The sequence below is a fragment of the Micrococcus cohnii genome (genome assembly GCF_014205175.1).
GTDB classification, from domain to species: domain Bacteria; phylum Actinomycetota; class Actinomycetes; order Actinomycetales; family Micrococcaceae; genus Micrococcus; species Micrococcus cohnii.
Window position 1 is genome coordinate 400860 of the sequence record NZ_JACHNA010000001.1, and the last position, 54960, is coordinate 455819.

The following is a 54960-nucleotide window of genomic DNA, read 5'->3' on the forward strand; positions in this document are numbered from 1 at the left end:
GCGGCCGATCCGACCGTGCTCGCGCGGTTGCGGGCGAAGGAGCCGCACACGGTGGTCGTCTCGGCCCGCACGGGCGAGGGCATCGCCGAGCTCGAGGCGATGATCGCGGACACCATTCCGCGGCCGAACGTGCTGATGCACCTGCTGATTCCGTTCACGCGCGGCGACGTCGTGGCGCGGCTGCATTCGCCGGACGCCGAGATCCTCTCGGAGACCTACGAGGAGGGCGGCACGCGCCTCGAGGTGCTCGTGCGCCCGGACATCGCCGCGGACCTCGAGCCCTTCCGCGTCGAGGACGATCTCGGCCTCGGACGTGAGGTCCCCGAGCCAGGAGGCAGATCGGCATGAGCACGGACGCGGCGGCCCCGCGCACGGACCGGGAACGGGAGGCGCTCGCCCTGCTGGAGTCCGCGGTGCGCGCCACGGGCGGCCAGCACCGAGCGGGCCAGCACCGCATGGTGCTCGAGGTGGCCCGGGCGCTCGAATCGCGTCGGCACCTGCTGGTGCAGGCCGGCACGGGCACGGGCAAGTCGCTCGCCTACCTCATCCCGGCCCTGCAGCATGCGATGGACCAGGAGGATCCGGTCGTCGTGGCCACGGCGACACTCGCACTGCAGGCGCAGATCATGCGCCGCGACGCACCGCGTCTGGTTGAGGCGCTGCGGGACGAGCTGCCGCGCGAGCCCGTGGTCGCGCTGGTCAAGGGGCGTGCGAACTACCTGTGTCGGCACAAGCTCGACGGCGGATACCCGGGCGACGAGGACGCCGAGACCCTGTTCACCACGGCCGATGACGGCGCCGTGGTGGACACGGTCGCGGACGGCGAGTCCGGGCCGTCGACTCCGCTGGGCCGAGAGGTGATGGCCCTGCGTTCGTGGGCAGAGACGACGGACACCGGTGACCGTGACGACCTGGAGCGCCCCGTCTCCGATCGAGCGTGGCGGCAGGTGTCGGTCTCGGCGGTCGACTGTCTCGGTGCGTCGACGTGCCCGGTCGCCGAGGAGTGCTTCTCCGAGCGGGCCCGGGCCGAGGCCGCCGATGCGGACGTCGTGGTGACCAACCACGCGATGCTGGCGTTGTCTGCCTTCGAGGGGCTGGCCGTGCTGCCCGAGTACTCTGCGGTGATCGTCGACGAGGCCCACGAGCTGCAGGACCGGGTCACCGGCGCCGTGACCGGCGTGCTCTCCGGCTCCATCGTGCTCGGGGCGGCCACATCGCTGCGGCGGCACGCGGCGGTCGCGGTCGAGGATCTCGTTTCGGCTGCTGCCGGCCTGGACGCCGCGTTCACGTCCGCGCCGTCGGGGCTGCTGCACGGGGGCGTTGACGAGGCGCAGGAGGCCGCGCTGAACGCCGTGCTCGCGGCGGCGCGCCAGTGCGTGTCCGATCTGGGCGGCGGGAAGGACGCCCAGGACGACGGCGGACGTCAGATGGCCCGCTCCCGGGTGATCGATGTGCTCGAGGTGACCGAGCGGATCCTCGCGGCCCGACCCGAGGCGGACTTCCCCGAGGTCGTGTGGGCGACGCGCCCGGGGCATTTCGAGCCGGGCACCGGGTGGGTTCCCGGCGATGAGGCTGATCCGCCACAGATCTACGTCGCACCGCTGTCGGTCGCCGGCAAGCTGCGCGAGGGTCTGTTCGGCCGCGCGACCACGGTGCTGACCTCGGCGACGTTGACGGTCGGCACGGGGGAGCGCCGGTTCGAGGCGGTGGCCGGTGACGTCGGCCTCAGCGGTCCCGATGCCCCGAGGTACACCGTGCTCGATGTGGGCAGTCCGTTCGACTACCCGCGGCAGGGTGTGCTCTACGTGGCCCGTCATCTGCCCAAACCGGGTCGCTTCGCCTCCGAGGAGTCGCTCGACGAACTCGAACGCATCCTGCAGGCCAGCGGCGGTGGCGTGCTCGGGCTGTTCTCATCGAAGCGAGCCGCCGAGGACGCGGCGGAGGCCATGCGGCAGCGGCTCGGGACCGAGCAGGAGATCCTGTGCCAGGGCGACGGAACGCTCTCCGCCCTGGTGTCCCGGTTCGCCCAGGAACCCGACACCTCGCTGTTCGGCACGATGAGCCTGTGGCAGGGCGTGGACGTCCCCGGCCCGTCGCTGCGGTGCGTGGTGATCGACCGGATCCCGTTCCCGCGTCCGGACGAGCCGCTCTCCGCCGCGCGCACCCGGGACGTCGCCCGGCGCGGCGGCAACGGGTTCATGGCTGTGTCGGCCACGCACGCCGCGATCCGTCTGGCCCAGGGCGTCGGTCGGCTCATCCGCTCGGTGGATGATCGGGGCGTCGTGGCGGTGCTGGACTCGCGCCTGGCGACCGAGCGCTACGGCGGGTTTCTCACCTCCGCCCTGCCGGACTTCTGGCGCACGACGGACCCGGCCGTCGTGTCCGGCGTGCTGCAGCGGCTGCACGCGAGCACCTGAGCTGAGCGCGGGCAAGAATGCGATGCCGCCCGTCGCCGCGGCAGTGAGCGGGTTCAGAGAGAGCGCAGCACCGTGACGACGCGACCCATGATGGTCGCGTGGTCGCCCATGATCGGTTCGTAGGCGGTGTTCTGCGGGAGCAGCCAGGTGTGGCCGTCGCGCTGCCGGAAGGTCTTGACCGTGGCCTCGTCGTCGAGCAGCGCGGCCACGACGTCACCGTTGGCGGCGGTGCTCTGCCGGCGCACGACCACCCAGTCGCCGTCACAGATCGCCGCGTCGACCATCGAGTCACCCGAGACTCGGAGCATGAACAGCTCGCCCTCGCCGGTCAGACGGCGCGGTAGCGGCATCACGTCCTCCACCTGCTGTTCGGCGAGGATCGGCCCGCCGGCGGCGATGCGGCCCACCCAGGGGACCGGCACCGAGTCCGCATCGTCCAGACCGGTGTGCCAGGTGGGCAGGGCCACCACCTCGGCGGCGTCGTCGCCGGGGCCCGAGCGGTCCGCGACGGACTGTGCCTCGGCCTCGGGCGGGCGGGGGGTCTCGGCGGCCGGCCGACCGGCCGCGGTGAGTGGGGTTCCGTCCGCGTCGAGCAACACCTCAAGCGCGCGGGGTCGGCCTGGATCTCGGCGGATGTAGCCGAATCGCTCGAGGCGGCTGAGCTGATGCTTGACCGAGGAGAGGGAGCCGAGCCCGGCCGCGTCACCGATCTCGCGCATGGACGGCGGGTACCCCTTGGCGGCGATCGACGACCGGATCGTTTCGAGGACCGCTGCCTGACGCGGGCTCAGAGCCGGGGTGTGGTCGGCGGCGTCGGGAGTCTCGTGCGGGGCCATGCGGTGTCCAATCGTCCTGCGGGGGCGTGGGTCATCCTGCGTGCCCGTGGCGGGCGGGGACGGGCCGGCCGGGGCTGCGCGGCAGACCTGGCCGTCTCGCGCCGTCCTTAACGTCTCGGGTGCGCCTGATGATCTGGGCCCTGCACGCGGCGCGCAGGGCGTCGGTCAAGCCCGCCGGAGCGGACGTGGTCGATGCCACGACGGTAGCTGACGGCACCGCTGGATTCAAAGATATGTTCGAAGAATCCATGGCGTGTCTCGAACGTGTGTGCTAGAAATGGGATCGAACGAATCGAACACCTGTTCGAATCATGCGCGTCCTCGCGGAGGGCTCCCCGCGACCTCCGGGTCGGGACAAGCGGAGTCCGGCGGGCGCGCACGGAGGGAAAGGCAGTCATCATGACGATCACTCACACCGCCGACATCACCGCTCTTGCCGCCCGTCTGCCGCGTCGTCTCGACCGGCCGACGAGCTCGGGGCGGAACGCCGTGCGCCTGAACCGGCGCGGCCGCTTCGTGCTGCGTGGGCTGCCGCTCATGCTTGCCATGGCCGCCCTCACGGCGTTCGCCCTGTCCGCGCTGAACATCGGGTTCTCGCCCGCAGCGGTCTCCGCCGCCGGATCGGGGGCCGAGCTCGAGAAGGTCGTGGTCTCTCCGGGGGACACACTGTGGGAGGTGGCCGCCGAGGCGGACCCGGACGCGGACCGGTACACCACCATGGAGCGCATCGCGCAGCTGAATGAGCTCGAGGGCGCCGAGCTGCAGCCGGGGACCGAGCTGTTCGTCCCGGCTGGCCGCTGACGTCTCGTCGTGACTTGTGGGTGTCGCCCGCTGCGCGGATTCCTACACTGACGCCATGGATGCACAGGCCACGAAGGCGGCACAGGCCGGGCAGTCGCCGACCGCGAACACACCGAACGACCCGGCATGTGCCGTGACGGTGCACAACGACGGCGGCGTGGCCCCGCTCGACCGGGTACGGCTCAGCGACCTGCCGTTACGGCAGGCCCTGCGCGGTCGCACGCCGTACGGAGCACCGCAGCTCGACGTGTCGGTGCGGCTCAACACCAATGAGAACACCCACCCCGTCCCGCCGGGCGTGGCTGAGGCCATCGCGCAGGCCGTGGGCGACATCGCCACGGGGCTCAACCGGTATCCGGACCGCGAGTTCACCGCGTTGCGCGAGGCGCTGGCCGACTATCTCGGGCACGGGCTCACTGCGGAGGCGGTCTGGGCCGCCAACGGCTCGAACGAGGTGCTGCAGCAGCTGTTGCAGGCGTTCGGCGGGCCGGGGCGTCGTCTGCTCGCGTTCCAGCCCTCATACTCCATGTATCCGCTGCTCGCCGAGGGCACACACACGCAGTTCGTCGACGCGGGGCGGGCCGACGACTTCACCCTGAGCGCCGAGCACGTGGCTGAGTCGATCACCCGGCACGCCCCGCACGTCGTCGTGCTCGCCTCGCCGAACAACCCGACGGGCACCGCGCTCGAGCTCGACGTGGTGGACGCCGCCTATCGCGCCGGGGAGCGGCTCGCCGTGGCAGGCGGACCGGCTCCGATGATCGTCGTCGACGAGGCCTACGCCGAGTTCGCCCGGCCAGGGACACCGTCGGCGCTGACGCTGCTGCCCGGTCGGCCCCGCCTCGTGGTCACCCGCACCATGTCCAAGGCGTTCGCGCTGGCCGGGGCGCGTCTGGGCTACCTCGCCGCCGACCCGGCCGTGGCCGACGCCCTGCGCCTGGTCCGACTGCCCTATCACCTGTCCGCGATGACGCAGGCCACCGCCCTGGCCGCGCTGCGCCAGGCTGACGCGCTGCTGCAGACGGTCGATCAGATCATGGCGCAGCGGGACCGCATCGTGGTCGAGGCCGCCCGGCTCGGTTTGGCGCCCGCCGCGTCCGACTCGAACTTCGTGTTCATCGGCGGCTTCGAGGACGCGTCCGCGGTGTTCGACGCGCTGCTGAGCCGTGGGGTGCTGGTGCGAGACGTGGGCATCCCCGGGCACCTGCGCGTGACGGCGGGCACCGAGCAGGAGGTCGACGCCTTCCTCGAGGCCCTGACGCAGGTTCTCGCCCCGTGAGCGGGCGGTGCGTCGGCGCAGGCCGCGCGTGCGGCGGTCGGGCCGGTGAGAAGCATCTGGCCGGGGAGAACCGCAGGACGGCCGGTGGACTCCGTAACATGGGTCGACGTCGTTCAGCGTCGCGCCCCACCGCGCCCGCACCGACGTCGGACCTCGCCTGAAGGAGAGAGAATGAACGCAGAGCTCATCGAAGGCCGCCGCGCCCGCATCCACCGCACCACCGGCGAGTCCGACGTGCGCGTCGAGCTCGACCTGGACGGCTCCGGCTGCGCCCGCATCGACACCGGAGTGCCGTTCTACGACCACATGCTCACCGCCCTGGCCCGTCATGGGCAGCTCGATCTGACTGTCGCGGCCAGCGGCGACACCCACGTGGACGTGCACCACACTGTCGAGGACGTCGCCATCAGCCTCGGCGAAACGCTGCGCACGGCCCTGGGCGACAAGCGCGGGATCCGCCGTTTCGGTGAGGCCTCCGTCCCCCTCGACGAAGCCCTCGCCCGCGCCGTCGTCGACGTGTCCGGTCGGCCGTACCTCGTGCACGTCGGCGAGCCCGACGGGCAGCAGTACCACCTGATCGGCGGCCACTTCACCGGTTCGCTCACCCAACACGTGTTCGAGTCCCTCGCCGCCCACGCCGGCATCTGCCTGCACATGGATCTGGTGCGCGGCCGCGACCCGCACCACATCGTCGAGTGCCAGTTCAAGGCGTTTGCCCGAGCGCTGCGCGCGGCCGTCGAGGACGATCCGCGCGTCACCGACATCCCGTCGACCAAGGGGGCCCTGTGAACACCGACGCCGTCACCGAGCCGGTCGCCACCGCCGCCTCGGGGGTCGCCCGGCCCACCGTCGCCGTCCTCGACTATGGCTCCGGCAACGTGCACTCCGTGCTGCGTGGCCTCGAGCATGCGGGCGCGGCCGTGTCGCTCACCGCTGACGCCGAGCAGGTGCTCGCTGCCGACGGTCTCGTCGTGCCCGGGGTCGGCGCCTACGGCTCCGTCATGCGCGCCCTCGCCGCGTCGGGCGGCACCCGGTGGATCGGGCGTCGCGTCGCCGGCGGCCGCCCGGTGCTCGGCATCTGCGTGGGGCATCAGGTCCTCTTCGACGCCGGCGTCGAGCACGGCGAGCGCACCGAGGGCATGGGCGAGTGGCCCGGCGTGGTCGAACAGCTGCCCGCCGACGTGCTCCCGCATATGGGATGGAGCACGGTCCGCCCGCCCGAGGACAGCGTGCTGTTCCGCGGCGTCGAGGACGAGCGCTTCTACTTCGTGCACTCCTATGCCGTGCTGGATTGGGAGTTCGACCAGACGATCGCGGCCATGCGCCCGCCACAGGTCACGTGGGCGCACCACGGCGCGGACTTCGTCGCCGCCGTCGAGAACGGCCCGCTGAGCGCCACCCAGTTCCACCCGGAGAAGTCCGGTGAGGCGGGGCTGCGCCTGCTGCGCAACTGGGTGGAGACGCTCTGATGCCGTACTGGTCCGTCCTCTACCTCGGCCTCGGCGGTCTGCTGCTCGGCGGCGCCTGGTCGATGCGCACTCAGAAGGCGCCCCGGTGGGCGATCGCGATCGTGCTCGTGCTGGCCGCCATGGCGATCGCCGCCGCGATGCTCACCCTCGAATGACTCTGGGCCGGCGCCGCCGCGTCGCCCGCCGCCCGACACCGACCCCCACAGAAGGGCAACCATCATCATGACGACAACCCCGAGCCGGCTCGAGCTGCTGCCGGCCGTCGACGTGCAGCAGGGCCAGGCGGTCCGCCTGGTCCAGGGCGAGGCAGGATCGGCCACCTCGTACGGCGACCCGGTCGCGGCCGCCCGCGACTGGCAGGACGCCGGCGCCGAATGGATCCACCTGGTCGATCTCGACGCCGCCTTCGGACGTGGCGACAACCGAGCGGTGATGCAGCGCGTGCTCGACGAGGTCGACGTGAAGATCGAGCTCTCCGGCGGCATTCGCGACGACGCGTCCCTCGACCACGCCCTCGCCATGGGCGCCACCCGGGTGAACCTCGGCACCGCCGCGCTCGAGGACCCGGACTGGACCGCGCGCGTCATCGCCGAGCACGGGGAGCGAATCGCCGTCGGGCTCGATGTGCGCGACGGCGTGCTCGCTGCTCGCGGCTGGACGCGTGAGGGCGGTGATCTGTGGGAGGTGCTGGACCGTCTCGAGCAGGCCGGCTGCGCCCGGTACGTCGTCACGGACGTCACCAAGGACGGTACTCTGCAGGGGCCGAACACGGAGCTGCTCGTCCGCGTCTGCGAGGCCACCGGCAAGCCGGTTGTCGCCTCGGGCGGCATCGCGAGCCTGGAGGACGTCGAGGCGTTGCGGCAGATGGTCCCGGCCGGTGTGGAAGGGGCGATCATGGGCAAGGCCCTCTATGCCGGGAGGTTCTCCCTGTCGCAGGCCCTCGACGTCGCTGCAGGGGCGAGCCCGGACAGGGCCCGCGCGGACCGGCCGTTCGACGCGCAGGTGCAGTCATGACCGCGCAGCGGCCCGAGGCCGACCAGAGCACAGAGCCCACCGTGGACCGCGGCGCCGACGACCGGGGTGCGGCTCAGGCGAGTGAGAACGTCACGGTGCCCCGCGGCACTCGCGAGCTGCCCGGGCACATCCGCGCGGCGCTTGACCGGGTCCGGACGGCTTCTCCCGAGGGCGGTCTCACCGACTCCGCCGGCGTCCCCTGGGCCGACCGCGACCTCTCCGGTACCGGGATCGACGGCTCGTCGAACCCACTGCACGCCTTCGACGCGGATGACGGCACCGCGCCACAGGAGTGGGACGAGACGATGCGGCGGCTCGCGGCCCAGCAGGCCTCCGAGGAGGACGCCGTGGACGTGCTCTCGCGGATCCGCGTGTTCGCCGCCGTCGTGCCCACCCTCGCCGAGGACTCCGAGCACGTCCACGTCCACGACGACGGATCCGAACACACCCACCACGGCGACAAGCAGGCAGATGTCGCGCTGGTCACGCTCGAGGCCGCCGACGGCCGGAAGGCGCTGCCCGTGTTCACCTCGGTGCCGGCCCTGACGGCATGGAACCCGCAGGCCCGACCGGTCGCCGTGTGGATGCCGCGCGCCTGCCTCTCCGCCGTCGACGAGGGGTGCGAACTCGTCGTCGTCGACGCCGGCGCCGAGCATACGTTCGTGGTGCGTCGACCGGCCGTGTGGGCACTCGCGCAGCAGAAAACGTGGATCCCGTCCTACCGGGACCAGGAGCTGGCCGAGGAGATCGCCTCCGTTGCGGATCTGGTGCCCCATCTGTTGAACCTCGGCTTGGCTCCGGGCACGGGCGTGGCCGCCCGCACCGCTTCTGGCCGAGTCATGAGCGGCGGCGGCTCCGGGCCGGAGCTGCAGGTCGTCGCCATGCCCGCCCGCGACGCGGACGACGCCGACCGACGACTCATGACGACGACGCTGCGCATGCTGTTGGCAGACCTGGCGCTGCTGAGCGAGCGAGCCGACTCCGTGGAGATCTCGCTCCGGTCGCCGTGACCGTCTGACCGGCTAGTATGTGCCGTGGTAGACAGAGCCGAGCGACGGCTCACAACAACATCCATGGAGGACGCGTTCATGCGCAGAACTCTCAGAATCGGCGTCGCCTCGGCGGCGCTGGGTGCGGCAGCGGTGGGCCTGGCCGGTCCGGCCGCCGCGGCGCCGGCCGTGACGCAGGGCACCGCCTTGTCGGTCCCGTCCGGCCAGTGCAGCCTCACCCTGGTCAATGACACGACGGCCTACACGGCGGAGCACTGCGGTGCCGGCACGTGGCAGGTCGGCTCCCCGGTGCACACCGCCGAGGGCGAGCGCATCGGTGCCGTTTCGGCCACGGATGGCCCTCAGGGCGTCGATGCCGTGCAGATCGCCCTCGACGAGGGCGTGGAGGTCATCGGCGAGTGGGGCACCCGTGCGGCGTCCCAGGTCGCCTCCGAGGAGACGCTCTACACGCACGGCTCGTCCGTGCCGATGGGCGCCGAGAACTCGATGGCCGATGGCACCACCTTCAACATCAGCCAGGTCTGCGACGACGTCTACACCGATCAGGCGGCCCTCGACGCGGCCACCACGCACGCCGGTGACTCCGGCGGTGCGGTGTACGACGCCCAGCAGCGCGTGGTCGGTGTGATCTCCGGGCTGGCTCCGCTCGAGTACGACGCGAACGGCAATCTCGTCGGCTGCCAGGCCGAGCAGATGTCGACCATCTTCGTGCCGGTCGAGTCCCTCGATCAGCTCGAGGCGCAGGCCCCGACGGCTGAGCAGGTCCCGGCTGAACAGGCTCCGGCTGAGCAGCCCGCTGCCGAGGCCCCGGCCGAGCAGCCGGTCGCCGAGCAGGCTCCGGCTGAGCAGCCCGCTGCTGAGCAGCCGGTCGCCGAGCAGGCCCCGGCAGCTGAGCAGGCGCCGGCCGAGCAGCTGACCGCTGAGCAGCCCGCTGCTGAGACCGCGCCGCAGCCGGCCGCCGAGCAGGCCCCGGCCGCCACGGGCACGACGCAGTCGATCGCTCCGTCCTCGGCGTACTGGGACGCCTACACCTACTCGACCGCTCCGGCCGCCGGTGCGGCCGCGGGCACCCCGATGCGCTTCGAGACCACCGAGGGCGGCTTCGAGCTGATCCAGGTCACCTCGTACGACGCCTCGGGCGCCGTGACCGGCACCTACAGCCTCGATCTCGCCGGTGAGCCCTACGCCTGGGGCCCGGTCCCGGGCGAGGTCCCGGCTGGTGGCTGGGTTGACGTGACCACTGTTGACGGCTCTGCGGGCGCCCCGCAGATGGACCTGACGCTCGGCACCGACACGATCTCCTCGCAGGGGACGGTCATCACGGGCTGACCCGTTCGCACCGAAGGCCGAAGGGGCCCGACGACCACGTGGTCGTCGGGCCCCTTCTCCGTCTCCGTGGGCTCAGCCCGCCTGCTCGTCCAGACGACGCGCGAGGCTCGAGAACACCTCGTGCAGCGTGCGCAGCTGGGATTCGTCGAGATCGGTGAGGAACAGCTCGTCGACCTGCCGGGCATGGACGGCGGCGGCCCGGCGGAAGGCCGCTCGCCCCTCGTCCGTGATCGTCGCGACAATGCCGCGCCGGTCGTCATCGCACACTGAACGGGCGATCAGTCCGCGCTTCTCCAGGGTGCCGGCCTGGTATGTCAGGCGCGAGGGGGAGAACACCATGTGGCGGGCGAGCTCACCGAGTCGCAGGGATCCACCCGGGGCGTCGACCAGCAGCAACAGGACGTTGTAGTCGCCCAGGCTCATGCCGCACTCGGACTTCAGCCGCTGCTCCAGCGCGTGGGAGAGGCGCTGGCCGGCCTCGAAGTAGGTCCGCCACACGGCGCGGGCCGCGGGGGACGGGGCCTCAGCGGCGTCGGGCGATTCGGTGAGGCGCTCGTTCGGCATCGTTCGTCTCCGGTAGGGGGTGCGTCCGGGTCGGGGACATTGTGTCAGACCAGGTCAGGCGGGACGGCGGGGTCCGTTCGGGGGCTGCTTTGGCGGTGTCAGCGGTTGGCCGCGCTGCCCGGCAGCCCTCCGGCGCGAGGGCCGTCCCCTCCACCGGGCACCGGCTCCTCGCCGCGGCGGGCGCGGTCGACGAGCCGCTGATGAGTGGGCGCCTCGGGCACGTCGTCGGGCTTCAACGCGGCGAACTCCCGCCGCAGCACGGGAAGCACGTGCTCGCCGAACAGGTCGATCTGCTCGAGCACCATGTCCGTGGGCAGCCCGGCGTGGTCGATCAGGAACATTTGACGCTGGTAGTCGCCCACCCAGTCGCGGAAACCGAGGGTCCGCTCAATGACCTGCTGGGGTGAGCCGACCGTCAGCGGCGTCTGTGCGGTGAACTCCTCAAGGCTCGGTCCGTGGCCGTAGACGGGCGCGTTGTCGAAGTACGGGCGGAACCGGCGCACGGCCTCCTGTGAGTCCTTGTGCATGAACGCCTGCCCGCCCAGGCCCACATACGCCTGGTGGGCCGCGCCGTGACCGTAATGCTCGTACCGCCGACGGTAGAGCTCGACCATCCGGGTCACGTGTTCTCTGGTCCAGAAGATGTTGTTGTGGAAGAAACCGTCGCCGTAGTAGGCGGCCTGCTCGGCGATCTCGGGGGAGCGGATCGAGCCGTGCCAGACGAACGGGGCGACGCCGTCGAGCGGGCGCGGGGTGAGGGTGAACTCGCGCAGCGGCGTGCGGAATCGGCCCTGCCAGTGCACGGACTCCTCGCGCCACAGGCGGTGCAGCAGCCCGTAGTTCTCCAGGGCCAGCTCAATGCCGTCCCGGATGTCCTTGCCGAACCAGGGGTAGACGGGGCCCGTGTTGCCGCGGCCGAGGGTCAGATCCACGCGGCCGTCGGCCAGGTGCTGCAGGTAGGCATAGTCCTCGGCCAGGCGCACCGGGTCCATGGTCGTGATCAGCGTGGTGGCCGTTGAGAGGATGATCCGCTCGGTCTGCGCGGCCAGGAACGCCAGCAGTGTGGGCGGATTCCCGGGGGCGACGAACGGCGGGTTGTGGTGCTGCCCGGTGGCGAACACGTCGAAGCCGGCCTGCTCGGCGTGCTTCGCGATCCGCACGGTGTCTGTGATGCGCTGGTGCTCGGTGGGCCGACGGCCGGTGGTGGGATCGACGGTGATGTCGCCGATGGTGAAGATGCCGAACTGCATGCCCGCTCCTGACGTCGACCCAGAAACCCCGGGTGTTTTCATTCAAAACTGAAGTATATGCGTCTGGGGGTGGGATGTCAGGCGCTCCGTACGCCCTCCGGTGGTCGAGGTTGCCCGGGCCCAGACCGCAGACGCGGTACCGGCCAGCCCGGCATGATGGAGCCTATGGATCACATCATCGACGCCGGCTCACTCGCCCAGGCCGACTCCTTCGCCCTGCAGCAGACCTCGACGATGCTCTCCAACGACATGAGCGTCACGAAGGCCGACGGCACGCCCGTGGCCACGGTCGTCACGCGCGGAGGTGGCCTCTCACGCATGCTCATGGGCGCCCGGGAGTTCGACGTGCTCGACGCGCGCGATGACCGTGTGCTCTTCCGTCTCTCAGATCCCGCCACCCTCGGCCGTGACGTCTACGCGATGACAGGGCCGCACGGTGAGCCCCTGGCCCAGCTGCGCCAGGAGCTGAGCCTGATGCGCACCGCCGTCTCCGTGCGGGTGGCCGACGGCACGGCATACACCGTCACGGGGAACCTGTTCGACCACGACTATCAGATGGTGGCCGGCGAGGTGCCGATCGCGCGGGTCACCGCCGAGTTCAGGGGGCTTATGAAGCTGTTGCGCGGCAGATCGGCCTACCGGCTGGATCTCGACCCGCAGATGCCGCCGGTCGTGCGCTGTGCCGTCCTGGGCACCGCCGTCGCCCTCGACCTGATCCGGGCCAAGCGCAGCCGATCCAGCTGAGGCCGTCCGGTGCGGCGTGGCCGTGGTGCGCGGTCGATGTGGCTCAGATGTGGACGTCCGCCCCGGTCTGCTGCGGCGGGCGAGCCGTGGGGTCGTCGAAACGGGCGCCCTCGGGCTTGGACGGCAGCACCGTCATGACAAGCACGGCGAAGCCGCCGAGGTAGGGGATGAACGCCAGGAAGTAGAAGAACCCGGACAGGTTCGCATCGTGCAGGCGACGCACCGTCAGGGCGATGTTCGGGATCACGGTGCCGAGGAGGACGACTCCGAGCAAGAGGAGCAGGACCATGATCATCGCGGCGCCGCCGTTGCTGAGTTCCGAGCCCGTGGCGGTGGCCTCGCTCGTCGTCACCATGATGAGGGCGAAGAGAAGGAGGAACGTGACGAACAGCAGAGTGTACCACATGGCCATCCACCAGTACTCGGACCGGCGCGAGCGGCCGTGGAACTGAAAGTACTTCTTGAAGAACAGCTTCAGCGCTCCGACCGGTCCGACGCTGGTGCCCGGCTGGGTGCTCGGCGGCGTCATGCCGTAACCGGGGCCGCCGTAGCCATAACCGGCGTAGGCCGGGGCGGCACCGGGGCCCTGACCGTAGGACGGCTGCTGGGCTCCGTAACCCTGGGCGTACCCGGGCTGGCTCTGGTCGTTGTAGGACGTCTGACCGTAGGACTCCTGACGGTACGGCTCGTGACCGACGTGGCTCTGCCCGTAGGGGGCCTGGCTGTAGTGGCGCTGCCCAGTGGCATGGCTCTGCCCGTCAGGGGCACTCGCGTCCTGCCCGGTCGCGTCGTCGCGGTTCATCTCATCGTTCACAGCGGCCCTCCACCGTCCTCATGATCCCCGCGGGCTCGGGAATCGGGCACGCGCGCAGCGTGCCCATGGTCGCGCACAGTCTAAGCGAGGCCTCAGGCCACCGTGCGGTGTGAGCCCTACCATGACGGCATGGATTTCAGCGCATACGGGCGGTTGCTTGCCGACGGGAGGATCAGGAATCTGCTGCTCGTCGGGTTCATCGCCCGGTTCCCGCACACCGCGGCCGGCGTGATCCTGACGTTGCACGTGGCGGTCACCCTCGGGGAAGGCTATGGGCAGGCCGGGCTGGCGGCGGCGGCGATGACGCTGGGCATCGCGGTGGGTTCGCCGTGGCGTGGCCGGGCGATCGATGTGCAGGGCCTGCGGCGTGCCCTCGTGCCGTCGGTGGTGATGGAGGCACTGGTGTGGTCCCTGGTGCCGTGGGTGCCCTACCCGTGGATGCTCGCCCTCGTGTTCGTGGGCGGGGTGTTCTCCCTGCCGATCTTCTCCGTGGTGCGGCAGGGCCTGGGGGTGCTCACGCACGGACGGCACCGGCAGACCGCGTTCGCGCTGGACTCGATCATCACGGAGACGATCTTCATGATGGGCCCGGCGCTCGGGGCGGTCGTGGCCGCGTCCTGGTCGAGCGCGTGGGGGCTGATGATCGTCGGTTGGTCCGCGGCGCTGGGCGGGCTGCTGCTGATCTGGTTCAATCCGCCGACTCGGTCGACGCAGGTGTCGGGGGTCGGGCCCGAGGCGTACACGGAGGCCGACGACCGGGAGCAGGCGCTCGCGCAGGCGGTGCAGGGCGCACCGATGCACCTGGACGTGACCGCGCCGGATCTGGCGACGGGGGCGATCCCGGTGGTCACGGACGCGATCCCTGCGATCACCGGGTCGATGCCGATGATCGCGCCCGACGGGTCCGGTCCGGTCGCTGCCGGCGTCGATCGGCCGGACGGCGTGACCGCGGTCGGGGAGGGCGCCACCGCCGATGGCGTGGTCGTGACGCGGGCCGAGCGGCTGCGGTTGTGGCGGGTGCGCGCCTTCGGCTGGGTGAGTCCGCCGGCGCTCGCCGTGTTGGTGGTGGCGATGGCGGCCGGCATTGTGCTGGTCGGCACGGAGGTGACGATGGTCGCCGAGCTCGAGCGGGTCGGTCTGGCCGGTTCGGTGGGTGTGGTCTATGCGTTCTGGTGCGGGGCGTCGGCGATCGGAGGCCTGCTCTACGGGGCGTGGGGCAGGGATGTGCCTCCGCTGGTGCTGATGGGCCTGTTCGCGCTGTTCACGGTGCCGATGGCGTTCGTCGATGGGGTGTGGGCGCTCGCGTTCGCGTCGCTGCCCTCGGGTCTGTTGACCTCCCCGACGCTGGCGGCGGCGTCCTCGCGCCTGTCGACGCTGGTGGCGGAGGAGCGTCGCGGCGAGGCGATGGGCTATTACGGGTCGGCGATGACGGCCGGCGCGGCGATGGGCGCCCCGCTGGTGGGGCTGTTCATCGACGCGTTCCACCCGTGGGTGGGCTACCTGGTCGTCGCGGCGGCCGGGCTGGTGCTGGTGTGCGTGGCGGGCGCGCTGACGGTGCTGCGTCGGCGGCGTGTCTCGCGTGCGGCCGGCTGAGTGAGGCGTTCGCCGGGCCCGGTTGGGCGGCAAGGTCAGAGGCGTTCGACGACCACGACGGTGTCGACGAGCGTGTCGTGCTGCCCGTCGGGGCCGGTGGCGGGGCGGTCGCGCTGTTCGGCGATCAGGACGCGCAGCCCGGTGGCGCAGCCTCGGGCACCGATGGTGTCCAGCTCGTCCTGGGGCGAGGGGAAGCGGGCAGGGTCGTCGGCAAACTCGGGCGGAGCCCAGGCAGGGGGAGCGCCGTGCGAGACGACGACGAGGCGTCCTCCGGGGGCCAAGGCGTGGGCGGCGCGCGAGAGGATCCGGGCGCGGTCGAGGGCGACGGGGGATTGCAGGAAGCTGGCGGTCACCAGGTCGAGGCCGCCCGATCCGGCGAGGCGGTCCCAGGCGTCGTCGTCTGCGGAGAGGTCGAGGGCGTGGAAGGCGGCGGTGCCGGTGAGCTTGTGGGCACGGTCCGCGGCGGCCTGGCGGGCGCGGGCGATCGCGTGGGTCGAGATGTCGACCCCGAGGGCGTGCCAGCCGCGGCGGGCGAGGTGGAGGACGTCGCCACCTTCGCCGCAGCCGAGATCGAGGCTGCGGCCAGGTGGCAGCGGGTCAACGAGTGCGGCGGTGGTGGTGTTGACGCGGCCAGACCAGACCTGTCCGTCGCCGTAGCGCTGCTCCCAGAGCTGACGCGGGTCGGTGGCGGCGGGCGGAGCAGAGAGCCCCGTGGGTGCCCGGCCCTGCGCTGCATGGTCGTGTCGGTGGCCGGTCATGCGAGCAGTTCGTGGATGCGGCGCACGAGCGTCTCGGTGAGGGCGGGGTCGTAGCCGGGGTCGGTGGTGTCCATGAACAGGTGCGCGTCGGTGTCGTATTCGAAGAGGTCGGCGGGGTTGTCCGGCTTTTCGGCGGTGGCGGCGTAGGAGCGGGCCAGGGGCAGGGCGGCGTCGATGACGTGCCGGTCCCGGGAGGCCAGGTGTAGCTGGAGGGCGACGTGGGGCATCCAGAGTGGGGCGTAGGCGTTCAGTGGCAGGGCGGCGGAGACGCCGATGCAGGCGCGGAAGGCGGGGACGGTCTGGGCGGCCTTGAAGGCGGGGCGCAGACCGGCTCCGATGCCAGCGATGACGGAGGCGGAACGGTGTTCGGCGGCGGCGGCGATGCCCCGGGCGAGGAACTCGTCGCCGAGGGCCTCGAGGTGGGCCAGGCCGGCGTCGTCGGTGTCGAACACACGTCCGTCGTAGAGGTCCGGGGTGTGCACGGTGTGGCCGCCGGCGGCGATCTGCTCGGCGAGGGCGCGCACGCCGTCGGTGAGGCCGCGGGCGTGGTGGACGAGGATGATCTGGGCCATGGGCTCAGCGTAGTCCCGTGACGGACGCTGGCCCGCTGGGAGCGGAGGCGTCCGAGAGCAGGGCGAGCTGTGCGGGCACTCCCGGCTCGGGGTGCTCCGGGCTGACGTAGACGGCGCGACCGGGCAGGGCGGGGACCCCGATGAGGCGGGGCCAGGCCATGCGGGCCTCGGACGTCATGCCGGCCGGAACGTAGAAGCGTCGGGGCAGGTGAGGCAGCAGGCGGGAGACCGCGAGGTCCCGGCCACCGATGGCGGCGACGCGCAGGCGCTGCCCGGCCGAGCAGGCCAGGAAGCGCAGGATCTCGTCGTCCAGTCCGTGAAAGGCGCCGTCGACGCGGATGCTGGCCCACATGGTCCACCCGGTGACCAGCAGGGTGCCGTCCGCGTCGGCGCAGTCTCGCAGCCGTGTCAGGAAGTCCTGGACGGCCTCGGGCTGGGCCAAGTCGTCGGGGACAATGGGCTTGTGGCGCGTGAGGAGTCCGTCGGCGGCGTCGGCGACGAGGCCGAGCCCGTCGAGCACCAGCACCGGGTGGCCCTCGGCGGCCAGATCGGTCAGCAGCCGACTCAGCACCGGTGTACATCCACCGGGGGCGTCGATCAGCCAGGCGGTGCCTCCGGCGGCGCCCCGGGGCCAGGGGACCGGCACATGGCGGGCGTCGGCTGTGTCGTCGCGCAGGGCCACGGTCGGTACGTCGCCGGGGTTCGGATGCGGCGGTAGGTACGCCTCGGGCAGTGCGGGGGAGACCACCGCGGCCGGAACGGGAAGCTTCAGGGCGGCGAGGTCGTCGGTCAGCTCGGCGATCACGGCGTCCCAGTCGGTCGGTCGGGTCTGTGCGGCGGCTTCACCCCAGGGTGTCCACTGCGGCTCGGCGTGGCGGCTGACCCACGGGGAGGCTCGGAATCCGTGTGGTTCTTCTCCTGGGCGTGCGTGTAGCACGGTGCCTGGACGGTCGGCCGGGATCTTGGCCGCGGCTGAGGAGCCCAGCAGGTCCCAGGACTCCTGTTCGGTGGCGGTGCGCAGGCACATGACCGAACCGAGGTTCGACCGGATGTCGGCGGTGACTGTTCCGGTGGCCCGCTGCGTGGCCATCACGAGATGGAAGCCCAGCGACCGGCCCGTCGCGGCGAGACGTTGCAGCACGCCCGCCGCCTCCGAGCGTTCCTCCATCAGCACCTTGAGCTCGTCTATGGCCACGACGAGGCGCGGCAAGGTGTGCTGGGGGTGCCTGCGTCGAAAAGACCGGTAGTCACTGACACGGTGTTCGGCGAAGAGCTTCTCCCGGCGCCGCAGTTCGGCGGAAATGGCGTCGAGGGCTCGCAGGGATGTGGCGTCCACATGGTTTGTCTCGACGCTCATGGTGTGCGGCAGCTGTTCGAGACAGCCGAAGCTTGCGCCGCCTTTGAAATCCAACAGCACCAGAGCCACTTCGGCAGGGGCGTGCCCGGCACAGGCGCCCACCAACAGGCTCAGCAGCAGGTCTGACTTTCCGGAGCCGGTCGTCCCCGCGATGAGCATGTGCGGGCCGTCGGCGACCAGGTCGACCGTGACGCCTGGCGTTCCGTTCCCGGATGTGCCGGTGAGTGGAACCTCCAGCCGGTCGACGGCGCTGCGGTCGGCGAGTTGCTCCGGCAACTGGAGCGGGAGCGTGGATTGGTCGCCCAGTTCACGGCCCTGTCGCAGGTCGAAGGCGAGCTCTTCGCACCACCACGCCAGCGTCGTCGGACTGATGCCCAGTGCTTGCAGCTCGCTCAGATGCTGTCCTTGGGAGACCAGATGTGCCTGCCTGGAGGTCAGGTCGATGTGGTCTTCGGCCGTGACGTCGCCCTTGAGGGACACGTCGTCGCACGGCGGGGCGCCCATGCGAATGCGTGGCGTCGTCGGATCGAATGCACCGGTCGCGTCGTCGCAGGCGCTGCATGCCGGCCCAACTGATGACCCGGTGAACGTGGCCATGACGGTGTCGAGCCATGGGCCGTCCGCGCACTCAAGGACGGCGCTGACCGGCATCTCGCCGGAGTCGTCCGGGCAGAGAGTCAGAGTGCGTCGCGGGGTCTGGACCACCAGAGCGCGCTGGTCCCGGGCGCAGGTGAGCAGAAGCTGGAACAGCACCCACCGAGTCACTGGCGCCAGTCGGCCCGGCTCGCCGCTCACCCGCACGCCGGTGCGTGCAAGCGTGCTCACGGCGGGCTGCTGGCAGACCGCCGTCCAGGCCCACCGTCCGGTGTGTGAGGCGGCGCCGCTGAGCCCCATCTCTCCTCGCGCCGCACCCCACAGGAGCACAGGGCCGCCGTCGTCTGCCGATGTCGAGGGGGTCAGGACGGAGCCTCCGGCAGGAGTCGCGGCGGTGTCGTGACGGGACGCCAGGCCGAACCGGTCCGAGCCGGTCGAACGACACGCGCTGACGATCTGCGCGGGGTCAGGCAGTGCGCGAGCACGAGCTGCGGCCCGATCCTGGGCACGGCGCTGCACGGTTGCGCCGAAGGCGCGGCGGTCTCGCCGCTGGAGGGTGAGCATGACTGCTGTCGCGATGACGGAGAGCAGTCCGAACAGCAGGAAGAACCAGTGTCCGGTCGTCACTGCCAGAATCAGCCCGATCAGGATTGGTCCGACCGCCATCACGATCGGAAGAATCGGTGAGGTCTCCGACGGGGCCGCGGACACGTCGATCTCCGCTTCCACGGAAGCGCCGTGGTCTGACAGGGGTGTGCCCGCGCCGCGGCTGACGTCCAGCGCGGTGTCGCCGAGGCGAAGCCGGTGGTCGTCAGGCTCGGTGACGTCCGTCGGCGTCGGTGTCCGGGCTTGAGTGAGAATGCCCGCCGCACCCGCTGAAAAATGAGTCGCGTCGGAGGGTGCGCTCGGATCCGAAATGCGCCATTGACTCCGTCCCCGTCCGGTGGTCAGGCCGGCTCGCGACAGAGGAGCCACCCGGCCAGCATCCGGTCCGGTCGTCGTGATGAGGCTCAAAGCTGGGCCGCTGGAGCTGACGGGCGCGGCCGAGTGGGGCCGGGCGATGTACACCACGTGCCGTCCGCGATCACGCGCCACAGAGAGTTTCCACGGCGTGAAGCGACGTTGGACCTGCCGATCGCGTTCGGTCGGGTCGGATGGGAGAGCGGACACGGCCCAACGCTGTATGCCGGGCAACCCGAGCACTTCCACCATCCAGGTCACGTTTCCCCCTCGGCCGTGTCCGCCTCTCGTGGTCGGTCCGTCGTCGTCCCGTCATCGACTCAAAGACCGCAGGAGGAAGTCTTGCACTGGCCTCGGTCCCGTGAAGCAGGCCTGTCGAGAATGTGGATAACCGGAGTGCGACGTGGATCAGGCGTTGTCCACAGTCGAACCGTGAATGCGGCAAAGTGATGGTGAACACGTTAGGCTGGTCGCGGTTCACGGTGCACGGGATGGCACCGCGTCCACCGTCGTCGATGACGCGCGGGGTGGGAGGCCGAACCGGACTGACGTGTCACGTGCTCGGGAGGGGAGCAGGTCATGGATGCAGTGCGCATTCTCGAAGAGGAACTGCGCGAGATCATCAGGCGGCGTGAGATCGATCCGCAGCGCGAACCCGAATCGGTGCGGACCCTGATCGCGGAGGCGATCCGTGATTATGAGGCCCGCGCAGCCCGGGGGTCGCTGCCTCCGCTGGCCGATCCTGGTGCCGCAGGATCCGCATTGTTTGATGCCGTGGCCGGATTGGGCCCGCTGCAGCCGCTCTTGGACGATCCACAGGTGGAAGAGGTGTGGATCAACGCGCCGGATCAGGTGTTTTGTGCGCGTTCGGGGCGATCTGAACTCACCGGAATCGTCCTGACGGAACAGCAGGTGCGTGACCTCGTCGAGCAGATGCTCAAGACCTCAGGGCGTCGGCTGGACCTGTCCACCCCGTTCGTGGATGCGGCGCTACCGGACGGCTCGCGTCTGCATGTGGCGATCCCGGACATCACGAGGCGTCACTGGGCGGTGAATATCCGCAAGTTCATCGCGCGAGCACACCGGCTCGAGGACCTGGTGCACGCGGGATCGCTGACGGTGCAGGCGGCTCGATTTCTCGACGCCTGCGTCGACGCGGGGATGAACGTTCTGGTCTCTGGGGCGACCCAGGCCGGCAGAGAACAAGGTGGTTTCAGTGTGGCCCTGGCAGCGATTGGACTAACCGCATCGGCCCATGTCAGGCCGTGAATTAGCCCGCAAGTAGGCGTTCGACAAGAACATAGCTAGGCTTCAACTCACAACTTAATCGCCGCTCAGGGCAGAGCAAGACGAGCACGCTACCGGGACGCCCCCCAGCCGGTAGCAGGGAACACCAGGGGAGGCCTGATCCGGGCCTCGCAGTCCCTCGGCGGGCCCCGCTCTCGTGACCCGGAGGCAAGGGGAGCACGCCTGCGTGACGTTCGGTAAACCGGATTGAACGCCGCAGGGGGCCGCTCTCGGACAGAGACCCCTACTGCCTCCGGAGGCCCCCAATGTCGCTTGACGACTCCCTCACCACCCCCATCACCGTCCTGCGTGGCCGTCTCGGTGCCGCAATCCGCGATCGCGCAGAGACGCCCATCGTCGCTGAGCATCGCCGCCAGCTCGTCGAGGCCAAGCTCCTCCGGGACGTGCGGCTGGCGCTCGCGGACGAGTACGCCCCCTCGGCCCGCGCCCGCACCGCGATCGCCGCTCTCCTGACCGGGGGTGCTGACCGATGAGCACCTCACCCGCCTTCCGTGAGTGGGCATCCGAACGCATCCACGCCGCCCTCGACCGCGACACGCGTCTGGCCAACCGACTGAACGAGTCCGTACGCCGGGGACTGCCCGCAGTGGCGGTTCACGCCACGCCTCAGCCTGCTGTGGGGACGCTGGCCCGTCGCCACTGGGAGGTCACGTGCGACAAGTGCGCCACCGCCCCGAGCGCGGTGTTCGTGGTGCAGCCGGTACCGCTCTCCCGCAGGGACGGACGCGTGCAGCACCTCCTGTTCAACGCGGGGCTGTGCGCCGTGTGCGCCGACGTGCTGGACGTTCCGGCGCGCGAGGCTCGTCCGTCCATCCCGGCGGACCCCGCAATCGTCGGGGAGCTGTCGGCGCTCCTGAGTGATCCTGCCGACTTCACCACGTTCGCGGGGGAGCCCGCTGAGCACCTGGAGCTGGCGCTGGAGCAGCTCGCGGATCAGGGCGGTGCCCGATGACCCAGACCGCCACTCAGACGCCCGTCAGCATCCCGGCAGGGGAGCTCTCCGCCGAGGCGTACCAGCGGGCCGGGCTGGCCGTGTTTCCGCTGCGTCCGGGCACGAAGGACCCTGCCACCCCCCACGGCTTCAGGGACGCCACTACGGACCGCGAGCGCTTCAGCTGGGACGACCACAACGTGGGCCTGCCCATGAGCATGAACGGGCTCGTCGCCATCGACGTGGACGAGCCCGAGGCCAAGGTCGTGAAGCTGCTCGACCGCTACCCCACCGCCCGCCAGCGCACCCGCAAGGGCTTCCACGCCGTCTACTCGACGCGGGAGACCCTGAGCAACTCCCACGACCTAGGGCCGGGGGTGGACGTGCGCGGCGTGGGCTACATCGTCGTCGAGCCGTCTATCCACCCCGACGGGCACGAGTACACGTGGGAGTCGCGCGGCATCGCCCCTTTGCCGGAGGAGCTGCGCCAGCATCTCCGCGCGGCGGGGCAGTCGGCCGCGCCTGCCACCTCGGATCAGGTGGGGGCCTTCCTGGCGGGGCACACCGCAGAGGCCGACGACGCCAACTTCCACCTGTCCGAGCGGGTGGAGTGGGCACGCCAGCTGCTCACCGAGATGGGCCGTAACGAGACCTGCATCCGCGTGCTGCCTAATGTCCTCCGAGACGCGGGGGCGGGGCTGTACTCGGCCCAGCGGGGGGTCGGGGCCCTGCGGGATCTGCTGCTCAACGCCGAGGGGCCCGACGACTTCAGGCCGGAGTTCGAGGGCATGCTCCCGCGAGCGCTGGGCATGGCCCTGGCCGACCACGACGGGTACGAGGACGTGTTCAGCGCGACGCCCGTGCTGAGCAAGGTTCGCGCGGCTGCTCATTCTCGTCTTGTGTCCGCTCCGGCGCTGCTGGTGTACATGCTGGGCCGGGTGCTGGCCGAGCTTCCCCCGGACGTCATGCTCCCGTCGGTGGTGGGTTCGCGGGCGTCGCTCAACCTGGGAGGGGCACTGGTTGGCCCCCCGGGCAGTGGCAAGACCGCGACTGTCGAGGTGTCCCGGGAGCTGCTGGGCCAGGCAGGGGAGGAACAGCGGTTCATCGAGCGTACTCTTGGCTCCGGCGAGGGGCTGGCCCAAACGTTCCTCGAATTCCAGAAGGGCCAGGGCAACGTCCTGATCCAGTACCCGCACCGGCTGATGACGGTGGACGAGATCGACACCCTTGGGGCCTCCCAGAACCGCTCTGGCGCTACGGTCGCCCCGGCCTTGCGCACAGCCTTGACCGGCGGTGCCCTTGGACAGGAGAACGCCAAGGCCGAGAACCGACGGTTCGTGCCTGGGGGCTCCTACCGCCTGGTGGTGATGGCGGCGGTGCAGCCGACGCGCTCCGGTTCGCTCCTCGACGACGCCGACGCGGGCACGCCTCAGCGCTTTGTGTGGGTACGCACTACCGACCCCACCATCCCCGACGAGGGGGAGGGCGACGTGGCGTGGCCCGGCTCTCTCGACTGGTCCCTTCCTGACGGCCTCGTCAGCGGTGCAGTCATCGACTACCCGGAGTCCATCAAGCAGGAGGTCCGCGCCGCCGCGCGCCGCAAGGCCCGAGGCGGGGGCAACGAGCTGGAGGGCCACCTCAACCTCACCCGTCTCAAGGTGTCTGCGGCGCTGGCCCTGCTCCACGGACAGATCGAAATCACGGAGGAGTGGTGGGCGCTCGCGGGCATCATCGTCGACGAGTCGCTGGCAGTGCAGCGGGAGTGCAAGGCCGCGCTCGCGGAGGCGACTGCCCGCGAGCGCCGCAACCTCGGCAGACTCGACGCCGCCCGCGCTGAGGGCGCGGCGGAGGTGCGGTCTGAGCGTCACATGCAGGCCGCCAAGGCGATCTATCGGACAGTGCGCAAGCACGCCGACGGAGAGAAGGGCGGGGACGGCGGGAAGCAGAAGCATGGCCCTGCTGAGGGTTGCACCAGTACCTGCGTCACTCGGGCCCTGCGCAACTACAACGACCGCGAGGTGGTTCGTGCCGCAGCGGTCGGGGAGGCCGTCGCGCAGGACTGGATCGAGCAGGACGCGGGGGAGCGGCTGCACCCTGGCGGGTCGCAGCCCGCCTGATCAGGTTCTGGGGGCCTGGGGGCCTGCAGGCCCCCAGTGGGGCGAGGGGGTGGGCGAGAAGGACATCAAGAAAATCCTTTTCCCCCCTCTAAAACATGCCGTTTCGGGTGGTTTGGGGCTGGTCCCCGCCGCCCCCCTCACCCCACCAGGCCCCCAGGGCCCCCAGGCCCCCAAGGCCCCCCGGGCTGGGGCTGCATCCCCTGACCGGGCCCACAGTGCCGTCCGCCGCCACCCGTGGCGCTCCGCATCCCCAGACGTCCGCCTGACGGCCGTAAACGCCCCCGAGGGCACTAGCTCCCACCCCGCCCCCGTTCGGCCCTGGAAGGTCCCCCTCCGGCACGGACCCCAAAGACCCATCGCCGCTTCACGCGCGAGGACCCCATGACACGAGAGGAACACCCCCATGCCCGACTACCCGCGCCCGACCCTGGCCGAGGTGACCGCCGCCGTGCCGGCACCGCTGGCCCACCTGATCTGCACCCGGCTGACCTGGGATGAGCTGGCGGCCACCGTCGCCGGTCAGCCGCCGTCCACCCGTGAGGCCATCGCCACCGGCTGGGGCCAGCTGAAGTTCGCCCAGGCGATGTGGGCGCGCGATCGGGCCCAGCGCCCGGCCCCGCCCCCGCTGCCGGAGCCGCCCGCCGAGTGGCTGACCGTGAAGGAGGCCGCTGACCGGGCGGGCGTCGACGTTTCGACGGCCCGCCGCTGGGCGAAGGACGAGCACGTGGAGGCCCGCCGCGTTCGCGGCACCCATCGCATCAACCCCCGGTCCCTGGCCGAGTACATCGAGGCACGCGGGGGACGCGGCTGAGCGCGCGGCGGGCGGGCCTCTCCGCTCCCGCCCACGAGAGTTGAAATCGAGCGGTCCCGGTACTCCTTTCCGCCGGGGCCGCTCGTTCTCGAATCTCTGAGGAGGACCCATGACCGACCAGAACGCCCGCCTGACCGAGGCCCTTCGAGGTGCCGCCACCCACGATGCCGCCCAGGCTGAGCGCGTGGTGGAGGCACTGGAGGGCCGCACGCCCGCCGCCCCGGCCCCTGACCGGGCCCCCAGCGCCTCGGCCCGTCCGGCTGCTGTGGTGGTCGAGGCTGGCCGCTCCCAGAAGTCCCCGAGCGGGCGACGGCGGGTGCTGATGCGGGTGCGCGAGACCGTCGTGCCCACTCGCACCGGGGGAGCGCAGCTCCTCGGTGACGCCCCTCGTCCCGACCACCGCTGAAGGCAGGCCCCCGCATGAAGACCACGTACAAGACCGCCGCCGCCGCAGTCCAGGCGGCTGCCCGCGCCCAGCGCGCCGCCGAGGAGAGGGAGCGGCAGGCGCAGGAGGCTCAGGCGCGCATCGCCGCTATGGAGTCCGAGTCGGTGGATGCGCTGGTGGCTGACCCGGGTCAGGCCCAGGCCATCACCACCGCCATCGACGCTCAGACCCGTCTCGTCGCCGCGTACCGGGCCAAGGCCGCCCAGCACCGCGCCGAGTCCGCCGAGGCGCTCCGAGCTGCCGCCGGACTCGATGCGGACGAGCTGGCGCGTGCCGCCTCCACCAAGGCCGCCGAGGCCGAGGCCGCCCAGACCCGCATCGACAAGCTCCTGACCGCCCTGGAGGAGTACGCGGGAGCGTCGTTCGAGGTGGCCCCGGCCAGCCGGGACCCCTTCACGGGTGAGGCCACGAGCTGGCCCAACACCGTGGCGGAAGACCTGCAGGACGAGGGGACGCTCCTGCGGGTGCAGGCGTCCTCTTCCCGGTACTACGCCGAGCACGGCTCCGCCCCCCGCACCGCCGAGGACCTGAACGCCCTGGACGGCACCCGCCTCGGCATGTACGACACAGCCGGGGGGCTGCTGAGCCCGTCGGCGCACTGGTCACCGCTGCTCCGAGCCATCGACGCCGGCACCGCCCTGACCGGGGAGGACTGAGCCCGTGCCGTGGGTGAACGGTCAGTGGGTGGACGAGCAGCCGGAGGCGTCCGTCTCCGTGCCGTCCGCCCCGGCCCGTACCCCCTCGGACGTCGAGGGGGCCGCGGACCTGCTGGAGGGGATTCTCGCCGCGCTCCCGGCTGACGAGTCCGACCCCGTAGACGTGAGACTGCGAGCGCGGCTGTACGGCTACGTCGAGGGCGTGCGGGCGGGGGCCGGGCAGTAGTTCAGATGGGGAGTTTTACGAATGGGGGACCCCGTTAGTAAAAATTTGTAGCATGAGCACCCCTCGCCGCGTCATCGGCTACATCCGCGTCAGCACCAACAAGCAGGACATCGGCCCCGAGGTCCAGGTCCGGGACCTCACCCAAGAGGCCGAGGCCCGAGGCTGGGAGCTGGAGCTGCGCCGAGAGGACGCCGCCTCGGCCAAGTCCCTGAAGGGCCGCCCGGTGCTGGCCCAGGCGCTCGCGGACCTGAAGGCGGGCCGGGCCGACGTGCTGGCCGTGAGCAAGCTCGACCGCCTCAGCCGGTCCGTGGCGGACTTCGCCCGCATCCTCGACGACGCCGAGCGCCAGCGCTGGGACGTCGTCTGCCTCGACCTCGGGGTCGATACCACCACCCTCACGGGGCGGGCGATGGCCCAGGTGACGGCCACGTTCGCTGAGATGGAGCGACGGCGCATCGGGGAGCGCACGCGTGCCGCTATGGCCCAGCTCCCGCCCGAGGTGCGCGACCGTATGCGCCGGGGTGGGCGGCCGGTGGCGGTGTCCCCTGACGCGGTCAGCCGGGCCCGCGAGCTGAGGGCGTCGGGCCTGACGTTGTGGGCGGTCTGCGAGCAGCTGACCGCCGAGGGCATCCCCACCGCCACGGGCGGGAAGTGGTGGCCCGCCACCGTCAGCAAGATGCTGGACCGTGCTGAGCGCGAGGCCGCCAAGGCGGTGACTGTCTAACACTCCCTCTCCGTCCCTCTCTTCCCGTCTCCGGCACGTTCAGCCTAGAAACGGGCGCGGGGGTACTTCCGGCCCGCGCTCGCGGGAGAGGGGAGGAGAGGGAGGCGGAGGCCCCTGACCGGGTCAGGGGGCGTCTACGCTGAGGTGCATGGACTGGTGGCATGCGCTCTGGATGTGGGTTGGCTCGGTCCTGGGCGGCTTCACCAACTGGTGGAACACGCTGAACATCGGCAACCTTTCGGAGGCATGGGCCGCAGCCGGGTCGCTGGCCGTCGTGGTCGTGACAGTGACTCTGACACGCCACGAGAACCGCAGGCATCGGCGGTCGGAGCTTGAGGGGCGGCTAGACCGCATCGAGGCGGGGCAGCGAGAGCGGTACGAGCGCATCGAAGCAGTGACCCTCGTGCTGGAGGGCCCCGACGAGTATGGCTGGGTCGACCTCGCCGTGTACAACAAGTCCGCCCGGCCAATCAGCCGGGCTTACTTGGTTCAGTCATCCCCAGATCTGGATCTCGCAGACGTCCCGAAGGACCGACTGGTGTCCGCGGAGTCTGCATTCTGGGTGGGTGTGGTAGCGGCGGGCGAAGCCTTTGAGGAGACCTTCTCCGAGGAGGAGGTCGGCCTCAGTGTTGACGACGGCGTCGCCATGCTGTTTGACGACGTGGACGGCAGCACATGGTGGGTGCACGCAGACGGCGGTCGCCAGCTTGCCTTCGACCTCTCCCTCCACCGCCCCGCTGAGGTGCGACGCCTCAAGCGCGAGCTGGAGAACCTTGACCCGCGACGGGTCCGGTTCCAACGGTGGCGCGAACGTCGGGCAACCAATCGTCGCGCTCGTCGTGCATTGGCGGAACTCAAGCGCAATGGGTACTTGCCCCCTGACTGGAAGATCGGCGACCCGGCCCCGCGAGTTATCCCGGATGGTCCCCCTGACCGGGTCAGTCCTCAGCCCACGCCGCCAGCTCCTCCTGCGACGGATCCTCCAGCGGACCGACCTGATCGGGGTGCCGCCAGCTGAACGTCAGGCGTGACTTGTCCAGGCCGCGCCCGGTCCGCCCTCGGACGACCGTGATGCGCTCTAGGGCGTCGTCCAGCACGGCCCGCTGAGCCTCGACGCCCTCGGCCTCGGCCCACGCCTCAGCGAAGAACCCCGCGTCCTCGTACCGGAGCTCCGTTCTGGGAGCCTCAGCGCGCTTCTCGTCACGCAGGTCCAGCAGGGCGTCCTGCTGCTCCTGGAGGCGGCGTCGAGCGTCACGGTCAGGGGCGTCACGGATCGCGGCGTCGAGCTCGTCCAGCCGGGCTTCGATCTCGGGCAGCACCGCCGCCCCGCTCTCGTAGACCTCCCTGACCGGGGTCCAGCGGACGTGCTCGCCCTTGGCCCAGAGGAACTGCTCGACGACGTAGTCCTGGATGCGGCTGATGGTCTGGTGGCAGCGGGGGCAGGAGTAAGACTCGCGGCCCTGGGTTGTGCCTCGGTGCATGCGGACGGGGTGACCCTCGGAGTCCTCGCAGTGCCCGCACCACACCAGCCCCGACAGCAGGGCTGAGGTCTTAGCGCGGAGGGCGTGGGGCTTGGCCCGGCCAGTGTCGTTGGCGTCCAGCGCGGCCACCATCGCCCGCCACTCGGACGGCGTCATGATCGCTACGGCGGGGTCCACCACCGGCAGGCCGTTCTCGTCACGGAGGACTTCGGAGCCGCGCATCTTGGAGGAGTTGCCGGGGTTGAACGACACCATGCCGGCCAGCACCGGATTCCGTAGGAGCCGCTCCAGCGTCGTGTAGGACCAGCCTGAGCCCTCGCGGCGGCGGGACTGCGAGGCGCGGGGGAGCGGGGCCTCGACCTCGTCCAGCCACTGCACGACGGAGTAGAGGGTGGCCCCACCCCTGACCCGGTCAGCCGCCTCACGGACGTACTCGATGCGCTCAGGGTCCTGCGCGAGGACCTTACCTGCCCCGTCAGGGTTGGGTACCGCGCGCCAGCCGTAGGGCACCGTCCCGCCCGGGAGCCGCCCGTTCTGGAGGAGGTGCCGTCGGGCGGCGGCGACGCGGGAGCTGATGGCCTCGGCTTCCATCTGCGCGAAGCCTGCCAGCACTCCCGCCACGATCTGCCCCACGGTGGAGGACATGTCGAGGTTGTCGCCGATGGACACCAAGGCACGGTCTCGCCCCTGGAGCGTCTTGACGGCGTCCCAGAAGTCAGTGATGCGGCGGGCCACGCGGTCAATCTTCCAGACCACCACGAAGTCGTACGGCTGGTCGTAGCGCAGCAACGCCGACCACCCTGACCGGGCCTCAGGGCTGTTGTGCGTGGCGCTGATGCCCTCGTCCGTGAAGACGGCGGCGACCTCCCAGCCGCGAGCGGCGGCGTACTGCCGGGCGGCTTCGAGCTGACGCTCAATCGAGACGGACTCCTCCGAGGTGACGGAGATACGGGCGTAGATGACGGCGCGGGGAACCATGAGCCGAAGCCTAGCGCTAACGTTGGGGTTCTTTAGCGGGTGCCACCCAGGCGGGCAAGACGACCATGCTCAACTGCTTGGCCGCATCCATCGGTGCGCGTGAGCGGGTCGTCACGGTCGAGGAGATCTTCGAGCTGCGTCTGCCGGTCCGCGATGTGGTGGGGTTGCAGTGTCGTCAGCCGAACCTGGAGGGGCATGGCGAGATCCCGCTGCGCAGGCTCGTCAAGGAGGCGTTGCGCATGCGCCCTGACCGGTTGGTCATCGGGGAGGTGCGTGAGGCCGAGGCGCTCGACATGCTGGTTGCCCTGAACTCGGGTCTGTCAGGAATGTGCACGATCCACGCCAACTCGGCGGCGGATGCGTTGGCGAAACTATGCACGCTGCCGTTGCTCGCCGGGGAGAACATCTCGCGGAATTTCGTCGTTCCGACGGTCGCGGCCTGCGTCGATCTGGTCGTCCACTGCGTGAAGGACCGTCAGGGCCGTCGTCGGGTGCAGGAGATCCTCGCGGTCGGGTCACGAGTGGAAGAGTCCGTGATCGAGACCTCGAGCGTCTTCCGGATGAGTCCGGACGGGGAGCTTGTGGTGAACGCTGCGAGCAGCCTGGAGTTCCCCGCTCTCGCCCGTGCGGGCGTCGACGTCCACCAGCTGTTGGGGGCGGAGCGATGAGTCTGCTCCTTGGACTGTGCCTGGGGGCCGGGCTCTTCTTGGTGTGGTGGTCGTTCTGGGAGCGGCACGACACGAACGCAGCGGCCTCTGTCGGGCGTCGTGCCGGTCGCCTCCAGCGTTTGATCGCCGCCTCCGGTGTACGACGAGTGAGTCCGCTCGGGGTGCTCGCTGCCATGGCGCTGTGTGGGCTCTGCTCGGCCGCTCTGGTGTTTCTCATGACGGCAGCCCTGCCGATTGCCGGCTGTTTCGCTGTGTTCGGCGCGTCGCTGCCCTGGGCCGTGCTCTCCTGGCAGGCGAAGCGCCGGCAACATGTGCTGCGCGAGCTGTGGCCCGATGCCGTCGATCACGTGCGCTCAGCGATCCGCGCCGGACTCACATTGCCCGAAGCGCTCATCCAGCTCGGGGAGTCCGGCCCCGAAGGTCTGCGGGAACCGTTCCGGGAATTCGGCAGGGACTATCGAGCCGGCGCCCGATTCCTCGACGCATTGGAGGCCCTCAAGCTGCGCTTGTCCGACCCGGTGGCTGACCGCCTCGTCAGCGCTCTGCGCATGACCCGTGAGGTCGGTGGCGCCGATATCGGTCAGCTGCTGCAGACGCTGTCCGAGTTCCTGCGGCAGGACGCGCGGGTGCGCTCCGAGCTCGAGGCGCGACAGTCCTGGACGGTCAATGCCGCACGTCTGGCCGTCGCCGCCCCGTGGATCGTGCTGTTGCTGCTCGGCACCCAGCCCATGGCGGTCGAGGCGTATCGGAGCGCGGCCGGAGCCGGTCTGTTGATGACCGGCCTGGCAGTCTCCGTGATCTGCTATCAGATCATGCTCCGCATCGGCGCTCTGCCCGCGGACGAGCGGGTGATCGCATGAACGCCGCACTCGTCCTCGGCGCGCTGGTCGGCTGCCTGCTCGGCGCGGGCCTGGCCCTGATCGTGCACGCGGCGCCGTTGGGCTGGCGGCCGACATTGGAACAGCGCATCGCACCACAGATGAGGACGCACCGACCGCCGTCGTCGCTGCTGCGCGAAGAGATGACGGCCGGTCCATGGACCTCACTGATCCGCATCCTCGGGCCGGTGGTCAGTCTCGGCACCGAGTCGCTGCAGAGGTTCCAGCCCGGACACGAAGCCCTGCGCCGCCGTCTGGAAGCCGCCGGCTCGGACGCCAGTGTGTCTGACTACCGGGCGCAGCAGGTCATCTGCGCGGTGCTCGGAGCCTCGCTCGGAGTGGTGCTTGCCGTCGTCCTGGTTTCTCGTGCCCAGGCGCACCCCGTCCTGGCCGTTGCGCTCGTGGCCATGCTCACGGTGTGCGGCGTGTTGGCGCGTGACTCGATGCTTTCCACCGCGGTGGGCCGACGCCGCCAGCGTGTGCTGGGCGAGTTCCCGTCCATCGCGGAGCTCTTCGCGCTCTCGGTGAGCGCGGGGGAATCGACCCCGGGAGCGCTCGAGAGGATCGCCACCACGACCCGAGGCGAACTCTCCCGCGAGTTCGCCAGAACACTGGCCGACATCCGCGCCGGATCTTCTCTGGCCCACGCCCTGCACGCGTGCGGCCGCCGTCTGCAGGTGCCCGCCGTCGAGAGATTCATCGACGGCGTCGTCGTCGCGCTCGAGCGGGGGACCCCGCTCGCGGACGTCGTGCGCGCCCAGGCCCAAGACGTCCGTGAGCTGTCGAAACGGGAGCTCATGGAAGCCGCCGGACGCAAAGAGGTGCACATGCTCGTGCCCCTCGTGTTCGGCATCCTGCCGCTGACCGTGGTCTTCGCGGTCTTCCCCGGCATCGCCCTGATGGACATGGGGTTCTGAGCAGTGCACAAGACTCGTCCATCGTCATCCACCACCAGATCATCACTCGAGACCAGTCACAGAGGGGAACACTCATGAACGTCAAGCACCAGACCGCCGTCCTGTACTCCGTCCTGATCACCGCCGTGACCGCCCTCCGGGAGGACACCCGAGACGACCGTGGCGACGTGCCCGGCTGGGTCATGATCACGCTGATGTCCGCGGTCCTCGTGGCGGCCCTGCTTGCCGTGGCCAGCCCGGCGTTGAGCGCATTGTTCAACGAGGCCATCAGCAAGGTCCGTACGGCCGGCTGAGCATGGTGCAACGGGTGCGTGCGCGTGTGGGGGCAGCCTGGCGGAACGACGCCGGTTCGGCCGTGGCCGAGTCCTCGATGGTCTACGCCCTGTTGGCCCTGTTGTTCTTCACCGTGCTGCAGGGCGGGCTCATCGTCCACACGCGCAACGTGCTCATCGACGCGGCGAGTGCGGGGGCGCGTTTCGGCGCCCTCGCCGACCGCACCCCGGCAGACGGTGCCGAACGCACCGCAGAGGTCATCGCCGCCACCGTCCCGGGTCAGTCCGGTGCCACGGTGTCCGGGACGGTGCAGGACCGCCCCGATGGCCCAGTCGTCGTGGTGACGGTCCGAACGCAGCTGCCCGCGCTCGGGTTCCTGCCCGGGCCCGTCGATCTGGAGGTGCATGGTCATGCCTTCCAGCAGTGATCGAGACGGACAGGGCGCTCGCCGACCAGGATGGATCCGCGGGACCGGCGACACCGCTGACAGTTCGTACACCCATGACGCTGAATCCGGGTCCGCGACCGTGGAGTTCCTCGGCCTCGCCCTGGTTCTGATGATCCCGCTGATCTACCTGATGGTGTTCGTCTCCCAGGTCCAGGCCGCTGCCCTCGGGGCCGTGGCGGCCGCGGAGCAGGCGGCGCAGGCCACCGCGGCGATCGATGCGGCTCGCGGGGCCCGTAGCGCCGTGGCCGGGGCGCGCCTGACACTCGGCGACTACGGGTTCGACGCCCACGCGGTCACCGTGGACCTGGCCTGCAGCGACGGAGGCTGCGGCAGTCTCGAACCCGAAGAGATCGTCCGTTCCCGAGTCGAGGTGTCGGTGCCGCTCCCACTCATTCACACCCTGACCGGCACCGACGCCTCACCGGTGACCATCTCCGCGGAGGCCCAGCAGCGCGTGCCGCGTCACTGACCAGAGCGCGCAGGAGAGAACCTCGAATGCATCGTCACCTGCTCACCCCCTCACGACAGCCCGTTCGCGCACACGGCCACCTGCCTCGTCATCGCCTCGCGATGCTCGGGCGCCGCACGCTCCGGCTCAACGACGAACAGGGGCAGACGACCGTGCTCACGATCGGCCTGACCGCCATCGTGGTGGCCCTGTTGGTCGTCATGCTCGCCGTCACCACCGTGACCACACAGGCGCGTCGGCTGCAGGCGCTCGCTGACGGAGCCGCCCGGACCGGGGCAGCCGAGGCGATCGGCGCGGTCGACGAGGAGAGCCTCGACGTCGACCCGGCAGATGTGGACCACGCCGTCGCCACCTACCTCACGGACGTCGACGCGATCGGCTTCCTGCCCGGCCTCGGCGGCGTCGAGGCTCGGGTCCTCGATGACGGTGCGAGCACCGTCGAGGTGCACCTGCGTGCAGAGGTCTCCCTGATGCCGCCCGGCGGAGCCTTCGCCGACACTGTGCCGCTGAGCGTCCCGATCTCCGCGACCGGCGACGCCCGCCCGACGGTGCGCCGGTGAGCCTCCGGGGTGGGGAGCGAGCGCCAGCCCATGACCGGGGCCCTATCCGACCCCGCTTCACCCCTGCCAGGCCCGCCGGGCACCCCGCGCGGTAGACTCGCCCCACCATGGCTGACACAGACTTCTCCGCAGAGATCGAGTCTCTGCGACACACCCTGAACTCGATCGAGCAGGTGTCCGACCTCGACAAGATCAAGGCCGACATCGCGAAGCTGGAGCAGCAGGCCTCCGCCCCCGACCTCTGGGACGACCCCGAGGCCGCGCAGAAGGTCACCTCCAAGCTCTCCCACCGGCAGTCCGAGCTGAACCGCATGAAGAAGCTCGCCGACCGCATCGACGACCTCGAGACCACCGTCGAGCTCGCCGTCGAAGAGGACGAACCCTCCCTGCTCGAGGAGGCCGAAACCGAGCGCAAGGCGATCGAGAAGGCCCTCAAGGACCTCGAGGTCGTCACCCTGCTCTCCGGCGAATACGACCCGCGCGAGGCCGTCGTCACCATCCGCGCCGGCGCCGGCGGCGTCGACGCCGCGGACTTCGCCGAGACCCTCATGCGCATGTACCTGCGCTGGGCCGAGCAGCGCGGCTGGTCCACCAAGGTCATGGACACCTCCTACGCGGAGGAGGCCGGCCTCAAGTCCGCCACCTTCGAGGTCAACGCCCCGTTCGCCTTCGGCACCCTCTCCGTCGAGGCCGGCACGCACCGCCTGGTGCGCATCAGCCCCTTCGACAACCAGGGCCGCCGCCAGACCTCCTTCGCCGCCGTCGAGGTCGTCCCGCTCATCGAGGCCGACGACTCGATCGAGATCCCCGAGAACGAGCTGAAGATCGACGTCTTCCGCTCCTCCGGACCCGGCGGGCAGTCCGTGAACACCACGGACTCCGCCGTGCGCATGACGCACATCCCGACCGGCATTGTCGTCTCGATGCAGAACGAGAAGTCGCAGATCCAGAACCGCGCCGCCGCCCTCCGCGTGCTCCAGTCCCGCCTGCTGCTGCAGCGCAAGGCCGAGGCCGACGCGAAGAAGAAGGAGATGGCCGGCGACGTCAAGGCGTCCTGGGGCGACCAGATGCGCTCCTACGTGCTGAACCCCTACCAGATGGTCAAGGACCTGCGCACCAACCACGAGGAGGGCAACCCCTCCGCCGTGTTCGACGGTGCGATCGACGAGTTCATCGACGCGGGCATCCGCTGGCGCGCCTCGGTCGCCAAGGAGAAGCGCGACGAGGCCGCCGAGAACGCCGCGGACTGAGCGTGCCGGGTCCGCAGACTGGCACCGACGTGCCTGACCGGCGCGGTCCCGTCGTGACGGCCGAGGACGTGGTCCCCGCGCCCGCGGCCACCGTCTTCGCGCTGCTCGCGGACCCGGCCACACACCCACGGATCGACGACGGAGCCAACGTCGCCGCGCCCGTCGCCCCCGCCCCGATCACCGCGGTGGGACAGACCTTCTGCATGGACAATGCCAACGGCGTGCGCGTCGAATGCATCGTGCGTCGCCTGGAACCGGGCCGGGTGATCGCGTGGGAGCCCGGCCGCATGGGTGAGCGCCCCAGTGGGCAGCTGTGGACCTGGGAGCTGGCCCCCGACGGCGACGCCACGCGCGTCCGCCTGACCTATGACGCCTCGGGCCTGGACCGGGCAGACCGGAAGCGCCTGGCGCGTGCCCACGCCCTGAAGCCCGAACGTCTGGCCGGCTCGATCAGACGTCTGGCCGCGCTCGCAGCCGCCGCAACACGCTGATCAAGGACGCCGTTCCGAGTCCACCCGCGCGCCGACCCTGACCCCGCAGATCACCACCGACGGGCGTCGTCCGCAGCCTCCGCTGCGGGCGGCGCCCGTCGTCTGTCCGGTTCGTCCCGTCCCACGGTGGCCGAAGCGTGATCCAGGTCATACACTGGGCCGCAGTGACCTGGTTCATCGTCGTTAACTGAGTTCCTCCGAGCTCACGACCGCCCGTCTGACCAGCGCGAGGGCAGACTCCCGCCCCGCGCGGAAGTGGAGACCACCGTGACCGAGCAGACCCTCCCCTCGCCGCAGCCGACCGACGCCGTCATCGTCGGCGGCGCCCGCACCCCCTTCACACGCCTACTGGGGCAGCAGGCCTCCCTCTCGGCCGTCGACCTCGGGGCCCACGCCATCCGCCACGCCCTGCAGCGCGCAGACGTCGCCGCCGAGCAGGTGGACACCGTGATCATGGGCCAGGTCGTCCAGGCCGGACAGGGGCAGAACCCCGCCCGTCAGTCCGCGCTCGCCGCCGGCCTGCCCTGGACCGTGCCGGCCATGACGATCAACAAGGTCTGCCTCTCCGGTCTCACCGCGGTCATCGACGCCGCCCGCCTCGTCCGGCTCGGCGACGCCCAGGTCGTCGTCGCCGGCGGACAGGAGTCCATGACCAACGCCCCGCACCTGCTGGTCGGCGCGCGCAAGGGCTACAAGTACGGCCCGACCACGGTGCTCGACTCGGTCGCCTACGACGGCCTCACCGATGCCCTGACCAAGGAAGCCATGGGCGAGCTGACCGAGTCCGGCAACGCCGAGCGCAGCCTCGACCGGGCCGCCCAGGACGAGTTCGCCGCGGCCTCGCATCAGCGCGCCGCCGCGGCCCGATCCGCGGGGATCTTCGAGGGGGAGATCGCCCCGATCGAGATTCCGCAGCGCAAGGCAGAGCCGATCACCGTCGCCGACGACGAGGGCGTCCGCGAGGACACCACCGCGGAGTCCCTCGCGGCGCTGCGCCCGGCGTTCGCGAAGGACGGCACGATCACCGCCGGCAACGCCTCGCCGCTCTCCGACGGTGCTGCCGCCGTCGTGGTGACCTCCCGCGCCTACGCCGAGGAGCAGGGCCTGGAGATCGTCGCGACGATCGGCGCGGCCGGACAGACCGCCGGTCCGAAGGACTCACAGCTGCACTCGCAGCCCTCCGACGCGATCTCCGCGGCCCTGGCTCGCCAGGGCTGGGACGCGACGGACCTGGACTTCCTTGAGATCAACGAGGCGTTCGCGGCCGTGGGCCTGCAGTCCCTCACGGACCTGGACTACCCGGCGCAGCGGTGCAACATCCACGGCGGCGCGATCGCCCTGGGGCACCCGATCGGCGCCTCGGGCGCCCGCCTGGCCCTGCACGCCGCGCTCGAACTGGGCCGCCGCGGCTCCGGGCGCAGCGCCGTCGCCCTGTGCGGCGGCGGTGGTCAGGGCGAGGCCCTGGTCCTGTTCCGCTGAGCCGTACACACCGACCCCACCCGTGACGAAAGGACCAGCATGAGCCTGGACAAAACCGTCGCCACGGCCGCCGAGGCGGTCGCGGACATCCACTCGGGAGCCTCCCTCGCCGTCGGCGGCTTCGGCCTCTCCGGCAACCCGATCCAGCTGATCGAGGCCCTCCACGCCCAGGGTGCCGACGAACTCTCCATCGTCTCCAACAACTGCGGCGTCGACGACTGGGGGCTGGGCATTCTGCTGACCGCCCAGCGCCTGGCGAAGATGACCAGCTCCTATGTGGGCGAGAACAAGGAGTTCGCCCGCCAGTACCTCGAAGGTGAGCTCGAGGTCGAGTTGGTCCCGCAGGGCACCCTCGCCGAGAAGCTGCGCGCCGGCGGTGCCGGCATCCCCGCCTTCTACACCCGCTCTGGAGTCGGCACCCAGGTCGCCGAGGGCGGGCTGCCCATGCGCTACGACGCCGAGGGCAACGTCGTGAAGGCCTCTGCGCCCAAGCCCACGGCTCCGTTCGTGCTCGGCGCCGGCTACCGGACCGGGACGGAGGACCAGACGCCGGAGACGTACGTCCTGGAGTCCTCGATCGTCACGGACTTCTCGCTCGTGCACGCCTGGAAGGGCGACCGGCACGGCAACCTGGTGTTCCGCAAGGCCACCCGTCAGTTTGCCCCGCCGGCCGCGATGGCCGGGCGGGTCTGCATCGCTCAGGTCGAGCAGCTGGTGGAGCCCGGCGAGATCGATCCGGACGACGTCCACCTGCCCGGGGTCTTTGTGCACCGTGTCGTTGAGGTCGGCACGGACATCGAGAAGCGGATCGAGAAGCGCACCGTCCGTGCGGCGGGGGAGGAGCAGGCATGAGCGAGCAGACGACCGAACGTCCGCAGGGACTGAGCCGGGACCAGATGGCCGCTCGGGCGGCCATCGAACTGCCGGACGGGGCGTACGTGAACCTGGGCATCGGCATGCCCACCCTGATCCCGAACCACATCCCGGCCGGGCGGTCCGTGGTGCTGCAGTCCGAGAACGGGATCCTCGGCACCGGCCCGTACCCGACCGAGGAAGACGTGGACCCGGATTTGATCAACGCCGGAAAGGAGACCGTCACGGTCAACCCCGGCGCCTGCTTCTTCGACTCCGCGCTGAGCTTCGGGATGATCCGCGGCGGCAAGATCGACGTCGCCGTGCTCGGCGGCATGGAGGTCTCCGCCGCCGGGGACCTGGCCAACTGGATGGTGCCCGGCAAGATGGTCAAGGGCATGGGCGGGGCCATGGACCTGGTGCACGGCGCGGGTCGGGTCATCGTGATGATGGACCACGTCGCCAAGGACGGCACCGCGAAGATCGTCGAGTCCTGTACTCTGCCGCTGACCGGCCGGTCCGTGGTGGACCGGATCATCACGGACCTGGCCGTGATCGACGTCGTCGGCACCCCCGAGCGGCCGCGACTGCGGCTGGTGGAGACGGCGCCCGGCATCACGCAGGCGCAGGTCCGCGCCCTCACCGGGGCCCCGTTGGAGTGAGCCCGGGCCGCCGCGGGGCGGAAGCGGTAGCATGGACGGTCGCGCCTTCTCGGGCGCGGCCGTTCGGCGTCCGAGCAGGTGCGACGACGACCGGGCACGACGAGCGAGAGGAGCGCCCACGATGGGCAAGAACGCGAAGGGCAAGGCCCCCAAGCAGCCGGCCCCGGGCGAGCGCGTCGTCATCGCCACCAACCGCAAGGCCCGCCACGACTACACGATCCTCGACACCTACGAGGCCGGCATGGTCCTGCAGGGCACCGAGGTGAAGTCCCTGCGCGAGGGCAAGGCCTCGCTCGTCGACGGCTTCGCGGTGTTCTACCGGGACGAGCTGTGGCTCGAGCAGGTGTACATCCCCGAGTACCTCAACGGCTCCTGGACCAATCACGCGGCGCGCCGCCGCCGCAAGCTGCTGCTGCATCGTCAGGAGCTGACCAGGATCAGCCGGCAGATCCAGGACCCGGGCCTGACGATCGTCCCGCTGAGCCTGTATTTCAAGGACGGTCGCGTCAAAGTCGAGATCGGCGTCGCCCGCGGCAACAAGGACTACGACAAGCGCCAGAAGCTGCGCGAGAAGCAGGACAACCGCGAGGCGCAGCGTGCCCTGCGTGCACGCAATCGGCGAGCAGGGGTGGCCTGAGTACTTCTCCGTGGTAAAGTTGGGTACTCGCCTCGCAGGGTCAGGTTCTGCGACGCACCGCCCCTCACGGGCGAACAGTGGTGATTGACAACCTCATAGAGGGAGTCGACCCCGACACACGGGGCCGATCGGTTTCGACGATGCACGTCGCGACAGGGGAAGCGGGCCGAGGATGCAGAGTCATCTCGAAAACGCTCTCTGCACACCAATAAGTGCCGAATCTAAGCGCACTGACTTCGCTCTCGCTGCCTGATCAGTGATCGAGTCCGTCAGCCCGGGGTCGCTATCGCCCCGGATCCTGGCGTCAGCTAGATAGCCACTGGGCGTCACCCCTGCCGGGGGTCGTGGCGCCGACATCAATCCGGCTGGGCCCGGGTTGTCCGCCCGTCTGCGGGACGGACAGGGCCGAGCAACACCCGCAGCAGACTGCGCCCGGAGAAGCCCTGACAACACTGCATCGGACGCGGGTTCAATTCCCGCCGGCTCCACCGACCTCGTCGACCGCGAGGCACAGGACCCCGGTCCCTCTCACGAGGGGCCGGGGTCCTGTGCTGTGTTGGCTTCCTCGTGCGTGACTCACGCGTTCCGGCAGCGCCCGGGTCCGTGCTTTCCCCGCGCAGGGGGAGGAGACTGAAGGTGCCCCCACACAAGGAACGCACAGCAGGAGGATCCTCACATGAGCACCATGCGCGCCGCTCGTTTCCATGCCCAGAAGGACATCCGCGTCGACGAGGTACCGGTGCCGACACCGGGCAACGGCCAGGTGCTGATCGACGTGGCCTGGTGCGGCATCTGCGGCACCGACCTACACGAGTACCTCGAGGGCCCGATCTTCATCCCGCAGTGCGGGCACCCGCATCCGATCTCCGGCGAGGAGCCGCCGGTCGTCATGGGGCACGAGTTCTCCGGCGTCGTCGCCGCGCTCGGTGAGGGAGTCACGGACCTCGAGGTGGGGGACCACGTCGTGATCGAGCCGTACATCATCCGCCCGGACGTGAACACCGGCCCGAACTCGAAGACATACCACCTCTCGCAGGACATGAACTTCATCGGCCTCGGCGGCCACGGCGGCGGCCTTGCCGAGAAGATCGCCGTCGACCGCCGCTGGGCCCACAAGATCTCCAAGGACGTGCCCCTGGACGAGGCCGCTCTGCTCGAGCCGCTCACCGTCGGCTTCCACGCCGTCGAGCGCTCCGACGTGCAGCACGGAGACGTGGCTCTCATCGGCGGCGCGGGCCCGATCGGCCTGCTCACCGCGGCCGTGCTCAAAGCGCAGGGCGTGACCGTCGTGATGTCCGAGCTGTCTGCGCTACGCCGTCAGAAGGCGATCGAGTCCGGTGTCGCGGACCACGCGTTTGACCCGCGCGAGACCGATGTGGTCGAGGAGGTGAAGAAGCTTACCGACGGCCGCGGCGCCGACGTCGCGTTCGAGTGCACCTCGGTGCAGGTCGTGCTCGACACCCTCATGGACGCGGTCAGGCCACGCGGCGTGATCGTCGTCGTCTCCATCTGGGGCCACCGCTCGGACTTCGACATCCACAAGCTCGTGATGAAGGAGATCGACCTGCGCGGCACGATCGCCTACGTCAACAACCATCCGGCCACGATCGAGCTGCTCGAGTCCGGCAAGATCGACCTGAAGCCGTTCATCACCGGCAGGACCGGTCTGGACGGGCTCGTCGACGAGGGGTTCGACACCCTCATCCACCGCAACGAGACCGCCGTGAAGATCCTCGTCTCCCCGTCGGGCGAGGGCCTCTGACGCCCAGCTGACACGGGCCTGGCCGGTGAACATGGACCCCGTCGATGCTGCGTGCGTCGGCGGGGTTTCGTGCGAGGGGCGATACCCTCGAGGTTTGTCGACGGGACGTTCCCGGGAGCCGAAGGACGGGAGGGCAGGCATGGCACGTGTGAAGACGATGACGCGGCGGCGGTTCGCGCGGCTTTCGGAGGAGGAGCTGGTGGCGGCGGTGCCGTTCCGGGTGAAGGTGGCCTGGACCGGCTGGTGGCTGGGGTTGGCGATCTTCGTTGGTGGGGCGTGGTTCTTCGCGTGGGTGTTGTTCTTCTCGGAGGGGGAGGCGACGCCGATGGGGCAGATGTACAAGGCGTTGATGTGGGTCGGGTTGCCGGTGTGTCTGTTCTTTCTGCCGGTGTATGTGGTCGGGTGTCTGTTTCCTCGGCATCTGACGGTGACGGAGGAGGGGCTCTCGACGCGGTGGTGGTCGGTGAGCTGGTTGCAGGTCGAGCAGATCGGGTACACAGGCGAGGTTGCCCCGGGTAAGGTGCAGGTGTTGTTCCGGGTGAGTCCGCAGTTGTGGGAGTCGGGGCTGCGGGAAGCGAACCGGTGGGACTCAGGGATGCCGTTCGGTGGCGGCGGGTTGACGCGGGCCCGGCCCTGGGTCAGGACTCAGCGGAATCTGCTGCCCTTTGTTGTCGATCTAGGCGATCTCTTCCAGGTGCTGCATCATCGTGCGTGGCAGAGGGCTGGCCATGAGGGTGGGTATGGAGACGGTTACCCGGTGGTTCCGGACGGTCGTCGTGCGGTGGCCCCGAACACGCCGGCCGAGGACGAGGAGCCCGCCCCAGGAAGGTGCTAGCGATGCTCGGGCCTCCGTGCTGGGCGCCGGCCGCGCAGGGAGCTCAACCGGCAACCAGGAGGACACCGAGGGTCGCCGCCGCCATACCGCACAGCAGGTGGAGGGGCCACAGGAGCAGGGCCTTCCCGACCCGCCCGTCCAGCACGTGTTCGGCGGCATCAGCGGCGACGGTGGAGAACGTGCCCAGCGCAAGCACGAATGCCACCCCCGCGGTCAGCACCGCCGGCGCCCACACCGGCGAGGGAGAGCTTGTCCACACAGTGACGCCGGTGACGACCCCGGCCAGGAAGGAGGCCGCCGTGTTGGCGGTCAGAACGCCCCAGGTGCCCAGCCGCTGATCGAGCAGGAACCGCAGGGCGACGCCGACTGCGGCCCCGACCGTCGCCAGGGTGACCACGAGCGCGAACATGCCGGCACTCATCCGGTCGCCTCATGGACGTCGTCGACCTCAGCCGTCCGGTCAGCCGCATCGGCGCGGTGTGACGACCGGCCCCGGCCGATCAGCAGTCCAACGCCGGCGGCCACCGTGCCCACGAGCGCCATGGCCGCTGCTGTCACCGCGAGCAGTCCCGCCCCCGCGCCGAAGAGCACCCACCATTCGGCCGGATCGTCACGGCTCGCGACGGTCAGGGCCAGCATCTCGCCCGCCGGTGCGGTCGCCGCAGCGAACGAGGTGAACGAACCCAGGAACCCGGTGCCGACCGCCGGCAGGAGGCGCGGATCCCAGGGGCGGGACCGCCGCCGGGCCCGACTGGCACGGCCTCGGAGCAGTCCCAGGAGGAACGACCCCGCCGTGTTCAGGACCCCTGCCAGGCTCAGCGCAGCCAGGGTCGCCTGCGGGTCGAACGCCCCGGAGGGGCCAATGTGCCCCAGCAGAACTGCGCTGATCGTCAGGGCGGTCATCGAACCGGCCACGCCGCCGAGGACGACCCACGGCAGGAGTCTGAGGATGTGCCCGCCTGCGGAAGGTGTGGCGTTCATGCGCCGGCGCCGCCGAGCCGGGCGAGCAGTTGGTCGTGCAGACGCCCGTTCGTCACCAGGGCGTTGCCGCCGAACGGGCCCTCCTCGCCGTCGAGGGAGGTGAACCGGCCGCCGGCCTCGCGCACGATCGGCACGAGCGCCGCCATGTCGTGCACCTCGAGCTCCGGCTCGCACGCGATGTCCACGGCACCCTCGGCGACCAGCATGTAGGACCAGAAGTCCCCGAAGCCGCGCACCCGCCACACGTCCGAGGTCAGCTCGAGGAATTCGCGGATCTGTCCGCGCTCGCGCCAGCCTTCGAGCGAGGAGAACGACAGGGACGCGTCGCCCAGCTCAGCGACCTCCGACACCTGGATCCGTGAGGCCCGGATCAGCGAAGTGCCGGTGTAGGCGCCCTGCCCGGTCGCGGCCCACCAGCGGCGGTTCAGCGCGGGGGCGGAGACGACGCCGACGACGGGCTCGCCGTTGTCGACGAGGGCGATCAGGGTCGCCCACACCGGCACGCCCCGCACGAAGTTCTTCGTCCCGTCGATCGGGTCGATCACCCACGTGCGCCCCGAGCGGCCCGCGGTCTCACCGAACTCCTCGCCGAGGATCCCGTCGCGGGCACGCGCCCGGGACAGTGAGGAGCGGATGACCTCCTCGGCTGCGCGGTCGGCGTCGGTGACCGGCGTCAGGTCCGGCTTCTGGGTGACCTCCAGGTCGAGCGCCTTGAACCGGGCCATCGTGATCGAGTCGACGTTGTCGGCCAGCATGTGCGCGAGCCGCAGGTCGTCCGTGTGGTCTTTCGACCGGGTCTCGGAGCTGTCCATGAGCCCCACGCTATACCGAGCCCGCGCCGACGCGGCGCGCCGTCACGGGGTGTCGTCGTCTGCCGCGGAGGCGGGGGTGGCGCCCGGATCGACCCGGTTGGCCAGCAGCCGACGCAGGGACGAGAGCCGCTCGGCGCCCGCGGCCCCGGCTCGGCCCGCGGCGACCCACGGGTCCAGTCCGCAGTCCCCGTCGTCGCTGAGGTGCTGGCAGCCGCGCTCGCAGTCGGCCAGGCCGCCGGCCAGCTCACCGAACGCCTCCACCACGCGGTCCGGCTCGACCCAGCCCAGACCGAAGGACCGGATGCCCGGGGTGTCGACCACCCAGGTCTCCGGCACTGGGTCTCCGTGTGCGTCGCGCAGCCGCACCGCCAAGGCCGAGGACGAGGTGTGCCGGCCCCGGCCGGTCACGGCGTTCACGTGCCCGGTCGCCCGCTCCGCCCCGGTCAGTGCGTTCAGCAGCGTGGACTTGCCCACGCCCGAGGGACCGACGAACGCCGCGGTGTGCCCGGTCAGACGCGCGGCGACCCGGTCCACGAGCGCGGCGTCGAGGGACGTGTCCCCGGAGCCCGGCTCGAACTCTGCCGCGCCCGAGGTGATCACCTCCAGGTCCAGGTCCGCGTAGTGGCGCACCAGCTCGGTCGGGTCCTTCAGATCGGTCTTCGTGATCAGCAGCAGTGGGTGGATGCCCGCGTCATAGCAGGCGACCAGGGCCCGGTCGATGAAGCCGGTGCGCGGCTCGGGGTTCGCCGCGGCGACCATGATCACCAGCGTGTCCGCGTTGGCCACCACCACGCGCTCGACCGCGTCTGTGTCGTCGGCCGAACGGCGCAGCACCGTGTGGCGCTGTTCGACCCGCACGATCCGCCCGAGCGTGCCCTCGGCGCCGGAGATGTCACCGACGACGGCCACCTCGTCACCCGTGGCGATCGGGGTGCGGCGCAGCTCGCGGGCGCGCATGGCCGTCAGCGGCGCCTCCTGCCCGTCGAGCACGACGCGGTACCGGCCCCGGTCCACGGTCACGACGCGGCCCACGTGCGCGTCCTCGTGCTTCGGTCGCTCCTTCGTGCGCGGGCGCGATCCCTTCTTGGACGGGCGGGTGCGCACGTCCGACTCGTCCCAGACGTGGGGGTCCACTCTGCGGCCCATCAGCGGCGCGGCTCCTTCGTCGTCGGCGGCGTCGGGTCCACCAGGCGGGTCCACCGCGCGGGGAAGTCCGGCATCGTCTTGGCCGTGGTGCCGACGTCCACGACGTGCGTGCCAGGGACGGCCAGTCCGAGGATCGCCGCGAACGTGGCCATGCGGTGGTCGCGGTAGGTCTGTGCGGTCGCCGGGCGCGGGGCCCCGCTGACGCGCGTTCCCGGGAAGTCCAACCGGTCGGCGCCCTCACGCACCGACACGCCGAAGCGGGCCGCCTCGGCGGCGAGCGCCGCCAGCCGGTCCGTCTCGTGACCGCGCAGGTGCCCGATCCCGGTCAGCGATGTCGGGCCCTCGGCCAGCAAGGCGAGGGCGGCGACGGTCGGGGCGAGCTCGGCGGTGTCCGCCAGCTCTCCGGCCCCGCGCAGTCGCGGACGGCCGGCCGCGTCGACCGGGCCGTGGACCGTCAGCACGCCCGTGGCGTCGGTGACCGTGTGCTCGACGCGCGCTCCGAACGCTTCGAGGATCGCGGGCCAGCGTGCGCCGATCTGCGTTGTCGCGGAGGGCCAGTTCGGCACACTCACCCGGCCCCCAGTCACGGCCGCGGCCGCGAGGAACACTCCGGCGTTGGACAGGTCCGGCTCGATCACGCGTTCGCCGGGCTGCTCGGCTCCGTCGGAGCCGGGCGGCCGCGCGGTGGTGCTGCCGGATTCGACCGGACGTGCTGCGGCTGTGCAGCAGAGGCGCCAGGTCTGCCCGTCCGGCTGGGTGGTGGTGATGCCGTGCTCGGCGAGCAGCCGTACCGTCATGGCGACGTGTTCCGGGCTGGGCACCCGCGCGCCGGTGTGCCGCAGCGTGAGCCCGCCGGGCAGTCGCCACCCGGACAGCAGCGCCCCGGAGAGGAACTGGGAGGAGGCCGAGGCGTCGATCGCGACCTCGGCGGGGCCGGTGGCCGAGGCATCACGATGCGGCACCACAAGCGTGAGGGGGAGCCGCCCGGGCTCGCCGAGCTCGGCGACCTGGACCCCGAGCTGGCGCAGTGCCGAGACCGTCGCTCCCATCGGCCGCGCCCGTGCCTCCGGGTCCCCGTCGATGTGGACGACCCCGGGACGCAGCGCCGCGACGAACGGCACGAAGCGCATGACGGTGCCGGCCAATCCGCAGTCGATGTGCACTTCGTGAGGCAGCGGTGCGCCTACCGGCAGGCCGTGCACGCGCAGCGCGCCGTCGGTCAGCTCCGCGAACCGGGCGCCGAGGGTCTCGAGGGCGGCCCGCATCAGGTCCGCGTCCCGGCTGCGCAGGGCACCGCGCAGGACGGTGGGCCCGTCGGTGAGCGCGGCGAGCACCAGATGCCGGTTCGTCAGCGACTTCGACCCGGGTACTCGCACCGAGCCGACGACGCGGCCCGGGGCGGTCGGCGCCGGCCACGGATCGGGCAGGGTGCCGCCCACGGCGACGGCGGAATGGTTCTCGGGCACGGGCTCAACATTACCCAGGCCCGTGCGGCCGAGACGTCCGGCAGAGGCCTCCGGCTGAACCGCTCGGCGCATCCGCTCGGCCGATCCGTTCGGCCGCCTCGACCGTGTGCAGGCCGATGCGGGTCATGCGCAGGCGACGGGAATAGCGCGCCGCGACTCGGTGCTGTACCCGGCATCGCGAGGCGACCGCCCGCGACGGTCGGGACCCGCGCCCGGCTGGACCATGCACCACCGACTCGTGCACCACGAGGGAGAGGAGGCCGGGATGCCGACCTGCGCCGCGCCCGTCCGGACGCTGTCGTCCGCCTCGCCCGTAGACTGGCCGATGATGAGCATGCAGAGTCCGGGCCCCCACATTGAGCGACCCGCCCACGCTCCCGAACACGACCGCGCCGACATCGATGTGGCCGCCGAGACCGATGCCGACCGTCGGGTCCGGTTCGAGCGCGACGCCCTCGAGTTCGTCGACCAGCTCTATTCGGCCGCGCTGCGGATGACCCGCAACGCCCAGGACGCCGAGGACCTCGTCCAGGAGGCCTACACCAAGGCCTATTCGTCCTTCCATCAGTACCGGCCCGGCACGAACCTCAAGGCGTGGCTCTACCGGATCCTGACGAACACGTACATCAACCTGTACCGCAAGCGGCAACGCGAGCCGCAGCAAGCGGACACGGACACCGTCGAGGACTGGCAGATGGCCCGGGCGGCCGAGCACACCTCCACCGGGCTGCGCTCGGCCGAGAACGAGGCGCTCGACCACCTGCCGGACTCCGAGGTCAAGGCGGCCCTGCAGTCCATCCCGGAGGAGTTTCGCCTCGCGGTGTACTTCGCCGATGTGGAGGGCTACGCCTACAAGGAGATCGCCGAGATCCTCGACGTGCCGATCGGCACCGTGATGTCCCGGCTGCACCGCGGCCGCAAGCAGCTGCGTGAGAAGCTGGCCGCCTACGCCGCCGAGCGTGGCATGGGACCGATGGCCGCCGGCAGGAGCGACGCCGAGATCGGGACGGGGCCCGCGTCTGGCAAGAGCGACACGAAGCAGAAGGCCTCTGCCACGAGGTCCCCGGCGAAGCAGACGAAGGAGCAGACGCGATGAACCGCACCGACTGTTGTGATTCGCTCGGCGACGACCACCTGCGCCGGATCTACGAGTATCTGGACGGGGCACTGAGCGCGGAGCAGCTCGAAGCCGTGCGCGAGCACCTGCGGCACTGCCCGACCTGTGCCCGGCAGCGCGAGCTCGAGGAGCTGATCCGCGCCCGGGTGCGCCGGTGCTGCCAGGAGAAGGCGCCCGAGCAGCTGCGCGCGAGCATCCGCATGCGCCTGACGCAGGTGCGCATCACCGATGTGAGCTGAGCACCCCTCGTGCGGCCCTGGACGCCGCGCCCGACGCGGTGTTTCGGGACGTCCGGGGCCGCGGACATGACGAAGGGCCGACACCCTCCGGGTGTCGGCCCTTCGCGTCTGCGGCAGAGTCGCCTCGACGCCCGAGCGGGCGGGGCGGGCGACGCAACGCGCTGAGTGATCAGGCGTTGGGGCGCTTGCCGTGGTTCGCGCCCTTCTTACGACGATCGCGGCGCTTGCGGCCTCGCTTGCTCATCGCGCCACCTCCTTCTGGTGTTGGAAACACCCCATTCTGTCACATCCTGCAGGCGGACCGACCGTGCCGGGGTCGGCTCGAGCGGATCAGGCGGTGGGCTCGGGCACGCCGAGCCACTGGTACCAGCCGCGGTGCAGAACGAGCCAGGCGATGAGCCCGTGTCCGGCCTGGCCGGGCACCCCCTGGCCGGCGGCCAGGTCCGAGCGCCACTGCTCGTGCGAGCGCAGGGGCGTGAACGCGTCCACGTAGAGGTGATTGCGCCGGGCCGCGACATCCGCGTAGGCGGCGTTCAGCTCGGCCAGGCGGTCGTTGCGTTCGTCGTCCAGGCCCGGGGTGGGGCCGACGACCAGCACCGGGATCGAGCGCTGCGACGCGGTGTCCAGCACGTTCGCGAGGTTCAGCCGGGAACGAGCCGACGAGGAGGCATCGACGTCGAGGTCGGCGTCGGACAGGGCCACGACGAGCCGGTTCTCCACGTCGGACGAGAAGCGGCGGGAGGCCTCGGCCCACCACCGCTCGCCGAGCTCTTCGGTGGTCTCATGCGGCACGGCGAGCACGTAGTTCTCGATGCTCACCTGCGGCGCCGACGTGCGGGCGAGCACGCGGCCCCACCAGCCGATCGCACGGGGGTCCCCGGCGCCGGCCAGCAGGTGGTCGCCGACGGCGGCGATCCGGATCTGGCGAGTGTCCACTGACAGGTCCTTTCGGTGGGGCGGTGCGGCTGCGCAGCCGGCCCGGGCCTTCACGAGGCCGGGCCGGCCGCGCACGGGTGCGTACCGCGCGGATCAGGCGTCGAAGATCGCCTTCTGCAGGATCTGGGCCTCCTCGTCGTGCCGGCCCTTCGTGCCCGCCGAGGTGGCGGCACCGGCCGGACGCGAGGCCAGGCGCACATCGCGGTCCAGCTCGGGCAGCAGGGTGAGCGCCATGTAGGGCCAGGGGCCCTGGTTGGCCGGCTCGTCCTGCGCCCACACGACGTCCGCGTCCGGGTACTGGTCCAGCTGTTCCCGGATCTCGTCGAGCGGCAGCGGGTACAGCTGCTCGACGCGCACGATCGCGGTCGAGGTGTCCCCGGACTTGTCGCGGGTGGCCACCAGGTCGTAGTACAGGCGGCCCGAGACCAGCACGACGCGCTTGACGTCGGAGGCCGCGACCGAGGCGTCCGGGATCACCGGCTGGAAACGGCCCTGCGTGAAGTCCTCGACCGAGTTGGCGGCGGCCTTCAGGCGCAGCAGCTGCTTCGGCGTGAACACGACCAGCGGGCGCCGCGGCCGTGCGTAGGCCTGCTCACGCAGCAGGTGGAAGTGGTTCGCGCCCGTCGAGGGGTTCACCACGCGCATGTTGTTCTCGGCGCACATCTGCAGGAAGCGCTCGATGCGGGCCGAGGAGTGGTCCGGGCCCTGGCCCTCGTAGCCGTGCGGCAGCAGCAGCACGACCGAGGAGGTCTGCGCCCACTTCTGCTCGGCGGAGGAGATGAACTCGTCGATGACGGTCTGGGCGCCGTTGACGAAGTCGCCGAACTGCGCCTCCCACAGCACGAGCGCGTCCGAGCGCTCGACGGAGTAGCCGTACTCGAAGCCCAAGGCCGCGTACTCGGACAGCAGCGAGTTGTAGACCCAGAAGTTCGCCTGGTCCTCGGACAGGTGCTTCAGCGGGGCCCAGGTCTCGCCCGTCGCTCGGTCGTGGAACACCGAGTGGCGCTGCGTGAAGGTGCCGCGCTGCGAGTCCTGGCCGGCCAGGCGCACCGGAACGCCCTCGCTGACCAGCGAACCGAACGCCGCGAGCTCCGCGAAGCCCCAGTCGATGCCCCCGTCGACGGCCATCTTGGCGCGCTTCTCGAGCAGGGAGGTGAGCTTCGGGTGAATCGAGAAGCCCTCTGGCACGTCGAGGTGCGCTTCACCGATGCGGCGCAGCGTCTCGGGGGAGACCGCCGTCGAGCTGGGGGCCTGCGGGGCCTCGTCGCGGTCTGCGGCCGGCTCGATGCCGGAGCCGACGACCGGGATCTGGCCGGTCTGGGAGGCATGGGTCTCGGTGAACGCCTGCTCGAGCCGCTGCTGGTAGTCCTTCAGCGCCGAGTCGGCCTCGTCGTGAGTGATGTCGCCGCGGCCCACCAGGGACTCGACATACAGCCTGCGGGTCGAGCGCTTCTGCTCGATCAGGTTGTACATGCGCGGCTGGGTCATCGACGGATCATCGCCCTCGTTGTGGCCGCGGCGGCGGTAGCACACCAGGTCGATGACGACGTCCTTGTTGAACCGCTGACGGTACTCGAACGCCAGACGCGCCACGTGCACGACCGACTCCGGGTCGTCGCCGTTGACGTGGAAGATCGGTGCCTGGATCGTCTTGGCGACGTCCGTCGAGTACACGGACGAGCGGGCCGCCGACGGGGGAGTGGTGAAGCCGACCTGGTTGTTCACGATCACGTGGACCGTGCCACCGGTGCGGTAGCCCTGCAGCTGAGAGAGGTTGAGGGTCTCGTTGACCACGCCCTGGCCGGCGAACGCGGCGTCGCCGTGCACGAGGATCGGCAGCACGGAGAACGAGTCCGCGCTCTGCGAGCCGCGGTCCAAGCGGTCCTGCTTCGCGCGCACGATGCCCTCGAGCACCGGGTTCACCGCTTCCAGATGCGACGGGTTCGCGGCCAGGTACACGCCGGTGCGGTTGCCCGCGTCCGAGACGAAGGTGCCGGAGGTGCCCATGTGGTACTTCACATCGCCCGAGCCCGCGGTGCCGCCGGGGGTGGCCCCCTCGAACTCGCGGAAGATCTGCGAGTAGGTCTTCCCGGCGATGTTCGCCAGCACATTGAGACGACCGCGGTGGGCCATGCCGATGGCGACCTCGTCCAGGCCGTTGTCCGCGGCCTCGGACAGCACGCCGTCCAGCAGCGGGATCAGCGACTCGCCGCCCTCGAGGGAGAAGCGCTTCTGGCCGATGTACTTGGTCTGCAGGAAGGTCTCGAACGCCTCGGCCGCGTTGAGCCGGCCCAGGATCCGCAGCTGTTCCTCGCGGGTCGGCTTGGAGTAGGGCCGCTCGAGCTGCTCCTGGATCCACTGCCGTTCGGCCGGGTCCTGAATGTGCATGTACTCGATGCCGACGGTGCGGCAGTAGGCGTCGCGCAGCACGCCCAGGATGTTGCGCAGCGAGAGCACGTCCGAGCCGCCGAAGCCGCCGGTCGGCCAGGGGCGGTCCAGGTCCCACAGGGTCAGGCCGTGCTCACGGATGTCCAGGTCCGGGTGCGAACGCATCGTGTACTCGAGCGGGTCCGTGTCCGCCATCCGGTGACCGCGGTCGCGGTAGGCATGGATCAGCTGCTGGACGCGAGCGACCTTGCCGACCTGCTCGTCCGGGTTGACCTGCAGATCCTGCGACCAGCGCACCGGCTCGTAGGGGATGCGCAGGTCCTTGAAGACCTCGTCGTAGAACCCCTGCTCGCCCAGCAGCAAGCCGTGGACGATCTTGAGGAACTCGCCCGATCCCGCGCCCTGGATGACACGGTGGTCGTAGGTCGAGGTCAGGGTGATCGTCTTGGAGATTGCCAGATCGTTGAGGGTCTTCTCCGAGGCGCCCTGGAACGCGGCCGGGTAGGTGAGCGCGCCGACGCCGACGATCGCGGCCTGACCCTTGGACAGACGCGGCACCGAGTGCACTGTGCCGATGCCGCCCGGGTTCGTCAGCGAGACGGTCGTGCCCGCGTAGTCGTCCATCGTGAGCTTGTTGTCGCGGGCGCGCTTGACCAGGTCGTCGTACGCTTCCCAGAACTCCAGGAAGTTCTTGGTCTCGGCGGCCTTCACGTTCGGCACGACGAGGGCGCGCGTGCCGTCCGGCTTGGGCAGGTCGATCGCCAGGCCGAAGTTCACGTGCGGCGGCTCGACCATGTGCGGCTTGCCGTCGCGCTCCTCGTAGAGCACGTTCATCGAGGGCATCTGGCCGAGCGCCTTGATGAGCGCATAACCGATCAGGTGCGTGAAGGACACCTTGCCGCCACGTGAGCGGGCCAGATGGTTGTTGATGACCACGCGGTTGTCGATCAGGACCTTCGCCGGCACATCGCGCACGGTGGTGGCGGTCGGCACGGAGAGGGAGGCGTCCATGTTGGCGGCCACGGCCTTGGCCATGCCCTTCAGGACGGTCGCCTTCTCTTCCTTCTTCGTGCCGGCGCCCTGCTCGGAGGCGGTCGGCTCGGAGGGGACCGGCGTCGAGGCGCCGGTCTTCTTCTCGGCCTTCCCCGCGCCCTTGCCGGCGGCCGAGCTCTTCTTCTGCGCAGCGGGCTTGGCCGAGGAGCTCTGCTTCGCGGAGGCGGACGCCGCCGGGGCGGAGCTCTTCGTCTCAGTCGCGGCGTCCGCGGGGGCCGACGAGCGCGGGGCTGTGGCCTCGAGACGCGCGAAGATCTGGGCCCACTGCCCGTCCACAGACCCGGGGTCCGACTGGTACTTCCGGTAGATCTCGGCGACGAGGTTCTCGTTGCCGGGGAACTCCTCGGCGAGTCGGTCGGTCGTGAGTTCTGGCACGGTGTAACGCCTCTTCTCTTCGAATGCGTGGAAAGCGGTGCGCAGCGGTGTCGAAGCGCCTTCCGACCATCATAATGACCAGGACGCCGCCTCTGGCCAGATGCTCCGGCTTCCGCATCCGCCGCGCACCCGCTTTCAGTGCGACCTGTGACACACTGGTCTCATGCGCTTCCTGACCCAGCCCGTCGGCGACCTCACCTACGCCGACGTCTTCCTCGTTCCCTCGCACTCCACCGTGAGCAGTCGCATGGACGTGGACATCCGCCCCGACGACGGCACGGGCGGCGCGATCCCGCTCGTGGCGGCCAACATGACGGCGGTCTCGGGGCGGCGCATGCTCGAGACCATGGCCCGCCGAGGCGGGCTCGGGGTCCTGCCGCAGGATCTGGACATCGAGACGGTCGCAGAGACGACTCGGCGGGTGAAAGCCTCTCACCCCGTGCTCGATACGCCGTCGACCGTGTCCCCGTCCGCCGCCGTGGTGGAGGCGCTGCACCTGTTCGACACACGCGGCCACGCCGCGGTCTGCGTCGTCGACGAGGACGGGAACCTGCTCGGCACCCTCGGCCGCGACGACTGCGAGGGAGTCGACCGATTCGCGGCGGCCGGGTCCGTGATGAGCAGCCCGCCGCTGCTGCTGCACGCCGAGGACTTCCCCTCGGACCGTCAGGACGGGTCGGTCAGCCCCGAGCGCGCCCGCGCCGCGTTCGATGCGATGACCCAGGCGCAGGTGGAGTACGCCCCCGTGGTGCGGTCCACGGTCGAGGCCTCGCGCGACGGCGAGCCGCGGCGTCACCACGGACGCCTGGTCGGCGCGATGACCACCTCGGGGGCGGTGCGCTCGGCCGTGTTCACGCCGACCGTCGACGAGGACGGGGCACTGCGGGTGGGCGCGGCGATCGGCATCAACGGCCCGGTGCGTGAGAAGGCGCAGGCGCTGATCGAGGCGGGCGTCGACGTGCTCGTGGTGGACACGGCCCACGGCCATCAGCGCTCGATGCTCGAGGCGCTCGCGGCGGTGCGCTCCGTCGATCCGCCCGTGCCGGTCGTCGCCGGCAATGTCGTCACGGCCGAGGGGGTGCGGGATCTGGTTTCCGCCGGTGCGGACATCGTGAAGGTCGGCGTCGGCCCCGGCGCGATGTGCACGACCCGCATGATGACCGCCGTCGGGCGCCCGCAGTTCTCCGCCGTGCTCGAGTGTGCCGCGGCCGCCGGTGAACTCGGCCGCCATGTCTGGGCGGACGGCGGGGTCAAGCATCCGCGGGATGTGGCCCTCGCGCTCGCGGCCGGGGCCAGCCAGGTGATGATCGGCTCGTGGTTCGCCGGCACGCTGGAGTCGCCGGGGGACGTCGTCGTCGACCCGGACGGGAGCCGGTACAAGATCAGCTTCGGCATGGCCTCGGCCCGCGCCGTGCAGCACCGCACGCGTCATCACGACGCGTTCAGCCGGGCGCGCACGGCGATGTTCGAGGAGGGCGTCTCGTCCTCGCGCATGTACATCGACCCGCAGCGGCCCTCCGTGGAGGACCTGATCGACGCGATCACCTCCGGCGTCCGCTCGTCGCTGGCCTACGCCGGAGCGACCACGCTGGCGCAGTTCCGGGAGCGGGCGGTCGTCGGCGTGCAGTCCGCGGCCGGGTACGAGGAAGGCCGGCCCGTCTCCCGATCCTGGTGAGCGCCTGCCTATACTCACCTGCCATGGACTATGACAGTCGTGCCGAACCCACGACCTCGGCGCATCACCGGCGCCCGCCCCTGACCACGCCGACCCGGACGACGGGGAGGCACCGCTGAATGGACTGGCTGCTCCTGGCCGCCGGCCTGCTGCTGATCCTCGGCACCGGCTTCTTCGTGGCCGTCGAGTTCTCCATGATCGCCATCGACGTGCCCACGGTGCAGCGCATGGTCGACGACGGCGACAAGGGCGCCGAGCCGCTGCTGCGGTGCCTGAAGTCGCTCTCGACGCAGCTGTCCGCGTGCCAGTTGGGCATCACGCTGACGACTCTGCTCACCGGATACGTCATGGACCCGGCCGTCACGGCTCTGCTGCAGCCCGTGCTGGGCGGCCTCGCGCTGCCCGAGCCGGTCATGCGCACCGTCTCGCTCATCGTGTCGATGCTCGTGGCGACGCTGCTGTCGATGCTCATCGGAGAGCTGATCCCCAAGAACCTGGCGATCGCCGAGCCGATGACGCTGGGCCGCCGGTTGGCCCGGCCCCAGTTGATGTTCTCGGCTGTGTTCAAGCCGGCGATCGTGCTGCTCAACGGCTTTTCGAACAAGGTGCTGCACCGCATGGGCCTGGAGGCCAAGGAGGAGATCTCCGGCGCCCGTGGCCCCGAGGAGCTGTCCTCGCTCGTGCGGCGTTCGGCGCAGCTGGGCACCCTCGACGCGCAGACGGCGACATTCCTGGACCGCACCCTTCGCTTCGCAGACCGGACGGCCTCCGATGTGATGACCCCGCGCATCCGCATGGAGACCATCCACGAGGACGAGTCGCTGCCGGACGTCGTGGACCTCGCCCGCAGCACCGGGTACTCGCGCTTCCCCGTCATCGGTGACTCCTCGGACGACATCCGCGGCGTGCTGCACGTGAAGAAGGCCGTCGCCGTGCCGCGCGAGCGACGGGCGGACCTGACGGCGGGCTCGGTGATGTCCGACATGATCCGTGTTCCCGAGACCGTGCACCTGGACCAGCTGCTGACCGAGCTGCGCGAGGCGAACCTGCAGGTCGCCGTGGTTGTCGACGAGTACGGCGGCACCGCCGGCATGGTGACGCTCGAGGACGTGGTCGAGGAGATCGTGGGGGAGGTCGCCGACGAGCACGACCGGGTGACGCCCGGAGTGCTGCAGACCGCCTCCGGGCGCTGGTACTTCCCCGCGGACCTGCGCCCCGACGAGGTCCGAGCCCAGATTCGCGGCCTCGAGGTGCCCGAGGACGGCGCCTACGAGACGGTGGGCGGGTTCCTCATGGCCCGGCTCGGGCGCATCGCCGCGATCGGGGACGTCGTCGACGTCGACGGCGGCCGCATCAGCGTCGAGCGGATGGACGGCCGCCGGATCGAGCGGGTGCGCTTCGAGCCGGAGGGCGGCTCCACCGCCGCGCCCCGGGTGGAGGGGATGCGCGCATGAGCGACGACGTGACGGGCCTGCTCTGGCTGGGCGTGCTGCTGGCCGCCAACGCGTTCTTCGTCGGCGGCGAGTTCGCCGTGATGGGCGCACGGCGCTCGC

Annotated in this window: 56 protein-coding genes, 1 other RNA gene and 2 pseudogenes (2 of these 59 running past the window's edge); 43 read left to right on the forward strand and 16 right to left on the reverse strand. The window is 70.7% G+C overall.

Going from position 1 to position 54960, the window contains the following annotated elements; translation table 11 throughout:
- Nucleotides 1-348 carry the 3' portion of a GTPase HflX gene (gene hflX, locus HDA30_RS01870; RefSeq protein WP_184240939.1) on the forward strand. The gene continues 1269 nt to the left of window position 1, outside the view, so 348 of the gene's 1617 nt are visible here — the last part of the coding sequence; its start codon lies off the left edge, out of view; it ends in the stop codon at nt 346-348.
- Entirely contained in the window at nt 345-2417 is a 2073-nt protein-coding gene (locus HDA30_RS01875) for an ATP-dependent DNA helicase (RefSeq protein WP_158495587.1), read from the forward strand. Before hflX ends, HDA30_RS01875 begins: the two co-directional genes overlap by 4 nt.
- A 53-nt stretch (nt 2418-2470) precedes the next feature.
- On the opposite strand, the gene lexA is transcribed toward HDA30_RS01875, so the two are convergent.
- Complete coding sequence (gene lexA, locus HDA30_RS01880; RefSeq protein WP_184240940.1) at nt 2471-3253, reverse strand: transcriptional repressor LexA; 783 nt, start codon at nt 3251-3253, stop codon at nt 2471-2473.
- A gap of 399 nt (nt 3254-3652) precedes the next feature.
- On the opposite strand from lexA, the gene HDA30_RS01885 reads away from it, so the two are divergent.
- From HDA30_RS01885 to HDA30_RS01920, 8 genes are all read left to right on the forward strand, one after another.
- On the forward strand, nt 3653-4054 hold the full coding sequence (locus HDA30_RS01885; RefSeq protein WP_184240941.1) for a LysM peptidoglycan-binding domain-containing protein: 402 nt from the start codon (nt 3653-3655) through the stop codon (nt 4052-4054).
- A gap of 55 nt (nt 4055-4109) precedes the next feature.
- Nucleotides 4110-5333, forward strand: coding sequence for a histidinol-phosphate transaminase (locus HDA30_RS01890; RefSeq protein WP_184240942.1), 1224 nt, complete (start codon nt 4110-4112; stop codon nt 5331-5333).
- Between the two features lie 171 nt (nt 5334-5504).
- The gene (hisB, locus tag HDA30_RS01895) at nt 5505-6122 is read left to right on the forward strand and encodes an imidazoleglycerol-phosphate dehydratase HisB (protein WP_184240943.1); all 618 of its coding nucleotides are present in this window, start codon (nt 5505-5507) and stop codon (nt 6120-6122) included.
- Nucleotides 6119-6802, forward strand: a complete 684-nt coding sequence (gene hisH, locus HDA30_RS01900) for an imidazole glycerol phosphate synthase subunit HisH (RefSeq protein ID WP_184240944.1) — start codon at nt 6119-6121, stop codon at nt 6800-6802. Before hisB ends, hisH begins: the two co-directional genes overlap by 4 nt.
- Complete coding sequence (locus HDA30_RS01905; RefSeq protein ID WP_184240945.1) at nt 6802-6957, forward strand: hypothetical protein; 156 nt, start codon at nt 6802-6804, stop codon at nt 6955-6957. The genes hisH and HDA30_RS01905 overlap by 1 nt, the downstream gene beginning before the upstream one ends.
- A 67-nt stretch (nt 6958-7024) precedes the next feature.
- Entirely contained in the window at nt 7025-7816 is a 792-nt protein-coding gene (gene priA, locus HDA30_RS01910) for a bifunctional 1-(5-phosphoribosyl)-5-((5-phosphoribosylamino)methylideneamino)imidazole-4-carboxamide isomerase/phosphoribosylanthranilate isomerase PriA (RefSeq protein WP_184240946.1), read from the forward strand.
- A complete protein-coding gene (locus HDA30_RS01915; RefSeq protein WP_184240947.1) occupies nt 7813-8826 on the forward strand; it encodes an SseB family protein in 1014 nt (337 codons plus the stop codon). Before priA ends, HDA30_RS01915 begins: the two co-directional genes overlap by 4 nt.
- Before the next feature lie 78 nt (nt 8827-8904).
- Nucleotides 8905-10155 (forward strand): trypsin-like serine protease, encoded by a 1251-nt coding sequence (locus HDA30_RS01920; RefSeq protein ID WP_184240948.1) that lies wholly within the window; start codon nt 8905-8907, stop codon nt 10153-10155.
- Nucleotides 10156-10227: 72 nt separating this feature from the next.
- Here the strand turns inward: HDA30_RS01920 and HDA30_RS01925 are convergent, their stop codons facing one another.
- Nucleotides 10228-10719: a MarR family winged helix-turn-helix transcriptional regulator gene (locus tag HDA30_RS01925; RefSeq protein WP_158495595.1), complete on the reverse strand. Its 492-nt coding sequence runs from the start codon at nt 10717-10719 to the stop codon at nt 10228-10230.
- 98 nt (nt 10720-10817) lie between these two features.
- Complete coding sequence (locus HDA30_RS01930) at nt 10818-11969, reverse strand: LLM class flavin-dependent oxidoreductase (RefSeq protein ID WP_184240949.1); 1152 nt, start codon at nt 11967-11969, stop codon at nt 10818-10820.
- Between the two features lie 165 nt (nt 11970-12134).
- Here HDA30_RS01930 and HDA30_RS01935 point away from each other — a divergent pair, with 165 nt between their 5' ends.
- Nucleotides 12135-12713 (forward strand): LURP-one-related/scramblase family protein, encoded by a 579-nt coding sequence (locus tag HDA30_RS01935; protein WP_184240950.1) that lies wholly within the window; start codon nt 12135-12137, stop codon nt 12711-12713.
- A gap of 43 nt (nt 12714-12756) precedes the next feature.
- On the opposite strand, the gene HDA30_RS10730 is transcribed toward HDA30_RS01935, so the two are convergent.
- Nucleotides 12757-13527 carry a DUF805 domain-containing protein gene (locus HDA30_RS10730; RefSeq protein WP_184240951.1) on the reverse strand — a complete coding sequence of 257 codons (771 nt, stop codon included), beginning with the start codon at nt 13525-13527 and terminating at the stop codon, nt 12757-12759.
- Between the two features lie 129 nt (nt 13528-13656).
- Here HDA30_RS10730 and HDA30_RS01945 point away from each other — a divergent pair, with 129 nt between their 5' ends.
- A complete protein-coding gene (locus tag HDA30_RS01945) occupies nt 13657-15120 on the forward strand; it encodes an MFS transporter (protein WP_158495599.1) in 1464 nt (487 codons plus the stop codon).
- Nucleotides 15121-15155: 35 nt separating this feature from the next.
- On the opposite strand, the gene HDA30_RS01950 is transcribed toward HDA30_RS01945, so the two are convergent.
- Genes HDA30_RS01950 through HDA30_RS10455 form a run of 3 tightly spaced genes read right to left on the reverse strand, consistent with a single transcriptional unit; the run spans nt 15156 to nt 19130 of the window.
- Entirely contained in the window at nt 15156-15878 is a 723-nt protein-coding gene (locus HDA30_RS01950) for a class I SAM-dependent methyltransferase (RefSeq protein WP_184240952.1), read from the reverse strand.
- Nucleotides 15875-16450 (reverse strand): dienelactone hydrolase family protein, encoded by a 576-nt coding sequence (locus HDA30_RS01955; protein ID WP_184240953.1) that lies wholly within the window; start codon nt 16448-16450, stop codon nt 15875-15877. The genes HDA30_RS01950 and HDA30_RS01955 overlap by 4 nt, the downstream gene beginning before the upstream one ends.
- A 4-nt stretch (nt 16451-16454) precedes the next feature.
- The gene (locus HDA30_RS10455) at nt 16455-19130 is read right to left on the reverse strand and encodes an FtsK/SpoIIIE domain-containing protein (protein WP_184240954.1); all 2676 of its coding nucleotides are present in this window, start codon (nt 19128-19130) and stop codon (nt 16455-16457) included.
- An 810-nt stretch (nt 19131-19940) separates the two neighbouring features.
- Between HDA30_RS10455 and HDA30_RS01965 the strand changes: the two are divergent.
- From HDA30_RS01965 to HDA30_RS02010, 10 genes and pseudogenes are all read left to right on the forward strand, one after another.
- Nucleotides 19941-20561 (forward strand): annotated as a pseudogene (locus tag HDA30_RS01965) (ATPase, T2SS/T4P/T4SS family); the annotation flags it as partial.
- A 353-nt stretch (nt 20562-20914) separates the two neighbouring features.
- Nucleotides 20915-21142: a hypothetical protein gene (locus HDA30_RS01970; protein ID WP_184240956.1), complete on the forward strand. Its 228-nt coding sequence runs from the start codon at nt 20915-20917 to the stop codon at nt 21140-21142.
- The gene (locus HDA30_RS01975; protein ID WP_184240957.1) at nt 21139-21621 is read left to right on the forward strand and encodes a hypothetical protein; all 483 of its coding nucleotides are present in this window, start codon (nt 21139-21141) and stop codon (nt 21619-21621) included. The genes HDA30_RS01970 and HDA30_RS01975 overlap by 4 nt, the downstream gene beginning before the upstream one ends.
- On the forward strand, nt 21618-23717 hold the full coding sequence (locus HDA30_RS01980; protein ID WP_184240958.1) for a bifunctional DNA primase/polymerase: 2100 nt from the start codon (nt 21618-21620) through the stop codon (nt 23715-23717). The genes HDA30_RS01975 and HDA30_RS01980 overlap by 4 nt, the downstream gene beginning before the upstream one ends.
- Before the next feature lie 403 nt (nt 23718-24120).
- On the forward strand, nt 24121-24528 hold the full coding sequence (locus HDA30_RS01985) for a helix-turn-helix domain-containing protein (RefSeq protein WP_184240959.1): 408 nt from the start codon (nt 24121-24123) through the stop codon (nt 24526-24528).
- Nucleotides 24529-24637: 109 nt separating this feature from the next.
- Complete coding sequence (locus HDA30_RS01990) at nt 24638-24934, forward strand: hypothetical protein (protein WP_184240960.1); 297 nt, start codon at nt 24638-24640, stop codon at nt 24932-24934.
- Between the two features lie 14 nt (nt 24935-24948).
- Complete coding sequence (locus tag HDA30_RS01995) at nt 24949-25629, forward strand: hypothetical protein (protein ID WP_184240961.1); 681 nt, start codon at nt 24949-24951, stop codon at nt 25627-25629.
- A gap of 4 nt (nt 25630-25633) precedes the next feature.
- Nucleotides 25634-25855, forward strand: coding sequence for a hypothetical protein (locus HDA30_RS02000; RefSeq protein ID WP_184240962.1), 222 nt, complete (start codon nt 25634-25636; stop codon nt 25853-25855).
- A gap of 52 nt (nt 25856-25907) precedes the next feature.
- On the forward strand, nt 25908-26579 hold the full coding sequence (locus tag HDA30_RS02005; RefSeq protein ID WP_184240963.1) for a recombinase family protein: 672 nt from the start codon (nt 25908-25910) through the stop codon (nt 26577-26579).
- Nucleotides 26580-26727: 148 nt separating this feature from the next.
- On the forward strand, nt 26728-27597 hold the full coding sequence (locus tag HDA30_RS02010; protein ID WP_184240964.1) for a hypothetical protein: 870 nt from the start codon (nt 26728-26730) through the stop codon (nt 27595-27597).
- Here HDA30_RS02010 and HDA30_RS02015 read toward each other — a convergent pair.
- The gene (locus tag HDA30_RS02015) at nt 27518-29038 is read right to left on the reverse strand and encodes a recombinase family protein (RefSeq protein ID WP_184240965.1); all 1521 of its coding nucleotides are present in this window, start codon (nt 29036-29038) and stop codon (nt 27518-27520) included. The two genes, HDA30_RS02010 and HDA30_RS02015, sit on opposite strands and share 80 nt — an antisense overlap.
- 32 nt (nt 29039-29070) lie before the next feature.
- Between HDA30_RS02015 and HDA30_RS02020 the strand changes: the two are divergent.
- The 16 genes and pseudogenes from HDA30_RS02020 to HDA30_RS02095 form a co-directional block, all read left to right on the forward strand.
- A pseudogene (locus tag HDA30_RS02020) lies at nt 29071-29706 on the forward strand (TadA family conjugal transfer-associated ATPase); the annotation flags it as partial.
- On the forward strand, nt 29703-30566 hold the full coding sequence (locus HDA30_RS02025) for a type II secretion system F family protein (protein ID WP_158495604.1): 864 nt from the start codon (nt 29703-29705) through the stop codon (nt 30564-30566). The pseudogene HDA30_RS02020 and the gene HDA30_RS02025, both read left to right, overlap by 4 nt.
- A complete protein-coding gene (locus HDA30_RS02030) occupies nt 30563-31501 on the forward strand; it encodes a type II secretion system F family protein (protein WP_158495605.1) in 939 nt (312 codons plus the stop codon). The genes HDA30_RS02025 and HDA30_RS02030 overlap by 4 nt, the downstream gene beginning before the upstream one ends.
- 74 nt (nt 31502-31575) lie before the next feature.
- Complete coding sequence (locus tag HDA30_RS02035; protein ID WP_158495606.1) at nt 31576-31794, forward strand: hypothetical protein; 219 nt, start codon at nt 31576-31578, stop codon at nt 31792-31794.
- 14 nt (nt 31795-31808) lie between these two features.
- Nucleotides 31809-32201, forward strand: coding sequence for a TadE/TadG family type IV pilus assembly protein (locus HDA30_RS02040; protein WP_262337678.1), 393 nt, complete (start codon nt 31809-31811; stop codon nt 32199-32201).
- Nucleotides 32185-32691 (forward strand): hypothetical protein, encoded by a 507-nt coding sequence (locus HDA30_RS02045; protein ID WP_184240966.1) that lies wholly within the window; start codon nt 32185-32187, stop codon nt 32689-32691. Before HDA30_RS02040 ends, HDA30_RS02045 begins: the two co-directional genes overlap by 17 nt.
- A gap of 26 nt (nt 32692-32717) precedes the next feature.
- On the forward strand, nt 32718-33251 hold the full coding sequence (locus tag HDA30_RS02050; protein WP_246418677.1) for a pilus assembly protein TadG-related protein: 534 nt from the start codon (nt 32718-32720) through the stop codon (nt 33249-33251).
- A 107-nt stretch (nt 33252-33358) separates the two neighbouring features.
- Nucleotides 33359-34501, forward strand: a complete 1143-nt coding sequence (prfB, locus tag HDA30_RS02055) for a peptide chain release factor 2 (RefSeq protein WP_158495608.1) — start codon at nt 33359-33361, stop codon at nt 34499-34501.
- Nucleotides 34502-34530: 29 nt separating this feature from the next.
- A complete protein-coding gene (locus tag HDA30_RS02060) occupies nt 34531-34992 on the forward strand; it encodes an SRPBCC family protein (protein WP_184240967.1) in 462 nt (153 codons plus the stop codon).
- Nucleotides 34993-35259: 267 nt separating this feature from the next.
- The gene (locus HDA30_RS02065) at nt 35260-36471 is read left to right on the forward strand and encodes an acetyl-CoA C-acyltransferase (RefSeq protein ID WP_184240968.1); all 1212 of its coding nucleotides are present in this window, start codon (nt 35260-35262) and stop codon (nt 36469-36471) included.
- A 39-nt stretch (nt 36472-36510) separates the two neighbouring features.
- Nucleotides 36511-37323, forward strand: coding sequence for a CoA transferase subunit A (locus tag HDA30_RS02070; protein ID WP_184240969.1), 813 nt, complete (start codon nt 36511-36513; stop codon nt 37321-37323).
- The gene (locus tag HDA30_RS02075) at nt 37320-37985 is read left to right on the forward strand and encodes a 3-oxoacid CoA-transferase subunit B (protein ID WP_184240970.1); all 666 of its coding nucleotides are present in this window, start codon (nt 37320-37322) and stop codon (nt 37983-37985) included. The genes HDA30_RS02070 and HDA30_RS02075 overlap by 4 nt, the downstream gene beginning before the upstream one ends.
- Nucleotides 37986-38106: 121 nt before the next feature.
- Nucleotides 38107-38622 (forward strand): SsrA-binding protein SmpB, encoded by a 516-nt coding sequence (smpB, locus tag HDA30_RS02080; RefSeq protein WP_184240971.1) that lies wholly within the window; start codon nt 38107-38109, stop codon nt 38620-38622.
- Nucleotides 38623-38742: 120 nt separating this feature from the next.
- Nucleotides 38743-39113: a transfer-messenger RNA gene (ssrA, locus tag HDA30_RS02085) on the forward strand.
- A 194-nt stretch (nt 39114-39307) separates the two neighbouring features.
- The gene (locus HDA30_RS02090) at nt 39308-40384 is read left to right on the forward strand and encodes a 2,3-butanediol dehydrogenase (RefSeq protein ID WP_184242267.1); all 1077 of its coding nucleotides are present in this window, start codon (nt 39308-39310) and stop codon (nt 40382-40384) included.
- A gap of 139 nt (nt 40385-40523) precedes the next feature.
- Nucleotides 40524-41219, forward strand: coding sequence for a hypothetical protein (locus HDA30_RS02095; RefSeq protein WP_184240972.1), 696 nt, complete (start codon nt 40524-40526; stop codon nt 41217-41219).
- Nucleotides 41220-41262: 43 nt separating this feature from the next.
- Here HDA30_RS02095 and HDA30_RS02100 read toward each other — a convergent pair whose 3' ends face one another.
- Genes HDA30_RS02100 through aroA form a run of 5 tightly spaced genes read right to left on the reverse strand, consistent with a single transcriptional unit; the run spans nt 41263 to nt 45624 of the window.
- A complete protein-coding gene (locus tag HDA30_RS02100) occupies nt 41263-41640 on the reverse strand; it encodes a CrcB family protein (protein ID WP_184240973.1) in 378 nt (125 codons plus the stop codon).
- Nucleotides 41637-42200: a CrcB family protein gene (locus HDA30_RS02105; RefSeq protein WP_184240974.1), complete on the reverse strand. Its 564-nt coding sequence runs from the start codon at nt 42198-42200 to the stop codon at nt 41637-41639. The genes HDA30_RS02100 and HDA30_RS02105 overlap by 4 nt, the downstream gene beginning before the upstream one ends.
- Entirely contained in the window at nt 42197-43012 is an 816-nt protein-coding gene (gene hisN, locus HDA30_RS02110; RefSeq protein ID WP_184240975.1) for a histidinol-phosphatase, read from the reverse strand. The genes HDA30_RS02105 and hisN overlap by 4 nt, the downstream gene beginning before the upstream one ends.
- A 42-nt stretch (nt 43013-43054) precedes the next feature.
- Nucleotides 43055-44158: a ribosome small subunit-dependent GTPase A gene (gene rsgA / locus HDA30_RS02115; RefSeq protein ID WP_184240976.1), complete on the reverse strand. Its 1104-nt coding sequence runs from the start codon at nt 44156-44158 to the stop codon at nt 43055-43057.
- Nucleotides 44158-45624, reverse strand: coding sequence for a 3-phosphoshikimate 1-carboxyvinyltransferase (gene aroA / locus HDA30_RS02120; protein ID WP_343059266.1), 1467 nt, complete (start codon nt 45622-45624; stop codon nt 44158-44160). Before aroA ends, rsgA begins: the two co-directional genes overlap by 1 nt.
- A 334-nt stretch (nt 45625-45958) precedes the next feature.
- Between aroA and HDA30_RS02125 the strand changes: the two genes are divergently transcribed.
- Nucleotides 45959-46720, forward strand: coding sequence for a sigma-70 family RNA polymerase sigma factor (locus HDA30_RS02125; protein ID WP_184242269.1), 762 nt, complete (start codon nt 45959-45961; stop codon nt 46718-46720).
- Nucleotides 46717-46980 carry a mycothiol system anti-sigma-R factor gene (gene rsrA, locus HDA30_RS02130; protein ID WP_158495623.1) on the forward strand — a complete coding sequence of 88 codons (264 nt, stop codon included), beginning with the start codon at nt 46717-46719 and terminating at the stop codon, nt 46978-46980. The genes HDA30_RS02125 and rsrA overlap by 4 nt, the downstream gene beginning before the upstream one ends.
- 169 nt (nt 46981-47149) lie before the next feature.
- Here the strand turns inward: rsrA and HDA30_RS10805 are convergent, their stop codons facing one another.
- The 3 genes from HDA30_RS10805 to HDA30_RS02140 all read right to left on the reverse strand — a co-directional run bounded on the left by HDA30_RS10805 (nt 47150) and on the right by HDA30_RS02140 (nt 51732).
- A complete protein-coding gene (locus HDA30_RS10805) occupies nt 47150-47224 on the reverse strand; it encodes a 50S ribosomal protein bL37 (protein WP_145493031.1) in 75 nt (24 codons plus the stop codon).
- An 86-nt stretch (nt 47225-47310) separates the two neighbouring features.
- Nucleotides 47311-47916 (reverse strand): GDSL-type esterase/lipase family protein, encoded by a 606-nt coding sequence (locus tag HDA30_RS02135; RefSeq protein WP_184240978.1) that lies wholly within the window; start codon nt 47914-47916, stop codon nt 47311-47313.
- A 93-nt stretch (nt 47917-48009) separates the two neighbouring features.
- Nucleotides 48010-51732, reverse strand: coding sequence for a multifunctional oxoglutarate decarboxylase/oxoglutarate dehydrogenase thiamine pyrophosphate-binding subunit/dihydrolipoyllysine-residue succinyltransferase subunit (locus HDA30_RS02140; RefSeq protein ID WP_184240979.1), 3723 nt, complete (start codon nt 51730-51732; stop codon nt 48010-48012).
- 163 nt (nt 51733-51895) lie between these two features.
- Between HDA30_RS02140 and guaB1 the strand changes: the two genes are divergently transcribed.
- From guaB1 to HDA30_RS02155, 3 genes are all read left to right on the forward strand, one after another.
- Entirely contained in the window at nt 51896-53407 is a 1512-nt protein-coding gene (guaB1, locus tag HDA30_RS02145; protein WP_184240980.1) for a GMP reductase, read from the forward strand.
- A gap of 119 nt (nt 53408-53526) precedes the next feature.
- Entirely contained in the window at nt 53527-54861 is a 1335-nt protein-coding gene (locus HDA30_RS02150) for a hemolysin family protein (protein WP_158495627.1), read from the forward strand.
- A protein-coding gene (locus HDA30_RS02155) for a hemolysin family protein (RefSeq protein ID WP_158495628.1) crosses the window boundary here: on the forward strand, nt 54858-54960 show its start. It continues 956 nt past the right edge of the window; only the first 103 of its 1059 coding nucleotides appear in the window; the start codon lies at nt 54858-54860; the stop codon falls past the right edge of the window. Before HDA30_RS02150 ends, HDA30_RS02155 begins: the two co-directional genes overlap by 4 nt.

Excerpts from the sequence above, each read along its gene's own strand:
- HDA30_RS01875 (WP_158495587.1), top strand. The coding sequence starts at position 345 with ATGAGCACGGACGCGGCGGCCCCGCGCACGGACCGGGAACGGGAGGCG.
- guaB1 (WP_184240980.1), top strand. The coding sequence starts at position 51,896 with ATGCGCTTCCTGACCCAGCCCGTCGGCGACCTCACCTACGCCGACGTC.
- HDA30_RS02075 (WP_184240970.1), top strand. The coding sequence starts at position 37,320 with ATGAGCGAGCAGACGACCGAACGTCCGCAGGGACTGAGCCGGGACCAG.
- HDA30_RS01985 (WP_184240959.1), top strand. The coding sequence starts at position 24,121 with ATGCCCGACTACCCGCGCCCGACCCTGGCCGAGGTGACCGCCGCCGTG.
- HDA30_RS01925 (WP_158495595.1), bottom strand. The coding sequence starts at position 10,719 with ATGCCGAACGAGCGCCTCACCGAATCGCCCGACGCCGCTGAGGCCCCG.
- priA (WP_184240946.1), top strand. The coding sequence starts at position 7,025 with ATGACGACAACCCCGAGCCGGCTCGAGCTGCTGCCGGCCGTCGACGTG.
- HDA30_RS01955 (WP_184240953.1), bottom strand. The coding sequence starts at position 16,450 with ATGGCCCAGATCATCCTCGTCCACCACGCCCGCGGCCTCACCGACGGC.
- hisN (WP_184240975.1), bottom strand. The coding sequence starts at position 43,012 with ATGGACAGCTCCGAGACCCGGTCGAAAGACCACACGGACGACCTGCGG.
- HDA30_RS02125 (WP_184242269.1), top strand. The coding sequence starts at position 45,959 with ATGCAGAGTCCGGGCCCCCACATTGAGCGACCCGCCCACGCTCCCGAA.
- smpB (WP_184240971.1), top strand. The coding sequence starts at position 38,107 with ATGGGCAAGAACGCGAAGGGCAAGGCCCCCAAGCAGCCGGCCCCGGGC.
- HDA30_RS01975 (WP_184240957.1), top strand. The coding sequence starts at position 21,139 with ATGAGCACCTCACCCGCCTTCCGTGAGTGGGCATCCGAACGCATCCAC.
- HDA30_RS02150 (WP_158495627.1), top strand. The coding sequence starts at position 53,527 with ATGGACTGGCTGCTCCTGGCCGCCGGCCTGCTGCTGATCCTCGGCACC.
- lexA (WP_184240940.1), bottom strand. The coding sequence starts at position 3,253 with ATGGCCCCGCACGAGACTCCCGACGCCGCCGACCACACCCCGGCTCTG.
- HDA30_RS02050 (WP_246418677.1), top strand. The coding sequence starts at position 32,718 with ATGCATCGTCACCTGCTCACCCCCTCACGACAGCCCGTTCGCGCACAC.
- HDA30_RS01995 (WP_184240961.1), top strand. The coding sequence starts at position 24,949 with ATGAAGACCACGTACAAGACCGCCGCCGCCGCAGTCCAGGCGGCTGCC.
- HDA30_RS02015 (WP_184240965.1), bottom strand. The coding sequence starts at position 29,038 with ATGGTTCCCCGCGCCGTCATCTACGCCCGTATCTCCGTCACCTCGGAG.
- prfB (WP_158495608.1), top strand. The coding sequence starts at position 33,359 with ATGGCTGACACAGACTTCTCCGCAGAGATCGAGTCTCTGCGACACACC.
- HDA30_RS01930 (WP_184240949.1), bottom strand. The coding sequence starts at position 11,969 with ATGCAGTTCGGCATCTTCACCATCGGCGACATCACCGTCGATCCCACC.
- HDA30_RS01920 (WP_184240948.1), top strand. The coding sequence starts at position 8,905 with ATGCGCAGAACTCTCAGAATCGGCGTCGCCTCGGCGGCGCTGGGTGCG.
- HDA30_RS01935 (WP_184240950.1), top strand. The coding sequence starts at position 12,135 with ATGGATCACATCATCGACGCCGGCTCACTCGCCCAGGCCGACTCCTTC.
- hisB (WP_184240943.1), top strand. The coding sequence starts at position 5,505 with ATGAACGCAGAGCTCATCGAAGGCCGCCGCGCCCGCATCCACCGCACC.
- HDA30_RS01890 (WP_184240942.1), top strand. The coding sequence starts at position 4,110 with ATGGATGCACAGGCCACGAAGGCGGCACAGGCCGGGCAGTCGCCGACC.
- rsrA (WP_158495623.1), top strand. The coding sequence starts at position 46,717 with ATGAACCGCACCGACTGTTGTGATTCGCTCGGCGACGACCACCTGCGC.
- HDA30_RS02025 (WP_158495604.1), top strand. The coding sequence starts at position 29,703 with ATGAGTCTGCTCCTTGGACTGTGCCTGGGGGCCGGGCTCTTCTTGGTG.
- HDA30_RS01980 (WP_184240958.1), top strand. The coding sequence starts at position 21,618 with ATGACCCAGACCGCCACTCAGACGCCCGTCAGCATCCCGGCAGGGGAG.
- HDA30_RS02095 (WP_184240972.1), top strand. The coding sequence starts at position 40,524 with ATGGCACGTGTGAAGACGATGACGCGGCGGCGGTTCGCGCGGCTTTCG.
- HDA30_RS02100 (WP_184240973.1), bottom strand. The coding sequence starts at position 41,640 with ATGAGTGCCGGCATGTTCGCGCTCGTGGTCACCCTGGCGACGGTCGGG.
- HDA30_RS01990 (WP_184240960.1), top strand. The coding sequence starts at position 24,638 with ATGACCGACCAGAACGCCCGCCTGACCGAGGCCCTTCGAGGTGCCGCC.
- rsgA (WP_184240976.1), bottom strand. The coding sequence starts at position 44,158 with ATGGGCCGCAGAGTGGACCCCCACGTCTGGGACGAGTCGGACGTGCGC.
- HDA30_RS02010 (WP_184240964.1), top strand. The coding sequence starts at position 26,728 with ATGGACTGGTGGCATGCGCTCTGGATGTGGGTTGGCTCGGTCCTGGGC.
- HDA30_RS01945 (WP_158495599.1), top strand. The coding sequence starts at position 13,657 with ATGGATTTCAGCGCATACGGGCGGTTGCTTGCCGACGGGAGGATCAGG.
- HDA30_RS02045 (WP_184240966.1), top strand. The coding sequence starts at position 32,185 with ATGCCTTCCAGCAGTGATCGAGACGGACAGGGCGCTCGCCGACCAGGA.
- HDA30_RS01885 (WP_184240941.1), top strand. The coding sequence starts at position 3,653 with ATGACGATCACTCACACCGCCGACATCACCGCTCTTGCCGCCCGTCTG.
- HDA30_RS02090 (WP_184242267.1), top strand. The coding sequence starts at position 39,308 with ATGCGCGCCGCTCGTTTCCATGCCCAGAAGGACATCCGCGTCGACGAG.
- HDA30_RS02105 (WP_184240974.1), bottom strand. The coding sequence starts at position 42,200 with ATGAACGCCACACCTTCCGCAGGCGGGCACATCCTCAGACTCCTGCCG.
- HDA30_RS02005 (WP_184240963.1), top strand. The coding sequence starts at position 25,908 with ATGAGCACCCCTCGCCGCGTCATCGGCTACATCCGCGTCAGCACCAAC.
- HDA30_RS01915 (WP_184240947.1), top strand. The coding sequence starts at position 7,813 with ATGACCGCGCAGCGGCCCGAGGCCGACCAGAGCACAGAGCCCACCGTG.
- HDA30_RS01905 (WP_184240945.1), top strand. The coding sequence starts at position 6,802 with ATGCCGTACTGGTCCGTCCTCTACCTCGGCCTCGGCGGTCTGCTGCTC.
- HDA30_RS01950 (WP_184240952.1), bottom strand. The coding sequence starts at position 15,878 with ATGACCGGCCACCGACACGACCATGCAGCGCAGGGCCGGGCACCCACG.
- HDA30_RS02030 (WP_158495605.1), top strand. The coding sequence starts at position 30,563 with ATGAACGCCGCACTCGTCCTCGGCGCGCTGGTCGGCTGCCTGCTCGGC.
- HDA30_RS01970 (WP_184240956.1), top strand. The coding sequence starts at position 20,915 with ATGTCGCTTGACGACTCCCTCACCACCCCCATCACCGTCCTGCGTGGC.
- HDA30_RS02070 (WP_184240969.1), top strand. The coding sequence starts at position 36,511 with ATGAGCCTGGACAAAACCGTCGCCACGGCCGCCGAGGCGGTCGCGGAC.
- HDA30_RS02035 (WP_158495606.1), top strand. The coding sequence starts at position 31,576 with ATGAACGTCAAGCACCAGACCGCCGTCCTGTACTCCGTCCTGATCACC.